At 60.8% G+C, this 57,671-nt stretch carries 50 protein-coding genes and 5 pseudogenes (1 of these 55 only partly in view); 36 read left to right on the forward strand and 19 right to left on the reverse strand.

All coding sequences use genetic code 11. From position 1 onward, the window contains the following. Positions 1-272: 272 nt before the first annotated feature. Genes GGD63_RS05305 through GGD63_RS05315 form a run of 3 tightly spaced genes read right to left on the reverse strand, consistent with a single transcriptional unit; the run spans position 273 to position 3,513 of the window. Positions 273-812, reverse strand: coding sequence for a hypothetical protein (locus GGD63_RS05305; RefSeq protein ID WP_183239848.1), 540 nt, complete (start codon positions 810-812; stop codon positions 273-275). 31 nt (positions 813-843) lie between these two features. Continuing rightward, positions 844-2,169 (reverse strand): pentapeptide repeat-containing protein, encoded by a 1,326-nt coding sequence (locus tag GGD63_RS05310; protein WP_183239849.1) that lies wholly within the window; start codon positions 2,167-2,169, stop codon positions 844-846. 12 nt (positions 2,170-2,181) lie between these two features. Then, positions 2,182-3,513 (reverse strand): DUF2235 domain-containing protein, encoded by a 1,332-nt coding sequence (locus tag GGD63_RS05315; RefSeq protein ID WP_183239850.1) that lies wholly within the window; start codon positions 3,511-3,513, stop codon positions 2,182-2,184. A gap of 395 nt (positions 3,514-3,908) precedes the next feature. Between GGD63_RS05315 and GGD63_RS05320 the strand changes: the two genes are divergently transcribed. Beyond that, positions 3,909-4,721 carry a hypothetical protein gene (locus GGD63_RS05320; RefSeq protein WP_183239851.1) on the forward strand — a complete coding sequence of 271 codons (813 nt, stop codon included), beginning with the start codon at positions 3,909-3,911 and terminating at the stop codon, positions 4,719-4,721. A 931-nt stretch (positions 4,722-5,652) separates the two neighbouring features. Here the strand turns inward: GGD63_RS05320 and rpsC are convergent. The 8 genes and pseudogenes from rpsC to GGD63_RS05360 all read right to left on the reverse strand — a co-directional run. Then, positions 5,653-6,336 (reverse strand): annotated as a pseudogene (gene rpsC, locus GGD63_RS40055) (30S ribosomal protein S3); the annotation flags it as partial. Next, positions 6,336-7,580 carry a hypothetical protein gene (locus GGD63_RS05330; protein ID WP_183239853.1) on the reverse strand — a complete coding sequence of 415 codons (1,245 nt, stop codon included), beginning with the start codon at positions 7,578-7,580 and terminating at the stop codon, positions 6,336-6,338. The pseudogene rpsC and the gene GGD63_RS05330, both read right to left, overlap by 1 nt. After that, a complete protein-coding gene (locus tag GGD63_RS05335) occupies positions 7,540-7,932 on the reverse strand; it encodes a hypothetical protein (RefSeq protein ID WP_183239854.1) in 393 nt (130 codons plus the stop codon). Before GGD63_RS05335 ends, GGD63_RS05330 begins: the two co-directional genes overlap by 41 nt. A 2,495-nt stretch (positions 7,933-10,427) precedes the next feature. Next, the gene (locus tag GGD63_RS05340) at positions 10,428-11,207 is read right to left on the reverse strand and encodes an SDR family oxidoreductase (protein WP_183239855.1); all 780 of its coding nucleotides are present in this window, start codon (positions 11,205-11,207) and stop codon (positions 10,428-10,430) included. Between the two features lie 10 nt (positions 11,208-11,217). Further along, positions 11,218-12,648: an amidase gene (locus GGD63_RS05345; protein ID WP_183239856.1), complete on the reverse strand. Its 1,431-nt coding sequence runs from the start codon at positions 12,646-12,648 to the stop codon at positions 11,218-11,220. A 6-nt stretch (positions 12,649-12,654) separates the two neighbouring features. Further along, positions 12,655-14,244 (reverse strand): ABC transporter substrate-binding protein, encoded by a 1,590-nt coding sequence (locus tag GGD63_RS05350; protein WP_183239857.1) that lies wholly within the window; start codon positions 14,242-14,244, stop codon positions 12,655-12,657. A gap of 71 nt (positions 14,245-14,315) precedes the next feature. After that, a complete protein-coding gene (locus GGD63_RS05355; protein ID WP_183239858.1) occupies positions 14,316-15,617 on the reverse strand; it encodes an amino acid deaminase in 1,302 nt (433 codons plus the stop codon). Then, on the reverse strand, positions 15,614-16,549 hold the full coding sequence (locus GGD63_RS05360) for an SMP-30/gluconolactonase/LRE family protein (RefSeq protein ID WP_183239859.1): 936 nt from the start codon (positions 16,547-16,549) through the stop codon (positions 15,614-15,616). Before GGD63_RS05360 ends, GGD63_RS05355 begins: the two co-directional genes overlap by 4 nt. A 202-nt stretch (positions 16,550-16,751) precedes the next feature. On the opposite strand from GGD63_RS05360, the gene GGD63_RS05365 reads away from it, so the two are divergent. The 28 genes and pseudogenes from GGD63_RS05365 to GGD63_RS05500 form a co-directional block, all read left to right on the forward strand. Then, the gene (locus tag GGD63_RS05365; RefSeq protein ID WP_183239860.1) at positions 16,752-17,477 is read left to right on the forward strand and encodes a GntR family transcriptional regulator; all 726 of its coding nucleotides are present in this window, start codon (positions 16,752-16,754) and stop codon (positions 17,475-17,477) included. 289 nt (positions 17,478-17,766) lie between these two features. Continuing rightward, complete coding sequence (locus GGD63_RS05370) at positions 17,767-18,465, forward strand: GntR family transcriptional regulator (RefSeq protein ID WP_283811922.1); 699 nt, start codon at positions 17,767-17,769, stop codon at positions 18,463-18,465. 220 nt (positions 18,466-18,685) lie between these two features. Further along, the gene (locus tag GGD63_RS05375) at positions 18,686-19,858 is read left to right on the forward strand and encodes an ABC transporter substrate-binding protein (protein ID WP_312013094.1); all 1,173 of its coding nucleotides are present in this window, start codon (positions 18,686-18,688) and stop codon (positions 19,856-19,858) included. 65 nt (positions 19,859-19,923) lie between these two features. Beyond that, positions 19,924-21,618, forward strand: a complete 1,695-nt coding sequence (locus GGD63_RS05380; RefSeq protein ID WP_183239863.1) for a thiamine pyrophosphate-binding protein — start codon at positions 19,924-19,926, stop codon at positions 21,616-21,618. A 35-nt stretch (positions 21,619-21,653) separates the two neighbouring features. Beyond that, entirely contained in the window at positions 21,654-22,175 is a 522-nt protein-coding gene (locus GGD63_RS05385) for a VOC family protein (protein ID WP_183239864.1), read from the forward strand. Further along, positions 22,172-22,972 carry an SDR family NAD(P)-dependent oxidoreductase gene (locus GGD63_RS05390; RefSeq protein WP_183239865.1) on the forward strand — a complete coding sequence of 267 codons (801 nt, stop codon included), beginning with the start codon at positions 22,172-22,174 and terminating at the stop codon, positions 22,970-22,972. The genes GGD63_RS05385 and GGD63_RS05390 overlap by 4 nt, the downstream gene beginning before the upstream one ends. 30 nt (positions 22,973-23,002) lie before the next feature. After that, the gene (locus GGD63_RS05395; RefSeq protein ID WP_183239866.1) at positions 23,003-23,791 is read left to right on the forward strand and encodes an SDR family NAD(P)-dependent oxidoreductase; all 789 of its coding nucleotides are present in this window, start codon (positions 23,003-23,005) and stop codon (positions 23,789-23,791) included. Positions 23,792-23,835: 44 nt separating this feature from the next. After that, complete coding sequence (locus GGD63_RS05400) at positions 23,836-25,278, forward strand: aldehyde dehydrogenase (protein WP_183239867.1); 1,443 nt, start codon at positions 23,836-23,838, stop codon at positions 25,276-25,278. Positions 25,279-25,313: 35 nt separating this feature from the next. Next, complete coding sequence (locus tag GGD63_RS05405; RefSeq protein ID WP_183239868.1) at positions 25,314-26,246, forward strand: ketopantoate reductase family protein; 933 nt, start codon at positions 25,314-25,316, stop codon at positions 26,244-26,246. 73 nt (positions 26,247-26,319) lie between these two features. After that, positions 26,320-27,504, forward strand: coding sequence for an NAD(P)/FAD-dependent oxidoreductase (locus tag GGD63_RS05410; protein ID WP_183239869.1), 1,185 nt, complete (start codon positions 26,320-26,322; stop codon positions 27,502-27,504). A gap of 246 nt (positions 27,505-27,750) precedes the next feature. Then, a complete protein-coding gene (locus GGD63_RS05415; RefSeq protein ID WP_183239870.1) occupies positions 27,751-28,611 on the forward strand; it encodes a helix-turn-helix domain-containing protein in 861 nt (286 codons plus the stop codon). A 9-nt stretch (positions 28,612-28,620) separates the two neighbouring features. Then, on the forward strand, positions 28,621-29,562 hold the full coding sequence (locus GGD63_RS05420) for an AraC family transcriptional regulator (protein WP_183239871.1): 942 nt from the start codon (positions 28,621-28,623) through the stop codon (positions 29,560-29,562). Positions 29,563-29,862: 300 nt separating this feature from the next. Further along, complete coding sequence (locus tag GGD63_RS05425) at positions 29,863-30,492, forward strand: NADPH-dependent FMN reductase (protein WP_183239872.1); 630 nt, start codon at positions 29,863-29,865, stop codon at positions 30,490-30,492. Positions 30,493-30,537: 45 nt separating this feature from the next. Then, positions 30,538-31,785, forward strand: a complete 1,248-nt coding sequence (locus GGD63_RS05430; RefSeq protein WP_183239873.1) for an MFS transporter — start codon at positions 30,538-30,540, stop codon at positions 31,783-31,785. Between the two features lie 55 nt (positions 31,786-31,840). Continuing rightward, entirely contained in the window at positions 31,841-33,091 is a 1,251-nt protein-coding gene (locus GGD63_RS05435) for an acyl-CoA dehydrogenase family protein (RefSeq protein WP_183239874.1), read from the forward strand. Between the two features lie 18 nt (positions 33,092-33,109). After that, on the forward strand, positions 33,110-34,186 hold the full coding sequence (locus tag GGD63_RS05440; protein WP_183239875.1) for an alpha/beta hydrolase: 1,077 nt from the start codon (positions 33,110-33,112) through the stop codon (positions 34,184-34,186). A 100-nt stretch (positions 34,187-34,286) separates the two neighbouring features. Continuing rightward, positions 34,287-34,586 (forward strand): DUF1330 domain-containing protein, encoded by a 300-nt coding sequence (locus tag GGD63_RS05445; protein ID WP_183239876.1) that lies wholly within the window; start codon positions 34,287-34,289, stop codon positions 34,584-34,586. Between the two features lie 200 nt (positions 34,587-34,786). After that, complete coding sequence (locus GGD63_RS05450; RefSeq protein WP_183239877.1) at positions 34,787-36,022, forward strand: ABC transporter substrate-binding protein; 1,236 nt, start codon at positions 34,787-34,789, stop codon at positions 36,020-36,022. A 214-nt stretch (positions 36,023-36,236) separates the two neighbouring features. Beyond that, positions 36,237-37,124, forward strand: a complete 888-nt coding sequence (locus GGD63_RS05455) for a helix-turn-helix domain-containing protein (protein WP_183239878.1) — start codon at positions 36,237-36,239, stop codon at positions 37,122-37,124. A gap of 168 nt (positions 37,125-37,292) precedes the next feature. Next, positions 37,293-38,465 carry a maleylacetate reductase gene (locus tag GGD63_RS05460; RefSeq protein WP_183239879.1) on the forward strand — a complete coding sequence of 391 codons (1,173 nt, stop codon included), beginning with the start codon at positions 37,293-37,295 and terminating at the stop codon, positions 38,463-38,465. Further along, positions 38,443-39,345 (forward strand): intradiol ring-cleavage dioxygenase, encoded by a 903-nt coding sequence (locus GGD63_RS05465; RefSeq protein ID WP_183239880.1) that lies wholly within the window; start codon positions 38,443-38,445, stop codon positions 39,343-39,345. Before GGD63_RS05460 ends, GGD63_RS05465 begins: the two co-directional genes overlap by 23 nt. 35 nt (positions 39,346-39,380) lie before the next feature. Next, positions 39,381-41,171, forward strand: a complete 1,791-nt coding sequence (locus tag GGD63_RS05470) for an FAD-dependent monooxygenase (RefSeq protein WP_183240729.1) — start codon at positions 39,381-39,383, stop codon at positions 41,169-41,171. Positions 41,172-41,251: 80 nt separating this feature from the next. Next, complete coding sequence (locus GGD63_RS05475) at positions 41,252-42,577, forward strand: ABC transporter substrate-binding protein (protein ID WP_183239881.1); 1,326 nt, start codon at positions 41,252-41,254, stop codon at positions 42,575-42,577. Positions 42,578-42,660: 83 nt separating this feature from the next. Next, complete coding sequence (locus tag GGD63_RS05480; protein WP_246785364.1) at positions 42,661-43,374, forward strand: ABC transporter ATP-binding protein; 714 nt, start codon at positions 42,661-42,663, stop codon at positions 43,372-43,374. Continuing rightward, on the forward strand, positions 43,371-44,075 hold the full coding sequence (locus GGD63_RS05485) for an ABC transporter ATP-binding protein (RefSeq protein WP_183239883.1): 705 nt from the start codon (positions 43,371-43,373) through the stop codon (positions 44,073-44,075). The genes GGD63_RS05480 and GGD63_RS05485 overlap by 4 nt, the downstream gene beginning before the upstream one ends. Before the next feature lie 7 nt (positions 44,076-44,082). Next, positions 44,083-44,949: a branched-chain amino acid ABC transporter permease gene (locus tag GGD63_RS05490; protein ID WP_183239884.1), complete on the forward strand. Its 867-nt coding sequence runs from the start codon at positions 44,083-44,085 to the stop codon at positions 44,947-44,949. Further along, positions 44,946-46,058 carry a branched-chain amino acid ABC transporter permease gene (locus GGD63_RS05495; RefSeq protein ID WP_183239885.1) on the forward strand — a complete coding sequence of 371 codons (1,113 nt, stop codon included), beginning with the start codon at positions 44,946-44,948 and terminating at the stop codon, positions 46,056-46,058. Before GGD63_RS05490 ends, GGD63_RS05495 begins: the two co-directional genes overlap by 4 nt. 258 nt (positions 46,059-46,316) lie before the next feature. Further along, positions 46,317-47,070, forward strand: a pseudogene (locus GGD63_RS05500) (amidohydrolase/deacetylase family metallohydrolase); the annotation flags it as partial. 6 nt (positions 47,071-47,076) lie between these two features. On the opposite strand, the gene GGD63_RS05505 reads toward GGD63_RS05500, so the two are convergent. From GGD63_RS05505 to GGD63_RS05515, 3 genes are read right to left on the reverse strand one after another with little or no spacing between them, the layout of a single operon-like run. Further along, positions 47,077-47,673, reverse strand: a complete 597-nt coding sequence (locus GGD63_RS05505) for a TlpA disulfide reductase family protein (RefSeq protein WP_183239887.1) — start codon at positions 47,671-47,673, stop codon at positions 47,077-47,079. Beyond that, a complete protein-coding gene (locus GGD63_RS05510) occupies positions 47,666-48,106 on the reverse strand; it encodes a DsrE family protein (RefSeq protein WP_183240731.1) in 441 nt (146 codons plus the stop codon). Before GGD63_RS05510 ends, GGD63_RS05505 begins: the two co-directional genes overlap by 8 nt. Before the next feature lie 42 nt (positions 48,107-48,148). Next, entirely contained in the window at positions 48,149-48,577 is a 429-nt protein-coding gene (locus GGD63_RS05515; RefSeq protein WP_183239888.1) for a DoxX family protein, read from the reverse strand. A gap of 103 nt (positions 48,578-48,680) precedes the next feature. Here GGD63_RS05515 and GGD63_RS05520 point away from each other — a divergent pair, with 103 nt between their 5' ends. Beyond that, positions 48,681-49,565, forward strand: a complete 885-nt coding sequence (locus GGD63_RS05520; RefSeq protein WP_183239889.1) for a LysR family transcriptional regulator — start codon at positions 48,681-48,683, stop codon at positions 49,563-49,565. A 12-nt stretch (positions 49,566-49,577) separates the two neighbouring features. Beyond that, positions 49,578-49,676, forward strand: a pseudogene (locus tag GGD63_RS40060) (IS630 family transposase); the annotation flags it as partial. 5 nt (positions 49,677-49,681) lie between these two features. On the opposite strand, the pseudogene GGD63_RS40750 reads toward GGD63_RS40060, so the two are convergent. Both GGD63_RS40750 and GGD63_RS05525 read right to left on the reverse strand, forming a co-directional pair. Next, positions 49,682-49,913 (reverse strand): annotated as a pseudogene (locus GGD63_RS40750) (alpha/beta hydrolase); the annotation flags it as partial. 141 nt (positions 49,914-50,054) lie between these two features. Continuing rightward, the gene (locus GGD63_RS05525; protein WP_312013098.1) at positions 50,055-50,651 is read right to left on the reverse strand and encodes a cytochrome b; all 597 of its coding nucleotides are present in this window, start codon (positions 50,649-50,651) and stop codon (positions 50,055-50,057) included. A gap of 102 nt (positions 50,652-50,753) precedes the next feature. Here GGD63_RS05525 and GGD63_RS05530 point away from each other — a divergent pair, with 102 nt between their 5' ends. Continuing rightward, a complete protein-coding gene (locus GGD63_RS05530; protein WP_183239890.1) occupies positions 50,754-51,671 on the forward strand; it encodes a LysR substrate-binding domain-containing protein in 918 nt (305 codons plus the stop codon). 223 nt (positions 51,672-51,894) lie between these two features. Further along, positions 51,895-52,149, forward strand: a pseudogene (locus GGD63_RS40915) (GTP-binding protein); the annotation flags it as partial. Positions 52,150-52,892: 743 nt separating this feature from the next. Here GGD63_RS40915 and GGD63_RS05540 read toward each other — a convergent pair. Further along, the gene (locus GGD63_RS05540; protein ID WP_183239892.1) at positions 52,893-53,807 is read right to left on the reverse strand and encodes a LysR family transcriptional regulator; all 915 of its coding nucleotides are present in this window, start codon (positions 53,805-53,807) and stop codon (positions 52,893-52,895) included. A gap of 95 nt (positions 53,808-53,902) precedes the next feature. Between GGD63_RS05540 and GGD63_RS05545 the strand changes: the two genes are divergently transcribed. The 3 genes from GGD63_RS05545 (at position 53,903) to GGD63_RS05555 (ending at position 56,815) form a co-directional block, all read left to right on the forward strand. Continuing rightward, entirely contained in the window at positions 53,903-55,078 is a 1,176-nt protein-coding gene (locus GGD63_RS05545; protein WP_183239893.1) for a muconate/chloromuconate family cycloisomerase, read from the forward strand. Positions 55,079-55,081: 3 nt separating this feature from the next. Further along, on the forward strand, positions 55,082-55,372 hold the full coding sequence (catC, locus tag GGD63_RS05550) for a muconolactone Delta-isomerase (RefSeq protein WP_183239894.1): 291 nt from the start codon (positions 55,082-55,084) through the stop codon (positions 55,370-55,372). 69 nt (positions 55,373-55,441) lie between these two features. Continuing rightward, complete coding sequence (locus GGD63_RS05555) at positions 55,442-56,815, forward strand: MFS transporter (protein ID WP_183239895.1); 1,374 nt, start codon at positions 55,442-55,444, stop codon at positions 56,813-56,815. 3 nt (positions 56,816-56,818) lie between these two features. On the opposite strand, the gene GGD63_RS40920 is transcribed toward GGD63_RS05555, so the two are convergent. Together GGD63_RS40920 and GGD63_RS05565 are read right to left on the reverse strand one after the other, a co-directional pair. Further along, positions 56,819-57,184, reverse strand: a complete 366-nt coding sequence (locus GGD63_RS40920) for a hypothetical protein (protein WP_183239896.1) — start codon at positions 57,182-57,184, stop codon at positions 56,819-56,821. 68 nt (positions 57,185-57,252) lie between these two features. After that, a protein-coding gene (locus GGD63_RS05565; protein WP_183239897.1) for an Atu2307/SP_0267 family LLM class monooxygenase crosses the window boundary here: on the reverse strand, positions 57,253-57,671 show its final stretch. The gene runs 625 nt beyond the window's last position; 419 of the gene's 1,044 nt are visible here — the last part of the coding sequence; the start codon falls outside the window, past its right edge; the stop codon is at positions 57,253-57,255.

The raw sequence follows: 57,671 nt of genomic DNA on the forward strand, positions 1-57,671 counted from the left end.
TCAGGCCATTCGCCATCCACTCCGATGATCGCGGTTTCCGCCGAACTCGGAGCTGCTGTCATCGCAGTATGATCAGGCGATGCAAGGTGCCTCCATACCTGCGATGGCGGCCGTAGCAACATGGCTGTGGAGGACATGCGCGTCCACGGCTCACTCGGCGCACGCTTCTGGCGTGTTTACGCCGACCAGTGGGAAGGAGCATCCGTTCCGCTGTGAAGCAGGCAGTGAGAGGCCTCGTCGAGGCCGCGTAAGCGCGGAGAAAGCAGACGTGTTCAGTCCCCAACCATCAAAGTGGATGCGACGCCGAGCGCAAGGGTTTCGAAGAGTGCAACGCTGACGAACACCAGCTTCGCAGCCGTGGCAAAGCGCATGATGGAAAAGAGGCCGCTGCTGACCGTGGTCGAGCTTCGCAGCAGAACGAAGATCAAGACGTCTTCAAGAGTGTCTGCGACGACGTACAGTACGGCGGGTGCCAAAACGAGATACCATTGCCAGAGTTTGAGTGCGTCGGGCCAGGCGAGCGCTTCGGCACACCAGAGGGCGCCGGTTGCAAGGAAACCGCCGAGCAGCGCTAGATAAACCAGATCGAGCGGGATAACGAAAAGGCGGTAGGGGCGCGCGTATTGGGCTGTTGAACTATCGCGTAACCAAAGAGAAAGACTCTGGGCTGTGAGTGCAGAGTTGTTTAGCGAAGGAATGACACTGCCGTGCTCGAGGAAACGCGAACTAACGTCCTGCCCGAGCCGACCAGCAACTCCTGCTACCAGATAGCTCCAAACGATCACGCCCGCCGCGCAGGTAATTGCAATCATTCAGTTCCTCCTCATCGTGAACCTCTTACCACTACCAATGCGGCCGCAGCGCCGTCGCAATGGCGGTAGCCCTGTCCATTCCCGCACAGAGTTTTGCCGGTGATCCACACCGCTTGACCCACTTTCGGTCCTTGGCAAGCAAACGGTCGAGGCCAAAAGGCTGCGCGTTCCAGTCGGGCGTTTCCTGTTGCTTTAGGTCATTCGCTCCTCCGCCTGCGCACATCCCGTCAACCATCTCACGCGTGAGGCCACGGGCCCCCGTGAAGTTCGCGCGGCTGACGTCGACCGCGCATAGATTCGCGCCGGCCAAATTTGCATAGGCGAGGTCGGCGCCGGCGAGAGATGCGCCCTCAAAGTTCACCGCCCGCAGATCGGCATAGCGAAGGTCACTGATGAAGCACCGGTAGGTCTGCCATTCCGGGAGCCGTTTGCTCTGACCGGTGCGTGGCCGCTCCGCGTCGTCGGGCCCAGTGTAGCTGAAACCGATATGCGAGCCGCTGTATTCCTCGCCTTCGAAATACCCAGTCCAGCCGGGAGAGGCTTCGATCTCCCAATCCGCAAAAGTGGAACCTCTCAGGTCTGCTCCGAAAAGTTTTGCCCCGTTGAGGCTCACACGGTGCAGCTTGGACTGAGACATGTTCGCGCAGGATAGATCGAGACCGCCCATATCGAGGTCGTCCAGCCACCTGTGCTCAAGATTGATCTGAAGATACCGGTTTGCACCCGCCAGGCCACATGCGGGTCCGAGACGCTTGCGGCGAAGGCCGGCAAAGACGGAGCTACCCAATTGACGAACCGCGGCCTGCGCGCCAGCGGGGGGCTCCTCTCGGTCCGCTTCCGCTGGTGTAGATTGCGCTCCGGGCGAGCTCGTAGAATTGACTGTACACTCGCGCGATACGCGAAGTGAGCTCGTTCGTGTCTGAGCGCGCGCAACACTTGAGAATTGCGCGTTTGCTTGCTCGAGCAGGTCCGCGGGAGCCTGTATAGCCAGCAGTCTCAGCTGGATCGCCGCCCGTTCAGCGAGCGGCTTGTCGGAGGCTGCGATCAAATCTTTCGATGCTTCGGCGAAACTTTGGTCTTGTTCGTGGCGGACGCGCAGTTCATGGTCGGAGCTCCATTGTTGGCTCGTCAGCGTGAGCTGGATAACCGTGGCAAAGAATGTCCCTGCCAGCCCAAGGCCTGTCAGCACCTGATAGTTAGTCTGGCGCAGGCGGTCCTGCAGTTCGAGTCGTTTGAGATCGTCACCTTCCAGGTAAGGCGGAACCTGCGCGCGCGGTGCAGCCCACCAGAACCAGAAAAACACGATCAATCCAAATATGCCGATGAAAAGAAGAGGAACGATCCAGACCGTGAGCATGGCTCAACCTCGTCAGCCTAGAAATGTACGATGTAGTGCGTCGTCCAGCAAAGTACTGGCGCGGGCATTATTCAGTTGGCGTCCATCCCAATTTACAATGGCCAACGTCTGCTGACGTTGCCGCAGCTTGTAGATCGCTGCGAGCAGGTTGCGTGGCGCGTAAATCGAAGGTGCGCCTTCCAGAGTAATGCTTTGGCCTAAACGGAGAATCGCGCTGATATGGACGGCTTCGCCGATCGGTGTCGCATGACGGTCGAAGCACACATTGCGTTCGAGCGGCCAGGGTCCAACAGGGACGGGCTTATTCCAGATCGACCGGAGCACATAGGGGAATAGACGGTAGACGCCGCGTCTGGGCTCGTGTTGCGGAGCGTCCGCATAGGATCGCGCAGTTCTTCTTTTGACCGTCGCCACAGACTCACAGGGCGCCACGGGAAAATCGCCACTAGCGATATCCTGAACCTTACGAATCATCCAGTCGAGGGTCGTATCATCCAGATATTGCAGGTCGCTGCGCCGCGACTGCTCAGCGATATAGCCGCCCCCGACATCCGCGTGCGCGCCTGGAAACCATACCTGCTCAACCCGCGGGTCGTTGTTTATGAATTTCTGCTGGCGCCACAGCGTGGCCTCAAATTGCTCGCGGTGCTCATCAATCGCCACGGCGTGAAGGCTGTGTTCACAGATACGCGCAAGGCCGACGTCATGGAAACCATAAAGATCGCGATTTTCCTTCCAGAAACTGCTGAGAGGAAGTCCAAGCGCGCCGACCGTGTCGAAAACGCCAAGGCATTTGATCGTGACCTTCTCGGGCTCAATCGAGACCGCGCGCAGCTCGCTTCCAATCTGCGTGGTGCGGTCGTTGCGGTCTGTCCGATAATAGCTCCAGATTTTCGAGAGGGTCTTCTCGTCGCAATCCTCGCGACGCAGAAGCCCGACGGTGTTCAGGCATCCAACCAGTGAGCGGGCAGTATAAGAGCCACGCGAGAAACCGAAGATGTAGATTTCGTCGTCTGGATCATAGTGCTGGACCAAGAATGTATAAGCCCGACGAATATTCCGGTCGAGCCCGGCGCCGAATGCACCGCCGCGCAGATTATCAAGGAAACCGCTGGTGCCGACTCCGCGCTCGTAAAATACGACGTTGTTCGTGGCGCTTTTTCCAGCACCGCTCATCTGGAAGGTCTGCCGCGAAGCTCCGGTCGGGGGGGCCATGGCGCCACGAGCGGAGCCTGCTAGGAAAGCCGCAATGCGTTCGCGGAGGCGAACGATATTGGTGTCAGCAGGCCCGTCGTCGGCATCGTTCCAGGTGCCGTCCAGAAGTAGAATGATGCGTTTCGGCACCGGTTTTCCAGCCTGGCTTGCGGAGAGTGCTAATGATTGCGTGAAAATTATCGCTCAGACGAACCCAACGGCCCATCTTAAAATCCTATGGCTTCGGCCACAATTGTCGGCCGCGCATGGCGCAATCGCAAGATGTATTGCGCATAAGGCCGATCGTTCTTCACAGGTAAACGGATGTAACCGCTTTTGCCACACGAGCCGGCGCAACCATGGCCACACGACTTCAAGATCGGGTGCAACTTTGGCTTGCAGTCTCAAGCCGACACGTGCACCATAGGCGATCGATCACCCAAATCGAGCTCCGCTGCCTGACGTCGCCATGGAGCCGCGCGTTGAGGTGACGACCATCTTGAGAGAGATCGATGCTTTGCACCAGAAAAACCACGGACCCGCTCTTGGAGCTTCTGCTTGGATTCGGGGTCAATCCCTTCGTCGTCGCGCGGGAGCAATCGCCCGTAGGGACGATATATCTGCTCAAACAGCTGAAGCGAGGCCGCTACGATCAGGAGGAATGGCGGTCGACGGCCGCATTCTCTCCCGAGTTGCCGAGGATCGGAAGAACGACGACGGGAACGTCTCATGGCCAGACGCAGACGCTGACTAAGACGAACTCGAGCGGTCTCGATCTTTCGACCGGGATGCAGGTGCTCGCGCGTTTGATTCCCGGATTGAGTGATGCTGTCAAGGTCGAAGCGAAGGCAGCGCTCGAGGCGGCAGGCGCGGCAAGCTGCTCGGTGCGACTGGTCGAACCCAGTATTGAGCGGATACGGCTGGACGATCTCCACCCTGCCTTGGCCAAAGTCGAATACGCCGCGGCGTTCGTAGCGAGAATGAACGATGGATACATCCCGTATTTTTGCACCGGAGGATGGTCGGCGAAGGCGCTCGAGGTGACCGCGATGAACAAGGACAAGCGGTCGGTGAATGTCGCCGCGGCGCTGGACAAAATACTGAATGCGGCCGGTAGGGCGAACCTGTCCCTCGTCGATGGAGCGAACGACCGCAAAGTTTTCAAGTCCAAGATCCCTCTCTTCTTCGGGGGGGAACTCAAGAGGGTCGAAAAGCAAGAATTCGGACTCCGCCTCTCGGGCTATCGCCCCGAAACCCAGCTTGCCGGAGCCGTCGGAGATACTCCGACGGACATCGGCGACATCTGGGACGAAGATGCCGACGTGATTCTGGACGCTAAGCCGGCTGGAGATCGGTAGCCGGCTGGTCGTCCTTCACGGATATCTCATCGAGGGAGACGACGTGAGTTCGAAGTCGACGTTGATCCAGCAAGATGCCGACCCGTAGAGTATCTAGCTCGGACCTCTTGATCTTCACGCGAAACGCGCACTGTGCGAGGGGCGACAATGCGTCCTTCGCTCGCTCTGCCTTCTGTTCGTATGTCTTGATCACTCTGCCGCTGGAATCCGATAGCTCTAGCTCGAGCAGATGAGGTTCGACCTTCCGTCTTTCCGTGCTCAACCTCAAACGAGAGTCGCCGATTTCCAGAGGGACGTGGTCGAAAATCTTCACGTTGCCGTCGACGTCGATCTGCTCGGCTGTCCTGTCCAAGTGGGAAATCTCGACCTCGGATATCAAGGAGCTGCCGCGCTCCTTGAGGTATCGCTGCAGCTCCTGAAGGACCGCATTCTTGGTTTCGCTGGTGGGCTTTTCGGGAGGCCTCTCGTCGAAGTGCTCCGGGTCGCGAAGGGCCGCGATGGCGTAGGCCGCAGTCCAGCGCACCTCGGCGGCAGGATCGAACAGGCTCTCGAACAATGTCGGCATGACCGCTCCGATACGTTTTGTTAACGATCTCGGAACGGACTTCGCTTTCATCGAAATGCGGGCGTGCTTAAGCAAGGCCGCCACGGCATTTTTTCTAGCTGCCGAATTCGAGCTGAGTTGTCGGAAAGCTTTCATGAATTCCCGCTCTGCTTCGTCTTCCCAGCCCGGCAAGAGCGCTTCGTCCCGCTGAAGTGAGGCCGTCTGTCGCGCCTCTTCCTCCTGGCGTGCCCCCGACTTCGCCGTCGAATTGTTCGGAGCATCGCCTGTTGGCGTAAAAATCGGGTTATTTGAAGTCGCATCGAGTCTAGGCCGATTTATCGGAATAACCTCGGCTTTCGCCAGAGGGTTCCCTGAGGACCGCCCGCCGCCGGTCCGCACCCGGTCGTCCGCGGCCTGCAAGCCGTGCTCCTTCGGGCCGCGTTCGAGAACCTCTCCCTTGCAGATCCAAACCTTGACGCCGCAGGTCCCAAACGTCGTGAAGGCTGTGGCGACGCCGTAGTCGATATCGGCACGCAGGGTTTGCAGCGGAACGCGTCCCTGTCGATACCACTCCCTTCTGGCGATCTCAGCGCCGCCGAGCCGGCCGGAACAGTTGATCCGGATGCCGACGGCACCCAGACGCATCGCGGAATCGATCGCCCTTTTCATCGCTCGGCGGAATGCGACGCGCCGCTCCAGCTGCTGGGCGATCGACTCTGCCACCAGCGTGGCGTCAAGTTCAGGCTTGCGGATCTCCACGATGTTGATGATGACTTCGGTATTCGTGATGCGAGCGATCCGCGTTCGCAATGCATCGATCTCGGCGCCTTTCTTGCCGACGACGACGCCCGGACGTGCGGAGTGAATCGAAACCTTACATCGTCCTCGCGTGCGTTCGATTATGACGCGCCCGACGGCGGCCTGCTTGAGGTCGTTGCCAAGCATTCGCCGGATGGCCAGGTCTTCGTGAAGTTGCTTCGCGTAATCGCTCCTGATCCCGGGAAACCAAACGGAATCCCACGTGCGGGTAATGCCGAGGCGCAGAGCAATTGGATTGGCTTTCTGACCCATCAAGCTACCTTCGCGACGGAATTGTCTCCTTGCGCGAAGGTCGTCGACGCGACCCAAGGAAAGGAAGAGGTAAACAATATCAAAGCGTGAGCGGCGGGGTTTCCTACCGCAAGCAATTGCGTTTGCGCACTATCGAATGCGCTCAAAAGAGTTTCGCCGGATAGGAGAGCTTTGTAGACGCTCTTCGAAAAGTTCATGAGAAGAAAAATGGGAGCTTCCGACATCGGCGCTATCGCCGCGACCATCTTATTGGCGATCAAGTTTTCGGCAAAGCTGACGGTGGAGTCTGCGACCTTCGATCGGCCCGAAAGGCAGACGTTCAGAATTCCGATGGAGAAGTTACCGCTGAATTCCAAGCGCAGCAGATCTTGATATTTCGCCACGAAGTCGTTTCTGACCCCGAGGCTGATCTTCCAGGGCTTCTCCGGATCCGAAGGAAGGCCATGACAGTCCAGATGGACCGTGTCGCCACCCTGCACGACGAAGTCGAGAAGCTGGTCGATCATGTCGGCATATTCGTCCGGCGAGTTCAGGAGCGGTTCGATCGCGTTCAGGTCGACGTCATCTATCCCGTCGTACCAACGATCGTTTACGGGAAGGTTGTCGCTTAGAAATCGATTGTCCCAGATATGCCGTACGATGGGCCGTTCCGAACTAGTCAGTGCAGTTTCCAACGAAGCAGGCCGGTCGGCCCTGAGGTTGAGCCCGCCCCCGACGACGCGGGAATCGCAGTCGGCGATGAATATCAGGCGCGAACCAAGAAAGCCCCGGATGTCTATCGTCGCTGCCGGGTCATTCGGCAGCTCATCCACGAACATCAGAGGCCACCAGATCCTGCAGGCCTGACCGCTGAGAATCACCACGCCGCGCTGATTGGTCGGCTGCCCCATGCGTAAAGTGGCGCCTTCCAGCAATCGGTCGAGAAAGTTCTTCCGGAGGTCTTTGGGCACGAGTGCGTCGAACAGTTTTCTCCCGCACTCGGCCAACAGACGAATATGAGTTTGACTATCGCTCCCGGTAGCGTCGAAATCGGGTCCGAACGCCGAGTGGCCAGCGATTCGAGATATCTCGGCGGTCAGCGACTGTATGACGTCTTCACTAGCCGGAGCTTCGTAGTAAGGTTTCCGGTCCGAGTTGATGTTGACTTCAGTCCTCCACTTTCCGCTCAATTCCTGGAAGTAGATCGTCGGCCTGATCGGCCCGCTAGGAGTCAGCTCTTCCTTGAAAACTCTCTTCAGCCCCATCGCCCGGCACTTCCAATCTCAGACGGAGGCTCCGGTGGTCCCGCCCGAAAAATATCGCTTCGACGGCACCACCGCTATCGCATTCCATTTCGATCTCGAACCGAACCGATTGCCCCAAAGCAATTTCGGTCTCGGCAACTTTGGTTCGGCAGCCATCGCCCCGTAGGCTGACGAGGAACCTATCCTGTGTCATTCCGAGCGCTCCTGCAAGCCCAAGTTGTACCGAAAAGGCGCTATCCAGGCCCAATTCGAGGGTCAACGATCCATCGGACTGCCGTATCCAGGCGAAAAACGGCTCGGCCCGCGTGCCGTCGATGTAGCGCGCGACGTCTCTCACCAGGCTGTCTGCCATGGTCCATTCGTGCGCGGAGCGGCGCCTCGAAGGCCTTAGCGTACGCGTGAGGGGGGACGTCGTGAAAGGCGAGGGGACGGCACAGCGGGCAGCCAAGACGCTCACGCATCTATAGGAGATGCGGCCCTTTGTTAGAGTGGGTTCTAGCGAAAAGATGGGTAGGGGCGCACCGCTCGACCGGTCCCAATTGCCGAACAACCGTTCGGTCTGAAGTGCGTGGAAACGCATGCCTGCATCCATGAAGCATCGCCCGGCCGTCGAATGTGCTTCCCTGACGTGGTCTCGCGTAACAGGTTTCGCGCCGCTTCGCACACGATCGAACGCGCGCGCGGCGTCGGCGACCTCTCGGGCAAGCAGGGCTCTCAGCGCGCGAGAGGCGGACGATCCGAGTACTTCCAAGGTGCTCTTTGCGCAATTGTATCGGGTCCGCGGCATCGCGTCGTAATCGCCATAGCGGAGTAGGGACAACGCTCGCTCAAGTTCGCTCGTCAAGCCGGCGGGTCGGCTCCGCGATAGCCGATCCGGACCGACTATGATGGCAATCAACCGCTGTAGCGGTTCATGGCGAGAAGATGCGGAGGTCGGAGCGCCTAGATCCGCCTCTTTCTCCTCGAAAAGAGAGCGATCTGATACCAGCACTCTTCTATCGCTGTTTCCCTGACCGATCACGATCGTATCGCAGGGGTCTATCGCTGGCGCTCCATCGTCGGCCCGTACGAAGAAGTGAGGATAGCGCTCGAGGTCGCTTGCAAAACGCCAGAGCGGTTCGTCCGGGCACGTCAACAACCAAAGACTACCGGCTGTGCGCTTTTCAGAATCGTCGAACGGGAGAGCCAATTGCATGAGCATCAGACGCCATGGAGGTCGCGACTCGAACGCAACATGCCCGACAGCTCGGCAAGTGTCTAAATTCAGGAGCGTCGGTCGAAGACTGATCACCAGGTAACGCGAGCAGGCCGATAGGACCTCTCGGCGGATAGGGGTTACCTCGAAACCACCGATTCGTCTTCGGAGGGAAACCGCTCTCGGACAGTTTTTCGCAGCTTTATCTTCGCTGTCCGATCTGCTTGGAGATAGTCCAAGGAGTCCACGTCGGCGAGCTACGTCATGCGGCTAACTGCGAACGGCCGCAATCGACGCTGCGACTCTGCGAAGAAGCAATTCCGCCCCCTCATCTTCGGTGCGAGCGAGCCGACAACATTTCAAGGACTCGAGTGTCATCGCGCCCGGGCGAGAGCTTTCCGTTTTTGTTCCCATTCGATTTCTCCTGGCCCGGCGCGACATCGCAAATGGCGTGCCCCGAAACCAGGCGGAGGATCAGAAGATGGCTAAGATGACGGCAAAGAGGACCGGGACTGCGAAGAGAGGAAAGAGTGCGGCCGGGGCCCGATTTAAACATATCGGTCGATGGCCCGGTAGTCGCGGTTGATCGTCAGAGCGGCACGTGTTCACCCAAGAGCGTCATGCCCGGTCAATCGGAATGATTGATCCGACGATCGAATCTGTCTTGAAAATGCTCCTTGGTCGGCGCGTTGCGGTTCGTTCACGGCATTTCTGGTGCGAAACTGGAGCGGTCGCGCGATGGCGTTGGCTGTGCTGGCCGCCCAAAAGTCGCTCGACAACTTTTGCTTGTTGGAGGGGATGGAAATCCTTGAGAGCCTCGCCTATCGAAAGGCTGCGTGATCGCGCGCCGTCCGACCCGGGTCTCGCCGCGCAGCTGCTCAAAGAGAATAGCCCGCCAACTGTGCCGCTCTGGCGCGTACAACGAAGCCCTATCTCGGCAACTAAGCCGGAACGATCGGCGAGAGCCTGAACGGTGACCCCGCCCGCGGGACGACGCCCGCGACGCCGTCATGACGTCGGGCAATGACCGCCGGGCCGGTGCGTACTTCGACGCCCGGCCTGCCGTATGCGAGGGTCGTAGCGTAGCTGACCGCCTCGGACCGGATGACTTTAGCCGTTTGCCCCTCGCTTTGCGAAGCAATACCACCGGTCTTTCGGCGGCTAGATGGCCACCAGTTCGGCTAGCTTGGCCGCGACGTCGGCCATCGGCAGTTCTGCGGCATTCCGACGAGACTAAATTCAATTGCCAATTCAATGCAGGTTTATCGGTGCCTTTGTCGGAATGGGTCTTGATTTTCTAATGAGATCATACGCCTCTTAATCAGCGGGTCCCAGGTTCGAGCCCTGGTGCGCCCACCACTACAAAAACCTTCATCTCCAATAACTTCGCGAGGTGGCCGGCCGAGAACAAGGCGCTCCCGCGCGACGTATTCTAGGTTCCGAATTGCACGCTGTTTCGTTGCATGGCTTTTCCTTTGTTTCCGCATCTACATCCCCTTCGATACAGCGTGCCGATCCGATGATACAGGCCGATCCGCCCTCGTCGTAGAATAGGGTATTAAAGCGAGCGAAACGGACAATCTGGACAGTCGCGCCGCAAGGATGACCTCCTCGTAAACCAACAGCTTCAGTTAATCGTCCGGCAGTGGCGGTCAACTCCGATGCGACAATTGCGTCACTGCGCGACCGGCAGCGGGAATACCCGCCGATAGTCCGCCGTCGACGGCGATGGTTTGGCCGGTGATCATCGATGCCTTCTCGGAGACCAGAAACGCGACCGCGTCGGCAACGTTCGCAGGACTTGAAATTCGCGGCAGCGGGCAAAGCGCTTGCAATTCGTCGAATACGCCTGGGTTGGCTTCGAGGCGAGCGTTCCAGGCGCGGGTTCGGACAGTCCCTGGCGCGACAGCGTTCACTCGGACGCCATGGGGTCCAAGTTCGACGGCCAGGGATTTCGTCAGATGGATCAAGGCCGCCTTTCCGGCGCTGTAGCCCGGAAAGCCGAAAACGCCGAGCCCATTGACAGTCGCGATGCTGACGATGCTCCCTTGCTGCGCAATCAGCTGATCGCGAAACGCCTGAATGCAAAGAAATGCAGAGTCGAGATTGGCGGCGATGTCCTCACGCCAGATGGCATAGTCCATCGTGAAGATCGAAGTTCCCTTCGCTCGACCAACCGTGTTTACGAGAGCCGTAATATTCCCGAGCTTCATTGCTTCGGTTGCTGCAGCAGAAACCGAAGCAGGATCGGTAGCATCTACTCTGAACGAAACGGCCTGACCACCTTCCATGCGGATGCCCGAGCAGACCGCTTCCGCCCGCTCTTCATTTAGATCGACGCAGACAATGCCAAACCCGTCGCGCGCAAGAGTCTGACAAATAGCGCTGCCGATATCTCCGGCGCCCCCGGTGACGAAAGCCCAATTGGTCATGCCTAGTCCTTTACGATGTTGCGTGGAGGTGAGGTGGGCGATGTTGTGCCCAGGGGCGCGCCGTCTCGAACCGAGATGCCAGCTGCAAGACGCCGAGATCGTCGAAGCGCCGTCCGACAACCTGCAGCCCGACCGGAAGCCCGTCTCGTGTGAATCCGCAAGGGATTGAGGCAGCCGGATTGCCCGACAAGTTGAATGGGTATGAGAACTCCGCCCAGCTCAACCAGTCCCAGGGGTGTTGCGGCCAATGAGCTGGCTGTAGGCGATCCGCTGGAAATGCGGCCACGGACACGGAAGGTGTGACGAGGAAGTCCCAATCCTCGAAGAAGCGGTGGATGTCGACCGCATAGGCGTACTTCTTCGGCCGCATGCTTTGGTACTCAGCAAGCGTGTAGTTCATTCCGGCGCGGATACAAGTTACGAACCCCCGATCCATCTTCGCCTCCCACTCGGGCAGGAGCGATGCATGGCGGGCGGCAAAATGTGCTGGCCAGAAGAAGCGAGCGAGCTCTGGACCATGCGGACCCCAGGCCGGCGTGATTTCCTCGACCGTGAGACCCAGTTCGGCTTCGAAGACCTTGACTGCCGAGGAAACTAGTTCAGCGACCTCCGGGTCGACACGCGCATGGCCAAGATCAGGACTGAAAGCGATGCGCAGGGGGCGAGGAGGGGTGTCATGCAGTCGGCTGGGATAATCTGCCGGCAGGGACTCCAAGCTGGTCTGATCCCATGGATGAGGTCCGGCCATCACCTTCAGCATCAGACTCGCGTCAGCGACGCTGCGTGTTATTGGCCCCAGGTGGAGGGTGTTGTCGCCGGTGGAAGGGGGATAGATCGGAACGCGACCATATGTCGGCTTCAGCCCGAATACGCCGCAGAAGTGCGCAGGCATGCGGATCGAGCCGGCGCCGTCTCCGCCTTGGTGAAGCGGCCCATACCCCGCGGCTGCTCCGACGCCCGCGCCCGACGAAGAGGCGCCGGCATTGTAGCCATGCTTCCACGGGTTATGCGTCGTCCCGGTCAAGGGCCCTTCGCTGACCCCTTTCCAACCAAACTCCGGCGTTGTGGTCTTGCCCAGGATGATCGCGCCCGCGTCCCGCAGCCGCGTGATCATCGGCGTGGTGAAATCCGGCGTCTTGCCCTTGCTGGTGAAACTGCCGAACTCCGTCGGTAGTCCTGCGATTGCTTCGTGGTCCTTGATCGTGACCGGGACGCCATGCAGGGGGCCGAATGCTTCCCCATTCATGAGGGCCCGTTCGGCTTTTCGCGCTTGGTCCAGCGCCATCTCCGGGGTCAACCGGGCGAAGGCATTTAGACGCGGCTCCAGACGTTCAATCCGTTCGAGAATGGCTTGCACGAGCTCTACTGGGGACAGGGCTCGCGATTGGTACAAACGCGTTAGCTCAGCAGCGGACGCGAAACAAAGGTCTTCGGCGTTCATACGACATCAGCCCTTCTTTAAATTCCAGAAGACGGGCATGCCGTCGACCATACCCGTCAGATTTGAGCGATAGGCCGTCGGTTGGTAGTAGAACCCGAGCGGAATGTACGGCACATCCTCGAAAGCCTGTCTTTGCATCGAGTCGATGATCTTCTTTTGCTCGGCCGTATCGGCTGTGCTCATGAAGGCATCACGGTAGCCTTCCAGAGCCGCGCTGGTCGGCCAGCCGGCTCCCGAGAAGCCGTTGGCGCCGATGCCTCTCAGGAAGGTGTGACTGATCGGGTTAAGCCCCAAGATACCTGACGTATAGTTGCACCAGACACTCCAGCCACCGCGGTCGACTGGCTGCTGCGAATTGAGCCGGGGCAGTACCGTTCCCCAATCCATCGCCTGGTAGTCAAGATTGACGCCGCTACGTCGGAACATATCCGCGGCGATTTCGCTCATCGCATTCAGAGAAGGGATGTCGGTGGGGACCAGAAATACGACCTTCTCGCCATTGTATCCGGCCGCATGAAGCTCCTTTTTGACCTTCTCGACGCTGCGCGGCTGCTTGAAGACATCCAGGCCCACATCGCTGGCTGAAGGGGAGTTCGGCAAGAAGAAGCCGACGTCGTCCTTCCAGAGGCTATGGTCCTCGCCCATCACCGCGGTCATGTAATCGGCCTGGTTCACGGCGGCGAGAAAGGCACGGCGAATGGCCGGATTGTTGAACGGCGGCTGCAGGTGGTTGAACTGCAAGAGTGCAAGATAACCAGCCTTGTCCTTGACGTCGACAGTCACGCCGCGCAATGACTTGAGCTGAGGTAGAAGATCGGCAGTAGGCTGCTCCCACCAATCCATCTCGCCGACCCGAAGAGCTGCCGCGGCAGTCGAGGCATCGGGCAACGTGTGCCACTCGACGCGATCGAGGTGAACGATCTTCCCTCCCGCGGTGAAGCCTGGGACCTCTTGCCGGGGGATATAACCCGCGAACTTCTCATAAACGGCGCGCGTGCCGGCCATACGCTCGTCGGCCAGGAATCGGAAGGGACCACTTCCGATCATTTCAGTTATCTGCTTAGAGGGGTCTGTCTGGGCGAGACGCTCCGGCATAATGAAGCAACACCTTGACGGCTTGCCGAGCGCAAAGGGCAACGAGGGAAACGGTTGCTTCAGCCGAAAACGGATGGCCTTGTCAGTGGGCGCAGACAGTTCATCTGTGATAGCGGCGAGCTGCTTGCCCAAGACGTCGAGGCGCCACCAGCGCTCGATGCTCGCCACTGCATCTTTTGCGCGAACCGGAGTGCCGTCGTGAAAACTCAGCCCTTCGCGCAAGGTGATGGTCCAGCGTCGGCCGTCATCTTCCACGAGGTGGCCGGCGGCCATCTGTGGCTGGATCGTGAACGATGCGTCCATTCCGTACAGGGTGTCAAAGACCATCAGGCCGTGGTTGCGGCTCACCAGGGCTGGGCTTTGGACCGGGTCCAGGAGGGCCAAGTCCGCCTGAGGGACGAATTTCACGACCTGTCGGCTCTGTGCTCGACTCACTGCGGGACTGAACAACGGCAGTATCGATGCGCCTGCGCCTTTGAGGAGGGTTCTGCGAGTGACCATGTCGTGCGCTCCGTAAATTCCTCAGTTTTGATATTGCAAGGCAACTCACGCGGCGCCCCGATCGCCGTGCTTCAAAAATAGGTCCTCAGGGACCGTGTGATCCGATAATCATCGTCGACCACGTGTACGATCCTCCACTTGTCGAATGTCAAACAAGGGTGCGAGATACCAAGCGCCACCATGTCTCCCACGCTGAGCTGCGAATCCGCGGGCAGCGTCATGTGGCAGTGCTGATCATTCAGTCCTGTGACCTTGTGCCCTGGAGGGATCGGCAGAGGTCTCGCCATCCCGCTGTTCGGTCGAAACCAGTTCAGTGCAACGGGCGGCTCATCATGGGAGATGTCGCGTTTACCCAATCCAAGGATTGCCTTCTCAGGCTCGGGACGCGACTGGACGTAGCTCCAGACTTCGAGTGCCGGGCGGAGCCCCTCGTCGTTCCCGACGATGGCTGGGCTACGCTCGCGAAGCCGCTCGAATGCGCGCGTGTACATGATGGCGTCGTGCGTGATGTAGCAACCAGATCGCAGGACCACGTGATGTGGCCGACCGAGACGAGCTTGCTTGAGTTTGGTCGCCACGAGGTCGAAATAGGACGATCCGCCTGCGCTCAAGATCGGCTCGCCCGCTGAGAACAGATGCTCCGCTGCGCACCGTTCCGCCAGATCGACCATGCAGTCGAGAAACGCTTCGACTTTGGCAGTCGCCTCGGCTGGATGAGGCGAATTGAGCAGACCCTCGAAACCTTCGATTCCCACCAAGCTAAGTCCGGCCGTTGCCGCAACGAGGCGAGCGAGATCGAAAGCTTGGGCGACGGAGCGGCACCCCGTGCGTCCGCCCGGATAACCCAGCTCGACGAGCACATTCACCGCTCGCGGCAATCGCATCATCGATGCTTGTCGCGCGATGGATTTGGCATTCTCGGCGTCGTCGACAAGGCAATAGAACTCGAAATCCGGGTCGTCGCGGATTTCCGAGAGAGCGAATTCGATCGCAGAGCGCCCGACAAGCTGGTTTGCCAGGAATATCCTGCCATGGCCGAATGCTCTGGCGACTCTTATTTGATGCGTCGTGGATAGAGTGATCGCCCACGCACCGTCCGCGATCTGGAGATCGAACAGATCGGGCGCCATCGTCGTTTTGCCGTGGGGAGCGAACCGGACACTTTGGGCACTCAAGAACCGCTTCATCCAGTTGCTGTTGTGCCGCAGCGCCGATTCCTTGATGACGGCCACAGGTAGGGGGAGGTCTTCTCTCAGAATCTCCCAGCCTTGCTCGGGTACATCGTCGAGCAAGACGTTCGCGGAGGTTGGCGGAACGCCCTTTTCCCAGGGCGCCAGACCAGCCTGAGCGATCCCCGATTTTGACTTGTTCATTGCTCGGCCTCTCGTACAAAGCGCGGCTCCGACTCGCAGGAGCCGGCGTCGTCCCGCAGAATTCCGAAGACGCCCTCGGAAACGCCCGTGGTATCTGTGCGAAAGGAGATGACCGTCCCGGTCTCTGCTCTCCCAGAACGATCCGTCGCGAGCGAGGTGACGAAGACGGTTTTTCCGTCAAGTCCGCCGAAGCAAGGCATCGTGGGTGCGGACACCGGCAAGGTTATGCTGTCGACGAGCGCGCCGTCGGGCGCGAACCTGTTGATGCAACCCGCTGTCACGCCGGCGCTCCAGTACAGGCCATTCACATCAACGGCTGCACCGTCCGGAAGTCCGTCTTTCTCGGTGAGAACTGCGAACGATCTAGCCCTTCCGAGGTGACCAGAACGTGCGTCGAAATCGAACGCGCGGATCTCGCCCGAGTGACTGCTCGCGCGACTATCGGCGTGATACATGGTTCGGGCATCGGGGCTCCAAGCCAGCCCATTCGATACCTTGAGACCATCAATGACACGTTCGCAGGAGCCGGTCGGGGTAATTCGATAGAGGGCTCCGGAAGCCGCGCGTGGGATGGCGTCGTGCATGCTGCCAACCCAAAAGCAACCATCGGGGCCGATCCTGCCGTCGTTCAGGCGGTTCGTCGTACGGTCGGGCTCAGGGTGAACGAGAAGATCGAGCGTCTCCCGCGCAGGATCGAACAGGTGGATCCCACTTCTCAGGGCGGCGACAAGACGACCATCCTGAGCCAAAGCAAGACTGCCGACCGCAGATGGCATCGCATACGCGGCCGATTTTCTGGTCTTCGGGTCGACCCAATGGATCGCCGGCGACACGATATCGACGAACCAGAGTACGTTTCGGGTGGTGTCCCACACCGGGCTTTCGCCGATCGCAAGACCAAAATCGATGAGTGTCACGAAGCTGATAGTCACCGAAAAAGCCCTGCTCCCTGGATCTCGCCGAAGCTCACAATACCAATTTTTGATATATCAAAAATGGCTATTTGTCCAATTTGGGACGAAATCTACTTTTTTACAGGGTTTTTGATATGCCGTATGCCTCTAAATTGGGCGCGGGCTTGCCTTTTGTGGAGCCATAGCCGCAGATGCAGGCCCTGAGGAAATGGGATCGAGAATGAGCGCGGATGTGATCGAGCCGGCGGCTCGGGAGGAAGTCCCACGCGACAGCCTGTCGGAGCGCGTCTACGCGCAACTGCGTCTCGAATTGATGATGGGCATGTACGAGCCCGGCGCGCGTCTGAACATTCGCCGGATCGCCGCCAACTACGACATCTCACCGACGCCTGTCCGAGAAGCGGTGATGCAACTCGTGCGTGAGGGCGCGTTGGAGCTAAAGCTCGGGCATCAAGCTCGAGTCCCGATCTTGAGCGTGCGTGAATATATCGAAATTCGCGAAACGAGGGCGCCTCTGGAGCGCTTGGCGAGCGAGTTAGCTGCTGTGCACATTACCAAGGATGAAATCGCATCACTGCGCGATTTGCACCGCCGCTTCGTCGAGGCCGAACGTGAAGGGAGGTGGAAAGACGCACTGGCAGTCAATCAGGAGTTTCACTTCCTCATCTATCGAAGCAGTCAGAACGCAACGCTCGTCAGGGTGATCGAGAATCTATGGCTTCTGATTGGACCGTTCATCAACCATCAGTACCCCCTGGTTCAGCGCGCTCACATCGAGCTTCATCCTCACCTTCTCGTCATCGATGCCCTTGAGCGGAAATCCCCCAGCGAAGCCGGCGAACTGATCGTGCGGGATCTTCGGGAGGGATCCTATCTCATTCTCTCTCATCTCGGAGACGAGAAGGGCAAGAAACGACGAGGCCGGAAATCAGGAGCCGGCAACTGATGTCACATCGGAGTTGCAGGCCCAGCTCGGGGAACGTCATTGGCCCAGGCGTCCGCCTTGTCGGGGGTGGCCGCAACCGCGCGATTGACAGCTTGCTTACACCGAGCACAAGCCTGTCTGCTCGCGGGTTACGGGACTCGAAAAACTAGCGCACGCACTACGCCGCCTGGGCGGAGTGGAGCGCGGATCATCGGTGAGCGGCTAGGATGTACCCGGGGGGCGCCAGATTTGCCAAGAGAACATCTCTTGCTAAGGTGACGGAATTGTCGGGGACGAGGCGACTCAGCGAATGGTTAAAGGGGTAGACAAGGTCGGGCTCGAGAGCTCGATTCGCGCTGTCGAACGAGAGACTCTCAACGATCGCGTGTACCGCGAACTCCGGACTATGATCATGTCTGGAGGCTTCGCGCCTGGCTCGGAAATGAAGCTCCGAGATCTGGCCCAAAGCCTACATGTTAGCCCGATGCCGGTTCGAGACGCCATTGGGCGCCTGGTCGTCGAACGTGCACTGAAAATGCTCCCCAACCATCGCGTCATCGTACCTGAAACGACGATCGATGAGTTCTTGGAAATTCGCAGAGTTCGGATTCTTCTGGAGGGCGAGGCCGCCGCCCTGGCATGTCAGCACGTTAGCCCTGACGTCATTGCTTCCCTCAAGCGCATCCATGAGAAGATTAAATCCTTGAGTGGAAATAAGCAGCGTCAATTTTGGGCGCTGAACCAGGAGTTCCATTTCACGGTGTATGAAGCGGCCAAGAGCCCGTTATTACTTTCCATGATCGAGTCGCTGTGGCTCCAGATCGGGCCTGTTTTCAACCATATTCCGATCAACTTGACCTCGGAAGGTGCCCGCGGCCATCAGCGAATTATAGCTGCGCTTGGTGCCGGCGATGCCAAGGCAGCAAGGGCGGCGCTAACAGAAGATCTTATGAAGGGTGGCGATCGCATCATCGCGGCCTTAATCCAGGACAAGCAGCCGGCCCACTAGCCGTCTAGTCCTCCACCCAACTATCCAAACTCAAACACGAAGCCGGCAGTGCTGCGCTGCTGCCAGTTGCGCGTGCGTGCTGGGGCGCGTCCAAGGCTCTTGACTCTCGCGTTTGATTTGTTATCACAAATCAAAAATCACGAGCGCCACGAAGAGGCTCGCTCGCTTGGGGAGGAGATTTGCGATGCGGTGCCTAGGTGTGGTTTTCGCAGGTGCGTTGATGTGGGCGAGTCCGGCGCGCGCTGACGATCCACCCATCAAGATTGGCGTCATGAACGACATGTCTTCGGTTTATGCCGTGGCCGGCGGTCGAGAGACCGTTGAAGCCGTTCGCATGGCCATCGACGACGCGGGGCCGGTGCTGGGCAAGAAGGCCGAACTGGTCTTTGTCGATCATCAGAACAAACCGGACGTCGGCTCGGCCATCGCCCGCCGCTGGTACGACGTTGAGGGTGTCGATGCGGTTGTCGACGTACCGAACTCGGCGGTTGCTTTCGCGGTCCAAGGTCTAGCCAAGGAAAAGAAGAAGATTTCGCTATTTGTCGGCGCCCTGAGTTCCGACGTGACTGGTCCCAAATGCGATAATTACACGACGCAATGGGCCGTGGACACGTACTCGCTGGCGCACGTAATGGGAGCTGCTGTTCTCAAGCGGGGCGGCAACCGCTGGTTCTTCCTCGGCGCCGATTATGTATTCGGACGTGCCCTTGTGCGCGATACCAGCGCTGTCATCGAGGCCAACGGGGGCAAGGTCCTCGGCGCCGTCTACGCGCCGCTGAACACTTCCGACTTCTCCTCCTTCCTCTTGCAGGCGCAGCCGACCAATCCGAACGTGATCGGCCTTGCAAATTCTTCCGACGATACGGTCAACTCCATCAAACAGGCCGTCGAATTCGGTCTCACCTCAAACGGTGCGAACTTCGCGGCTTACGTGCTCTTTCTCGAGCATGTCCAAAGCATCACGCTCAAGACCGCCCACGGCTTGCTTCTGGCCAATCCCTTCTATTGGAACCTGAATGACGAGACGCGTGCCTGGTCGAAGCGCTTTGAAGAAAAGATAGGTCATCCGCCGGATTGGGATCCTGCGATGTCGTACAGCGCGGTGTTCCACTATCTCAAAGCAGTCAACGCCGCCGGATCGCGCGACGCGGACGCCGTCGCCGCAAAGATGCGCGAGCTACCGGTCAATGACTTCACGACCAAAGACGGGAAGGTACGTATCGACGGCCGTGTGTTGCGCAATCTCTATCTTCTCCAAGTCAAGAAGCCGGAGGAGTCGAAAGGAAAGTGGGACCTCTACAACGTGGTGGCTACAGTACCTGGAGATGAAGCGTTCCGCCCGCTCCAAGATGGCGGATGCCCGTTGGTTAAAGCCGGCTCGGCCAAACCATAATCAACGTAGCGAATCGTCGCGCGAAGCGGGCTGCGGTCGTCAATGATAAAAACTGGATCAAGTCAATGGTGATGAAGAGTGGCGGCCAAGCCGTCGTTGACGTTCTCAAGGCGGAAGGCGTGAAGTTCATCTTTGGTATGCCTGGCGGCCATACAATCGGAATTTACGACGCTCTCTACGGACAACAGCAGATCTCCCACATTCTCGTGCGGCACGAGCAACATGCTGCAAGCATGGCTGCCGGCTATGCGCAGCTTACCGGTGAGCCCGGTGTGTGCTGCGTGACGGCAGGGCCCGGCGCCACTAATCTGGTCACGAGCGTAGCGGAAGCCTATGTCGGTGCTTTGCCGATGGTCATCATCGCAGGGCGTGGTGCCACTCGCAACGCACATCGTGGTGCAAGCCAGGAAATCGACCAAGTCAGGATTTTTGCCGCTATCACGAAATGGGGCGTCCGGGTCGATCGACCGGATCTCATTGTCGAATGCCTGCGTCAAGCGTTTGCCATTGCCCGCTCGGGCAAGCCGGGTCCTGTGCTTATCGATATCCCTCAGGATATCCTTGGAATGAAGTTTGACGTCGGCGACTATCTCCCGGTCGGCAAGCCGGCTGCCGTTCGCGGTGATAGCGACCGCATCAAGACCGCGGCGGCGGCTCTTCTCGCGGCTAAAAAGCCGCTAATCGTCGCCGGTGGCGGCGCCGTAGCCGCAAACGCGACGTCTGAAGTGCGTCAACTTGCGGAGACGCTGGGTAGCCCCGTCGTCACGACGCTCGCAGGGCGTGGCATTTTGCCTGACGATCATGAACTCATGGCTGGCGGCATCGGTCATCATCGGCAGGATGTCACGAAGTATCTTCTGCCACACGCCGACGTTGTCATCGGCATCGGCGCTCGCTTTGAGCAGCAGGAAACCAACTGGAAGCCAGAATACATTCCGGTGCCGGAGGCCACCTACATCCAGATCGATATCGATCCGAACGAACTCGGCCGCTCTGTCGTTGCGACCATCGGCATCACGGGAGATGCGCGCTTGGTCCTCCAGGATCTTCTCACGGAGCTGAAAACGAAGGGTACTGGTCAGCGCACGGCCTCCAAGGAGTGGCTCGCTCAGTTGTCGAACCGGCGTGCTGCGCTCGAAACACAGCGCGAAAGCATGGCGAGTTCCAATGCCACGCCAATTCATCCGATTCGGATCTTCGATCGCATCCAGCGCGTGTTCCCACGCAATGCGACCGTCGCCATCGACGTCGGCGTGCTCGCGCAGGGTATGGGTGGCGCATTCCCGTACTTCAAGATCTTTGAGCCGCGCGCGACGATCGTGCCCTCGAGCTTCTATGGAATGGGCTTCGCGGCATCGGCTCTTCCCGTCGCACGCCTCGTCTATCCTGACCGGCCTGCCGTCTGCTTCGTCGGTGATGGATCCTTCCAGATGGTGATGAATATTCTTCCCGTTGCCGCCGAACTCAAGCTCGGTGTCACGTGGTGCATATTCAACGATCACGCCTTGGGCTCGATCCGCGACATCCAAGTGCACGCGTTCAATGAGCGGTTCATTGGGACCGAATTCGCACTTGATCTCGATTACGCGGGCCTTGCAGTCGCCTCCGGCTGCTACGGCGAGCGTGTCACCGATCCCCTCCAGGTCGAGGCCGCCCTACAACGGGCGTTCGTGGCCAACGAAAGCGGTAAGCCCGCAGTTCTAGACTTCATCGTCGCCAAAGAGCGCTTGGCGGGTAGTACGGAGTTTTTTGCACGATGAAACCACTCTCATTTGGACAGCCGGTCGGCGGACTGGTGCAGGCAGCCTATACGGTCAAAAACATCGATCAGGCGATGATGCATTATGTGAAGGCGCTGAATATCGGGCCTTGGTTCGTGAGCGGTCCTTTCGTGCCTGCCAAGGGAATGTATCGAGGCCAGCCGACCGACATGAGCCTGACTATCGCCGTCGCCTTTACCGGCCACATGATGATCGAGCTCATTGAGCAGCACGACACCAAGCCGTCGGTCTATCAAGAGACGATCAAGGTCAAAGGTCACGGTTTCCATCACTGGGCCGCCTGTTCCAAGGACTTCGATGCGGACGTCGCACGCTACGAGGCTGCCGGCTACCCGGTCGTGTTCTCCGACCTCTCGCCGCGCGGCGTGCGGATCGTCTATGTCGATACAAGCCGCGACTTGCCGGGCATGCTTGAGGTGATTGAGACGACGGAGGCGCTCGAAAGCATCTATCACAGCTACTTCGCAGCGGCGCAGAACTGGGACGGCGAGGATCCCATCCGCCGCTGGTCACTCAAACAAGGAGCCTCGACGTGAAAACCCAGGATCTGTTCGACGTCACCGGCCTTTCTGTCGTTATTACCGGCGGTGCCAAAGGCCTGGGTCGGGCCTTCGCCGAGGCGATGCTCGACAATGATGCACGCGTCGTCCTGCTCGACAAAGACGAGGCTATCCTCGATCAGGCGGTGTCCGAGCTCAAGGGGCGCGGCGATGTAGCCGGCGTTGCCGTCGATGTTACCGATCGCCATGCAGTCAGGGCCGCTGTCAACAAAGCCGTCGAACGAAACGGCCGTCTCGATGTCGTGTTCGCCAATGCGGGCATCGACGCCGGACCGGGATTTCTGTCGATGTCCGGCGAACGGGATCCAGAGGGTGCGATCGAGGCGATCCCCGACAGGCTGTGGGACAAGGTCATCGATACGAATTTGACCTCGATCTTTTCGACCATTCGAGCCGCTGTTCCGCATATGAAGCGACAGAACGGCGGACGCATCATCCTGACCTCGTCGATTGCGAGCATCCGGCCAGGTGCTATCGTCGGTATGCCCTATCAGATATCGAAGGCGGGTGTGTCGCACCTCGCCAAGCAGGCCGCACTTGAGCTCGCCCGCTACAACATTCTCGTCAACGCTATCTTGCCGGGTCCGTTTCTGACCCAGCTCACGACGCCCGACCTCAAGAAGCGGTTCGAAGCTGGCAGCCCTCTTCACCGCGTCGGTCGACCCGAGGAAATACAGGGGCTGGCGCTTTTCCTGGCTTCACCAGCATCGAGCTACATCACCGGGACCCATATCGTCATCGATGGTGGCGCCTTGCTTGGCCGCGCTGACTGACTGATCGAACGTTAAACTACGAGAGACACGATGAAAGCCGCTGAACTGTTTGACCTGTCCGGACATGTCGCCGTCGTTACAGGCGCTGCGTCTGGCCTTGGCCTCGCGATTGCGCAAGTGGTCGCGGCCAATGGAGGGCGGGTCGCAATGCTTGACATCGACGAGCGAAAATTGAAGCAGGCGGCGGCTGCTATCGACGAGGCCGGTGGAGCCGTTGAGACGTTCAGCGTCGACATAGCCGAGGCCGGCAAAGTCGAAGCTGTCGTGGATGCTTACGTCGAAAGATATGGCCGGCTCGATTGTGTGTTTGCGAACGCAGGCGTGAGCGGTGGCCCTGGATACGGCAAGCCCGAAGGCGAGCTCAAGGCGGCGTCCATGGAGCTTTGGGACGCCTGCCTTCGGGTCAATCTTGATGGCGCTTTTCGGACAATTCGGGTGGCGGCAAAACATATGAAGCCACGGCGGCAGGGATCGATCGTCGTGACGTCTTCCGTCGCGGCGCTGCGCGCGTCGGCGCTACCGAGTTACGGCTACCACGCGGCAAAGGCCGGCATTGCACAGGTGGTGCGCGTCGCGGCTCTCGAGCTCGGTCCTCACAATGTGCGTGTCAATGCCATCGCGCCAGGTCCTTTTCGGACCAATATCGGCAATGGCCGGATGCATACGCCCGAAGGTGCCGCGGCGTTCGCAGATACCGTGCCCTTAGGGCGGCTTGCCGAACTGGATGAGATCAAGGGGCTCGCGCTGCTGTTGGCATCGCCGGCTTCCACATACATGACCGGCGCCATCATTCCGATCGACGGCGGGACGCAGGCCTGAGGGCCGCGCGATTAAAAAATACTCGGAAAAGCAGGAGTGTATCGATGGATATCGGATTTATCGTTGACGGTGGCGCGGTTGCGGCCGAGGGAGGGGGCACTTTCGAGCGCAAGGATCCCATGACCGGCAAGGTCGCGACACGCGCGCCGGCTGCGACGCTCGCAGACGTCGAGAAGGTCGTCGCTGCTGCGGCCAAAGCGTTCGAGACCTGGTCAGAGACAGGGCCCTCGCTGCGCCGCGGCCTCCTTCTGAAGGCGGCAGACCTTATGGAGAGCCGTACCAACGACTTTATCAAGCTGATGCTTGAGGAGACCGGGGCGACGGCGCCTTGGGCTGGCTTCAATGTCCATCTCGCCGCCGGTATCTTGCGCGAAGCTGCAGCTCTCACCACCCAAATCACCGGCGAAGTCATTCCATCCGATAAGCCCGGTATCTGGTCGATGGCGGTACGCCAGCCGGCCGGTGTCGTCCTCGGCATGGCGCCGTGGAACGCCCCGGTCATCCTCGGCACGCGGGCAATCGCGGCGGCGCTCGCCTGCGGCAACACGGTCATCTTGCGTTCGTCAGAAGCCTGTCCCGGAACGCATCATCTTATCGGCCAAGTTCTGAATGATGCCGGCTTCCCCAAAGGAGTCGTCAACGTCCTGTCGAATGCACCTTCGGACGCGCCCAAGATCGTTGAGGCGTTGATTTCCAATCCTGCCGTACGCCGAGTCAATTTCACAGGCTCAACCAAAGTCGGTCGCGTCATCGCCAAGCTCGCGGCGGAGCATCTCAAGCCTGCCCTGCTGGAACTTGGCGGTAAGGCGCCTTTGGTCGTTCTGGAAGACGCCGATCTGGACCAAGCGGTCGATGCTGCGGCCTTCGGTGCTTTCATGAATCAGGGGCAGATCTGCATGTCGACGGAGCGCATTATTGTGGATCAGAAGATCGCCGATGCGTTCGTCGCCAAACTCGCGGTCAAGGCCTCGACATTGCCGGCTGGCGATCCGCGTGAGCATGTCGTCCTGGGATCATTGGTCGATCTGGCGCCCGCCGAGCGTATGGATGCTCTCATCAAGGATGCGACCGGAAAGGGAGCGAAGATCGTCGCGGGCGGCAAGCGCAACGGAACGGTCGTCGAAGCCACCTTGCTCGACCACGTGACGTCGGACATGAAAATCTACAACGAGGAATCGTTCGGACCCGTGAAATCGATCATTCGTGTCGCCGGCGTCGATGAGGCCGTGCGCGTCGCCAACGACACTGAATACGGGCTGTCCGCTGCGATTTTCGGCCGCGATGTCTCCCGCGCCCTGACGATTGCGAAGCGTATCCAGAGCGGTATCTGCCACATCAATGGGCCGACCGTCGCCGATGAGGCTCAGATGCCATTCGGCGGCACAAAGGCCAGCGGGTACGGCCGCTTCGGCGGAAAGGCCGTCATCAACGAATTCACCGAGCTTCGTTGGATAACGATCGAAGGTCCGCAGCACTACCCGTTCTAAGCAAAGACCCGGAGGCATGTCATTGAGGATGATCGATGAGGGTTGCTATTGTTGGATCCGGCGCAATCGGGCTGCTGTATGGTGGCTGGCTGCAGTCAGCGGGATTGGATGTGGTATTCGTCACCCGGCCGGGTCGGCAAGCCACGCTTGATGGAGCAACACTGACGGCCGAGGGGCGCCTTTCCTTTCGTCTTGAGCGCGTTTCCGCTGTTGGCGACGTTGCCAATGCGGGCAGCTTCGATGCCATTATTCTCGCCGTGAAGTTGTACGATCTCGCGGCCGCCGCCGCTCAGGCGTTACCTGCCTTGGCACCGGCAGGTGCGCTGGTTGCCGTCCAGAACGGTGTCAGCGCCTACGGCATTCTCCGTCCCCTTCTGGATCCGTCGAGGTTGGCCATTGGGCCGGTGTTTGCGGCCACGCGGCTTACGGGATCTTCATCCGTTGCTTATGCCGGTGCCGACCGGGTGACTCTAGGGAATCCGGAATGCAAGATCTCACCAGCTGTTGAGGAACTCGTTCGACGCTGGGCAAGCATTGGTGTCACTGCTGAGATATCTGAGGATATCGATGACGTCATTTGGACAAAGTTTTTAGGCTTCGCGACCAATGCGGCGCTGACATCGCTCGGGCGCCTTCCGGCCGGCGTTATCTATCACACGCCGGAACTCGTCGAACTCGCCAAGCAGTCGATCCGCGAAGTTGCAAGTGTGGGCCGAGCCGAAGGCATTGCAATCACCGGCGATGCCGAAGAGATGACCCTGAGAATCCTTCAAAGTTTGCCGCCGGCGACGGTCGCGTCGATGCGACAAGATCTGGATGCTGGTAAAAGGCTTGAACTCGATTTCATTAGCGGCGAGATCGACCGGTTGGGGCATAAGCATGGCATAGCAACGCCGCTGCATAGTCTCGCCTATCGACTTCTGCAGCCATTCCGCGATGGTGCGCCGAAGGCAGCTCCAGGGGCTTGAGCGAAGCATGACGTGGCTAAGCCTCGATCGCAACAAGAAGGCAGTCACGCCTGTAGGAAATAGAAGAGGGATTATGTCCGTTGAAGAAAGAGTCGCCATCGTGGGCGCCGGCCCGGTTGGTTTGCTAAGCGCTCTCGGGCTTGCCCAGGCGGGCATCCCGGTTATCGTCATCGAGCGCGAAACGGAGATCGTCGCCTCCCCGCGCGCGATAGTTTATCACTGGTCTGTACTTGAGGGCCTCAACCGGCTTGGCTTGCTTGAAGAGGCGCTGGACGTCGGGTTCGCCAAGCAGGACTATACCTACTTGGATTTCGCGACCGGCGAGAAAATCGACTACAGCCTGGACGTTCTCGACGGACGGACACCTTTCCCGTTCAATCTCCACCTCGGCCAAAACCTACTTGCCGAGATTGCGTTGCGCCGACTCCAGCAGTTTCCGCATGTCGAGGTTCGCTGGGGTGTGACGATGCTCGATCTGATGCAAGATGCCAGCGGGGTCACTCTCTCAGTTGACGGCCCTGACGGCCCTTCCGAACTCCGTGCCGCATGGGTCATCGGCGCCGACGGCGCGACGAGCAACGTTCGAAGGGCCCTGCATCTGGAGTTCGAGGGTATCACATGGCCGAAGCGGTTTATCGCGGCCAACGTCCGGCACGATTTTTCGAAGCATGGCTACGCGCGCACCACCTTTCTGATTCACCCGACCCATGGCGCAATCATCGTAAAGCTGGATAAAGACGATCTGTGGCGCTGCACCTACAGCGAGCCGCTAGATCTACCCGAGGAAAGCATCGCCGAGCGTATGACCGCGTACTTCGACGTCATCCTTCCGGGAGCGCGCGACATTGAGGTCGTTGCCTTTGCGCCTTATCGCATGCATCAGCGGGCAGCCGAGCGGTTGCGCGTTGGCAGAGTGTTGCTGGCCGGCGATGCAGCGCATGCAACGAATCCGAGCGGCGCTTACGGGCTCACATCGGGGTTGTTCGACGCATTTGCGCTCTACGAGGCGCTGGCTGCTGTCGTTCGCGGCGACGTCGACAGCACGGTCCTCGATCACTACGCCGAGGAGCGCCGCCGCATCTTCCTCGAGGTCGTCTCGCCCGCGGCGGTCGACAACAAGCGGATCATCTTCGACACGACAGATCCGGAGCAGCACGAGGCCAATCTCATCCGTTTGCGCCGTCTGACGGATAAGGAGGTGCTGCTCGACCGGCTTATGATGACAGTGCGAATGCGCAGCGAGGCGAGACCTCAGTAGTATCTGAAGGTCAAGTCTCTGTTTGACGCGCCGAAGTGGAGATAACGCGCCTCTTCCAAGGCTTCGGCTTCGAGGCAGGCTCGTTCTGGCTCGTTGGCGAGCAGATCAGCGGCAGCTTCCGCCTGGGCGGCCCAAATGAAGACATAGCGTGCGCAGAGCATTGTTGTTATAATGAACTATTCTTCATCACCACCAGGCGCATATTGCGCTGCAGCGGGCCCCGTCAGACGACACGCGGAGCACGAGATGGAAGCCAGGCGCGAGTTCAGTGGCTCCGATACCCACGGTGTTCTGCAACGGTTTGGGGCCGACATCCGTGCAACGAGTGAGGGGCATGGATGGTCTTCAATTTACGCGTCGATCCAAAGGGAGAATCCCTTCGAGGGACGTTTCGAAGCGATTGCTGACGACCTCATCGTGTTGCACCGTAGCGGCCCGGTGCAGACGACTTTCGCATCCGGCGGGCACGTCACTTCACGTTGCATTCCAAAAGGAAGCATCTTTTTTTTGCCGGCAGGTCATGCTTGCGAGGTGGGATTGCAGGGGACGCTGGATACTCTCCATATTTATCTCCGCGCAAATTTAGTGTCTGTCCACAATGTTACACCGCTGCTGGTGGAACGGGACGTGGTTCTGCAGCATCTGGCGCACGCGGTTGAGCGGGCGGTCTGCGAGAATGTCTCGAATTCAGATCTCTTCATCGATCCGATAGCGCGGGCGCTCGCGGACAGAGTCTCCGCGATCAGCAGGAGTAGCGAACCATGGCAGGTTCAGACCGCTGGGCTGCCGGACTACGAACTTCGGCGCCTTAAAGATTTCATAGAAGCCAATCTTGAGGGTGAGATCACCCTTGCTGCGATGGCCAGCGCTTGCGGCTTTGGCACAAAGTCTTTCGCTCGGGCTTTTGCAGCAACGACCGGCAAATCACCATACCAATATGTGATCGCGGCGCGTGTCGAACGGGCCAAGCGCTTGATCGAGCAAAACCAGCAAGGCCTCGCTGAGATAGCACTGCGCTGTGGCTTCTCCCATCAGGAACACTTGACGCGTGCCTTCCGCAGGCTGACGGGCCAAACGCCCGGTCGGTACCGTCGCGGCGTCCACTGATAAGCAGTCATGCCGATGCAGAAACGCTTCGATCCACCCTCGCCAGCCGCAGCGCAAAATGAGCATACCGTGCGGCCTTTCGACGGAGGCGAGGTCCATTCCGTGCTGCGACAGTTCGCCGTGAAAGGCCAGGCGTCGAGTGCTGGGCTCGGCTGGTCGACCATGTTCGCATCGGTTCAGCGGGAAGAGCCGTTCAGGGGCCGCTTCGAAGCCAATACCAACGCCCTGCTGGTGACTGCGGCTGGTGGACCAGTCGATGTGACCTATCGGATCGATGGGCGCGTTGTATCCAGGCACTTGCAGGAGAAGGAGATATTTTTCCTACCGCCGCGCCGCGACTGTGAGGTGACGCTAAATACCCCGTTGAATTCAATCCATGTGTACCTGCGTCCTGAACTGTTTTCTGGCTCTGAAAGTAAAGCGCTGAACTCCGATTTTGGCCTCCTGCCTTTGTTGGGTGAGCCGGAGCCCCTAACCCACAATCTCCTGGCCGTGGTGGAAGAAATGGTGCGAGAGGGTGATACCTCGTGTTCCCTCCTGGCCGATTCGATCGCGCATGCAATAGCCAATCGCCTTGTCGTGCTCAATGCACGGGAGCGGAAAACGGCGTGTAGTGTGGAGCGCCAGCTGAGTACACGTAGCGTCAGCTCAATTCGTGATTTTGTCCAAGCCAATATCGCGGATTGCATCAGGCTGAACGATTTGGCTGCGATCTGCGGCGTGAGTCCCGAGTATTTCATACGAGTATTCAAGTCTTCGCTGGGCGTGTCTCCTCACCGCTACGTGGTGGGAATGCGAATTCATCACGCGAAACTGCTCCTGACGGATGCAAACATTGGCCTTGCGGAAGTCGCGCGGCAATGCGGGTTTGCGCACCAGCAACATTTCACGAACACGTTTCGTCGGATGACGGGCTTGTCGCCAGGCGCTTATCGACGGGCGATGAATTGAGAACTCCACGATCTGCCGTTCCGATCTGAACGCTGGCTCGTTTCCTGCCAACGAAGCGGGCAGTTTGTGTCAGTTTTCTGCAAACCGGTCCGGTTTGTGCAGGCCTAGCCACCCGGCATGTCCTACTTTCACCTCACGAAGAGGCGCCAGACGCAATCATAGCGCCCGATGATAGGGAGAGACGCGCATGGCATTGTTCGATGCCGGGCGAGGGAGCTCGCATATCCGAATTGGTCAGCATTCGCTCGATGAGCCTTGCACCTCGGCTGATCGTGCTGCGTCGGAAAGCGGGCTGCTGCGATGAAGGACTGGTCTCCGCTCGTCGTTGGGATCGGCGGAACGTTGCGCGACGGATCAACCTCGGAGAGGGCGCTCCGCCTGGCCCTGACGGAAGCCACGCGGCTCGGTGCGAAAACCCAGATCTTCGCCGGGCAATCGTTGAATGTCCCGCACTACGACAGCATTGAACGTACGGAGCGTGCGAACTCGTTGGTCGAAGCACTGCGCGCCGCTGACGGTGTCATCATTGCCACCCCAAGCTATCACGGTTCGATCTCGGGCCTGGTCAAGAACGCAATAGACTACACCGAGGATCTCCGCGCCGACGCGCGCAGCTATCTTGCCGGACGCGCTGTCGGCGCCATCGTATGCGCGGGCGGAGCCCAAGCCATGGGAGCGACGCTGGGGACTCTGCGGACCATCATTCACGCGCTGCGCGGTTGGCCGACTCCGTTTTCAGCGGTCATCAACACCGCGCAGAGGCCATTTTCCCCAGATGGTGCGTGCAGTGATCCGATCATAGCGCAACAGCTTGCATTCGTGGCCGAGCAGGTCGTCGAGTTCGCGAAGATGCGGCGGCTGTATGAGAGCCGGGGCAATGGACTCGCGCCGCAAGGAATATCAGCAGCCGCGCCGGCGCAATGCGCTTAGAACGCGGCCGCAAACAATAATAACGGGAAACAACAGGGAGGGGTCATGAGCAAGAATCGCATCCTTAGCTATGAAAATCTCGTTGTCATCTTGATGGGAGCCGCGTTTGGCTTCGTATTTTTCGACCGGCTGGCGTTGAATTTTCTATCTCCATTTCTAGTGCCTGAGCTCCATCTGAACAACACTCAGCTGGGTGCCCTCGCGGCTGGCCTGGCGCTGACCTGGGCAATCGCCGGCTATGCCGTCGGCACTCTTTCAGACTATTTTCAGAATCGTAAAACGCTCCTGGTCTGCGCGATCGTGATCTTCTCGATCTGCTCGGTGGGATCCGGTCTCGCCAATTCGTTTCTGACGTTGCTTGCCGCGCGCCTCGTTATGGGACTTGCGGAGGGACCTGTACTTCCGATCGCGCAATCGATCATGGCTGCGGAATCCTCGGAGCACCGTCGCGGCTTCAACATGGGGGTTCTGCAGAATTTCTTCAGCGCGCTCCTAAGCAATTTTGCCGCTCCTCTGGTGCTCGTGGCAATTGGGCAGATCTACGGCTGGAGAAGTGCTTTCTACATTGCGGCGGTGCCTGGCTTCGTGGTGGCGGCCCTGATTGTAGCCTTTATCCGTGAACCTTCCTCGGGTGCCGCCCCGGCATCGACTGCATCTGCGCGCAACACGATCCCGCTTTCGACGATGCTGAAACATCGCAACATCTGGGTTTGTGCGATCGTAAGCTGCCTGATGGTGTCTTGGCTCCTCATTCAGATAACGTTCCTTCCGATCTACCTGGTGCAGGTCCGCGGTCTGTCGCCCAGCGCGATGAGCGTTGCCGTGGCCGCGACCGGTATCGCAACGGCCGCGTCTTCAATCATCGTACCGGCGCTGTCGGATCGCTTTGGCCGCCGACCGATTCTCATCCTGTCAGGCTTCGTTGCCGCGATTGCTCCGGTGACTACCGTAATGTTCGACGGACCTTTGCCTTTGATGGTGTTGCTCATGGGTCTCGGCAATCTCGCAATTGGCAGCTTCTCGTTGTTCATGGCCACCGTGCCGTCCGAGACGATCCCGCGGACCCATGTTGCTACTGCGCTTGGGTTCATCATGGGGGTTGGCGAGCTCGCGGGCGGCTTCGTGGGGCCGGCCGTCGCCGGGATCGCTTCCGACGTGTTCGGTCCGTCCAGCTCGATGTGGATCGCCGCTACACTTTGCATCTGTGCAGGCTTGCTTTGCCTGATCCTGGACGAAACTGCGCCGCGGGTGCTCGAGCGCCACAAGAGAATGATTGTGAGTTCGCCGGCATAAATCCCTATCGCCGCTTAGCCGCAACCGCGCTCAACGGAAATATCAGGAGATCGAAATGAACGTTCAGGCCATGCGCAAGAGCCTGCCGGCACCGGAACCTCACCTCACTCCGCAGGATCTGGTCGACCGCGCCACCTCGATGAGAACGCTACTGCGGGAATCGCAGGACGAAACCGATGAGCGGGGACATTTTTCGGACGAAATCCAGCAAAAGTTCATCGATGCTGGGTTCTATCGGATCTTGCAGCCCAAAATGTTTGGTGGCTACGAGTTCGATTACGAAACATTTTTCCGCGTCATGGTGGAGATATCGCGCGGTCATCCGTCCGCGGGGTGGTGCTTGACGTTGGCCGCTTCTCATGCGCCCGTCATAGCCTCCCACTGGTCGGAAGCTGCACAGATCGAAATCTTCGGTTCATCCGGACATTTCGCGTCACCGCACCGGGCTGCCCCCGGGGGCACGTGCCTGCCGGTCGAGGGCGGCTATATCATCAATGGTGTGTGGCCATATTCGTCGGGAATACCGCACAGCACGCACTTCCTGGGCGCAACGTTGCTTCAAACCTCGTTCCCACCACGAATGCTGCACTTCGTTGTGCCGCGGGGGCAATACACAATTCTGGGCGATTGGGGTGGAGACCGCACCCTGGGCATGCGCGGCTCCGGCTCGAACAGCGTCAAGCTGGACAATGTCTTCGTGCCCGAGCACATGACCGCTTTTTTCGACGCGCTGGGTGTGAAGCAGGATCTCTCCGATGGCACGCCCGGAACGCGGTTGCATGGCAACCCCATGTATCTCGGCGTTCTCATGGGGCCTTATCACGCCTCTCTGACATCGCCCATCATCGGTGCCGCGCGCGCGGCGATCGATGAATATCGCGATATCCTGTTCTCGCAAAACACATTTGTTCCACCTTTCATCAAGCGTGCGTTCGAGACTGATTTTCAGGTCAACTATGGCCGCGCCATAGCATTGACCGATGCGGCCGAAGGCGTGCTGCTGCAGGGTTTGCGCAAGCACATGGACTACTGCCAGCGGTGGGCGAAGACGGGCTTGCAAGCCTCCGTTGAAGAAAACCTGCGACTCTGGGGAATGCTGCAGAACGGTGCACGTCTTGCCTGTGATGCCATCGAACTCTTGTTTCAGACCGCCGGGTCGACCGCGGCGCGGAAGGGCTCAAGGATGCTTCGATACTTTGGCGACGCCCAGATGTATCGAGGACACATGTCCTCCCAATACATGACGTTCGCGAAGTACATTGGTCGCAGCAATCTTGGGCTGCCGACCGGTTTTCTGGATCTCTGAAGAAAGTCGGAGGGGGACGTGACCCAAACCAAAGCAAAACCTGCCCCGTTGGTTCTTGCAGATCAGGGATTCTTTTGGACCGGTCTGGTCCGGCAGCAGACACCAAATGGCACCATCGCTGCGGGCCAGATGTTCGTGCAGTATCAGATCCCGGAGCACATCCGGCATCCCTATCCCATCGTGATGGTGCATGGAGGTGGCGGGCAGGGAACGGATTTTCTCGGTACTGCCGATGGACGGCCTGGATGGGCCACTTACTTTCTGAAACAGGGTTACGCGGTCTATGTCGTCGACCGCCCAGGGCACGGTCGCGCACCCCTGCATCCGGAGGCTCTGGGTCCCATGACACCTCCGCTGACATACGAATTTGCCATGACGCTGTTTACCGCGCCCGGCAAGCAGCCGAACAATTGGCCGAACGCGCAAAAGCACAATCAGTGGCCTGGCTCCGGCGTCGTCGGCGATCCAGTTCTGGACCAATTCATGGGGACCCAAGGCCCGTTCTTTGTCTTCTTGGCACAGACGCAACAGCTGATGCAGCGGGCCGGTGCAGAATTGCTGGATCGCATCGGTCCAGCAATCCTGCTCACCCATTCCATGGGGGCGCCCTTCGGCTGGCTCGTGGCCGATAGTCGACCGCACCTGGTGAAAGGCATTGTCGCGGTTGAGCCAATGGGGCCGCCTTTCGCCCAATTGCCGATGGGGCTCGGCGACCTCTCTTACGGACTCACTGCGATCCCGATGACGTTCGATCCGCCCCTCAGAGGCCCAACTGAACTGCGGCGTGAAATCCGCAAGGCTCCGAAGTCGGGACTGGCGGACTGCTTCGTTCAGAAAGAGCCGGCGAGGCGTCTTCCAAACCTGGCATCGATACCCGTTGCCGTCGTGACATCGGAGGCGTCGGCCTGGTCCATGCACGACCACGGCACCGTCGATTTTCTCGTTCAGGCAGGCGTGCGAGCCGTCCATCTGCGGCTCGAGGACCACGACCTGCGCGGCAACGGTCACCTGATGATGCAAGAAAGGAACAGCGATGACATCGCTGCCTTCCTGGAAAGGTGGATCTTGGAATACGTGGGGTCACGACCAGCATAAATTCGATTTTCGCGTCGCCGCATTTGTGAAGCAGCGGCTGGAAGGTGCGGGTCAGGTGGTCAGGTTTGTCAACAGACTGTTAGCGCAAGAGGAGTGCGAGATGGCGAAGAAGGGATATTGGGTCGGTCACGTCAACGTCACGAACCCGGAGCGCTACAAGGACTACATCGCGGCCAACGCCGCACCATTGAAGAAGTACGGGGCGCGGTTCATTGTCCGAAACGGTGCATGCGAAGTGCACGGCGAGGCACTTCAAGGGCGTCGCCACGTCATCATCGAGTTCGAAAGCTACGTAATAGCCAAGGCCTGCTACGACTCACCCGAGTATCAGGCGGCGGCCAAGATTCGCGATGAAGCCAGCACCTCCGACTTCGTCATGATCGAGGGCCACGAGGACTAACAGCGATCCGCGGCGGGGTCTGGCAACTTACGATTAAGAGCCTAGCCGGAGGTGGAGACGCTAACGCCAGCGTCCGGCTTCGTCACAGGCGTGCAAATTCCGATTGACGGCGGGGAAGTCTCGGAAATGAGGCATTGCTGAGTGTCAAGCCCGAGCATCGGGCGTTCGCCATTTAAGAAATGCGTTTAGGGAGAAGTGACATGAACATCAACGGCCGCAGCCTGTGGGTGAAGAGCGCGCTCAGCGGCGGGGTCATCCTGCTTGCACTGGTCGGAGGTGCTGCGGCCGGGTCGCAATACGGTCCCGGTGCATCCGATACCGAGATCAAATTCGGACAGAATATGCCCTACAGCGGTCCGGCATCGATCTTCTCGGTTCAGGGCATGACGTTGTCGGCCTACTTCAAGATGATCAACGATCGTGGTGGAATTCGCGGCCGCAAGCTGAACTTCATCTCGCTGGACGACGGCTACAGTCCGTCCAAGGCGATGGAACAGGCGCGGCGTCTCGTCGAAAACGACGAGGTCCTGTTCATCGGCGCCTCGCATGGTACGCCAGCCAACATGGCAATCCGGCCCTATCTCAATGCGAAGAAGGTTCCGACGATCTTCGCGATCAATGGCCTCGCCGCCATGGGAGATCTCCGCAAGTATCCCTGGACGATCGGCTGGCAGCCGACATACGAGGGCGAAGCGCGCATCTATGCGCGATACGTCTTACAGCAGAAGCCGAATGCAAAGATCGCGATCCTTTATCAGAACGACGACCTGGGCAAAGCCTACCTCAAGGGTATCGAATATGAGCTTGGCGAGAAGGCCAAGACGATGATCGTGGCGAAACAGAGCTATGATATCACGGCGCCGACTGTCGACTCGCAAGTCGCCATTCTCAAGGAAAGTGGCGCCGATGTCTTTATCAATGCCTCGACGCCGAAGTTCGCCGCTCAGTCCATCCGGATCGCCTACGACACCGGCTGGCATCCACTTCAACTCCTCAGCTATACGTCGGCCTCTGTTGCAACCGTGATGGTTCCTGCCGGCGTAGAGAAGGCGGCCGGCATCATCTCCTCAACCTTCTTCAAGGACCCCAGCGATCCTCAATGGGCCAACGATCCCGACCTGCTCGAGTACACGGCCTTCCTGGCGAAGTATCGTCCCGGCGCGAACGTCAACGACATTTTCAATCTGGTCGGCTATCTGCTGGCCGAATCGATCGAGAAAGTCATTGAGCAGTGTGGAGACAATCTGACGCGCGAGAACTTGATGGCGCAGGCGCTGAACATGAACGTTCGCATTCCGATGCTGCTCCCCGGCGTGATGGTGCAGACCAGCGCGAAATCGCCCTATCCGATCAAGACGCTCCAGCTTCAGCGGTTTGACGGCAAGTCGTCGTTCGTGCTCTTCGGTGAGCTCATGAATGCCGCACCTGAGGATTGATCGCCTTCGTAGTGCAGGGCGGGTTCTGGAAGAAAGCGCATTGCTTGCTTTCTGGAATCGATCCATCCCGACGCCTCGAGGCAACACAGTAGCTCCGGTGGGTCCGCGGGTGTTGCCATTGCACTGCAGCAACGATAGGAGCGATTGGATTGAAAATTGAGGGCCATTGGGTTTTACTCCGCGGCAACGAAGCCTCGAGCCCTTGGTCTGTCGGATGCAGGCGACGTCGAATTTTGGGGTGCAGGAGACGCACGGGATCCTGAACCGCTTCCAGGCCGAATTCCGCGGCTCGAGCGAAGGGCTCGGCTGGTCGTCCGCATTTGCCTCGGTTCAGCGCGAACGGCCGTTTGAGGGGCACTTCCACGCTCTGTCGGACAATCTGATGGTGTTACATCGGGGCGGCCCGGTCGACATCACCTATGTGATGGACGGCAAGTCGGTTAATCGGCACATCCCGCGCGGAGGCGTTTTCTTCCTGCCGGCGGGCCATGCATGCAACGTGCTCCTGCGCGAACCGCTGGAATCGACCCATATCTATCTGCGCTCCGACCTTTTCGCCGGCCCCGACGAGTCACCCGGCGTGATCGGCGGCCTCGCGCCGATGCTCGGCGATCAGGACGCTGTGCTGGAGCATCTTGCCTCGGCGATCGGTGACACCATCACCGGCGGTCTGCCGGCCTCGTCGCTCTTCGTCGATCCGATTGCGCAAGCGATCGCCAACCGTTTCGTGGCGATCAACTTCCACAAGCCAAGCACGGAAGCCGGCAAGCACCCGAACCTGCTCAGTGGTAGGCAGATGGCGCGCATTCGCGAATTCGTTGATGCCAATATCGATAGCGATATCCGCCTCGACCAGCTGGCGGCGCTGTGCGGCCGCAGCACCGAGTACTTCGTGCGGCTTTTCAAGGCGACGAGCGGCGTCTCGCCTTATCAATACGTGCTCAATTTGCGCATAGAGCGCGCCAGGGCGCTGCTTGCCGACGAGTCCCTCAGTCTGGCGGAGATCGCGCTGGCTTGCGGCTTCTCCCATCAAGAGCATTTCACGCGGATGTTCCGCCGCTTTACTGGCATAACACCCGGACGATACCGACACAGCCACTAGGTTTCGCTGACCGCGGCCGCGGCGGTCGAAGGCCCGGTTCGGCCCTGCATTATTTTTCCGGTTTTGTGCAGATTTTCTTCGGTTTCGTGCAGGCCCGCCGCGCCAGCACGCCCCTAGCTTCCTCCCAACGACATGAAATCGCCGGTTCGCCGGCTTGGGAGGATTGCCATGAGCATCGCGCTGTCCGATGCCGGAGGTGCGTCCATTGCGACGGCCGGTGACGCCGGCAAGAGCGCGTTTGCCTATTGCTCGCAGCAATATCGCGTCCTGTTCGGTACCGGCACCTCGGCGCGACTGGGCGAGGAGGCAGCGCGCCTCGGCATCAAGCGGGCATTTGTGCTGACCACAAGCGACCAACATGATCTGGGGCGCCGGCTCAGCGCAGGTCTCGGCGACAGGCTCGCCGGACTGTTTACCGGCGCACGCATGCATACGCCGGTCGAAGTTACCAACGAAGCGCTTCGGATAGTGGAGTCCCGCGACATCGACGGGCTGGTCGCGATCGGCGGCGGCTCGACGGTCGGACTCGGCAAGGCGCTCTCGCTGCGCACGGGGTTGCCGCATATCGCGATGCCGACCACCTATGCCGGCTCCGAGATGACGCCGATTCTTGGCGAGACCAGCAACGGCATCAAGACCACCCAGCAATCGCAGGATCTGGTGCCTGATACCGTCATCTACGACGTCGATCTCACCATCAGTCTGCCGCCGCACATCTCCGCCGCCAGCGGCCTCAACGCGATCGCCCACGCCGTCGAGGCGCTTTATGCGCCCGACGCCAATCCTCTGACTTCGTTGATGGCGGAAGATGGCATCGCCGCGCTTGCCCGCGCGCTACCGCGCATCATGGTGGCGCCTGCCGATCCCGGAGCCCGTCGCGATGCGCTCTATGGCGCCTGGCTGTGCGGCATCTGCCTCGGCGCGGTCGGCATGTCGCTGCACCACAAGCTCTGCCACGTGCTGGGCGGCATGTTCAACCTGCCGCATGCGGAAACTCACGCGATCGTGCTGCCGCACGCCACTGCCTACAACGCAGCCGCCGCGCCTGAGGCCATGACTCGCGTCGCGCGGGCGCTGCACACCGCCAATGCTCCGCAGAGCCTGTTTGACCTTGCCCGGCAGCTCGCGCTGCCACGTGCGCTCGCCGACATCGGAATGCCCGAGGACGGCATCGCACGCGCCGCAGAGATGGCGGTGCGCAACCCATATGCCAACCCCAGACGGATTGATCGGGCCCCGATCGAGCAATTGATTGCGGCAGCTTGGCGCGGCGATGCGCCCGCGCAGGACCGAACTTCAGGGATCCAAGGACAACACCATGGCCAATTTCAACGAGCATAACCTCACTGACGAGGTGGTTCGCAGCTTCGCCAACACGCCGAACAAGCGGCTGAAGTTCCTCATCGAGGAGACGGTGAAATCGCTGCACGATCTGGTGCGCCGCACTGAACTCACTTTCGAGGAATGGAATCAGGCGATCGAGTTCTTGACCCGCACCGGCCAGACCTGCACGCCGCTGCGCCAGGAGTTCATCCTGCTCTCCGACGTGCTCGGCGTCTCGATGCTGGTCGACGCCGTCAATCACCGCGAGCGCGAGGGTGCGACCGAGACCACGGTGCTCGGCCCGTTCTATGTCGGCGAGCACCACGTCACGCCGCACGGCGCCAACATCTCCGAGGGCATCGACGGTGAAGTGATGTTCGTGCAGAGCCGCGTCACCGACCTCGCCGGCAAGCCGCTCGCCCGTGCCGAGATCGACGTCTGGCATGCCGACGACGACGGCTTCTACGATTCGCAGAAGGCCGATTACGCGACCCACGGTCCGTCGCTGCGCGCGCGCTTCGTCACCGATGCCGACGGCCGCTTCTCGTTCCGCACGATCTTGCCGTGTAGCTATCCGATCCCGACCGACGGCCCGGTCGGCGATCTCGTCACTGCCACGCAGCGTCATCCGATGCGCCCCGCGCATGTGCACTTTCTGGTCAAGGCCGAAGGCTACGAGCCGCTGATCACCCACGTCTTCCTCGATGGGGACCAATATCTGCGCAGCGACGTGGTGTTCGGCGTCAAGGACGAACTCATCGCGCGCGTCGAGCCGCGCAACGACGCAGCGCTGCCGAACGGCGAGCGGGTCTCCGGCCCGTGGCACCTGATGACCTACGACTTCCAGATGAAGCCCGGCGCAGGGCTGGTGCCCCGGCCGATGATGGCCGCGGAATGACGATCGCAACCAACAACACGACTGAGGAGAGGATGATGACCAGTAAACCTGTTGAGACCGACGTGCTTGTCGTCGGCAGCGGCCCGGCCGGCGCGACGGCGGCGGCGCTGCTCGGCATGTACGGCGTCAAGCACATCTTGGTGACCAAATATGGCTGGCTGGCTGACACGCCGCGCGCCCACATCACCAACCAGCGTGCGATGGAGGTGCTGCGCGATCTCGGCCTCGAGGACAAGGCGGTGGCGCAGGCGACGCCGCAGCATCTGATGGCCAACAACGTGTTCTGCGAGAGCCTTGCCGGCGAGGAGTTCGGCCGGCTCTATTCCTGGGGCAATCATCCCTCGCGCAAGGCGGATTACGATCTCGCCAGCCCGACCCGGATCTGCGACCTGCCGCAGAATTTGCTCGAGCCGATCCTGATCGAGGCCGCCGGCCAGCGCGGTACTTCGCTGTGCTTCAACACCGAATTCGTCGACCTGGTGCAGGATGCCGACGGCGTCACGGCAACGGTGAAGGATCGGCTATCCGACGAGACCTACCAGATCCGAGCGAAGTATCTGATCGGCGCCGATGGCGGCCGCAGCCGGGTGGCCGAGGTGATCGGGCTGCCGATGGAGGGGCAGATGGGCCGCGCCGGCAGCATGAACATCATCGTGCAGGCGGACTTGAGCAAATACGTCGCGCACAGGCCGAGTGTACTCTATTGGGTGCTGCAGCCGGGCGCGCAGATCGGCGGCATCGGCGCCGGCCTGATCCGCATGGTGCGGCCCTGGAACGAATGGCTGATCATCTGGGGCTACGACATCGAGCAGGGCGAGCGCAAGCTCAGCAATGACGAGGCGATCTCGATCGTGCGCAATCTCGTCGGCGACGAGACGCTGGAGGTCAAGGTTCGCTCGACCTCGACCTGGACCGTGAACGAGATGTATGCCGGCCACTATTCGTCCGGTCGCGCGTTCTGCGCCGGCGATGCCGTGCACCGCCATCCGCCGAGCAACGGCCTCGGCTCCAATACCTCGATCCAGGACTCCTATAATTTGTGCTGGAAGCTGAAGCTGGTGCTCGAGGGCCATGCCGCGCCGTCGCTGCTCGAGACCTATTCGGCCGAGCGCCAACCGGTCGGCAAGCAAATCGTGACCCGCGCCAACAAGAGCATCGGCGAGTTCCCGCCGATCTTCGAGGCAGTGGGTCTTGTCGCTTCGACCGATCCGGCGGAAGCACGCAAGGCGATCGCCGCGCGCAAGGCGCCGACCGCCGAAGGCAAGGCGCGCCGCAAGAAGCTCTATGAGGCCATCGCCAAGAAGAGCTACGAGTTCAACTGCCACGGCGTCGAGCTGAACCAGCGCTACGGCTCGACCGCCGTGGTGTCCGACGGCACGCCGATGCCGGCCTTCACCCGGGATCATGAGCTCTATTATCAGGCCACCACTTGGCCCGGCGCGCATCTGCCGCATGTCTGGGTCGAGCATCGCGGCCAGCGCAAATCGACGCTCGATCTTGTCGGCAAGGGCCATTTCACGCTGCTCACCGGGATCGGGGGCGATGGCTGGAAGACGGCGGCTGCCGCAATCGAGAAGGCCTACGGTCTGCAAGTCGATGTCGTCACCATCGGCCCGCAAGGCTGCGATGCGCTCGACGTCTATGCCGACTGGTATCGCCAGAGCGAAGTCGACGAGGACGGCTGCGTGCTGGTGCGTCCCGACATGTATGTCGCCTGGCGCGCCAGAGAGGCGGCCGTGAATGCCTCCGACGTGCTGCTCGATGTGTTCGGCCAGATCCTCGGTCGTAGTGCGAAGGCGCAGGCGAAGTCCGTCGCCGCCGCGTGATGCGACGCTACGCGGATAATTGTTCAGAGTGGAATGAACGGCAGCGGGCTTGAAACCGGCTTGCCTCAAGGGAGGGGAAAATGACCAAGGACCTATTGACCATAAAGTCTTTCGATCGCCGCCGTGTGCTGCAGGGCATCGCGGGTGGTTTCGCCGCCGCAGGCACGACGACTCTGTTCGCGCCGGCGGTGCAGGCGGCGAGCAAGCCGATCAAGATCGGCTATGTCTCGCCGAAGAGCGGTCCGCTGGCAGCCTTTGCCGAAGCTGACGATTTCGTGCTCGGCGAGTTCAGAAAGTTCATCAAGGATGGCGTCAAGGTCGGGTCACAGACCTATCAGGTCGAGGTGGTGACAAAAGACAGTCAGTCGAATCCGAACCGCGCCGCCGAGGTCGCCAAGGAACTGATCACCCGTGACAATGTCGGGCTGATCGTGGTCGGCGCCACGCCTGAAACCAACAATCCGGTGGCGACGCAGTGCGAGCTCGAGCAGGTGCCGTGCATCTCGAGCGTGGCGCCGTGGCAGACCAACTTCATCGGGCGGCAGGCCAATCCGGGCGATCCCAAGAGCTGGAAGCCGTTCGAATACACCTTCCACTATTTTTGGGGGCTGGAGGACGTGATCGGCGTCTTCACCAGCATGTGGAGCCAGGTCGCGACCAACAAGTCGGTGGGCGCGCTGTTCCCCAACGATGCCGACGGCAACGCGTGGGGCGACACCACCATCGGCTTCCCGCCCGTGTTGGCCAAGCAGGGTTTCAAGCTCACCGATCCCGGCCGCTTCCAGAACCTCACCGACGATTTCAGCTCGCAGATCGCGGCGTTTCGTGGTGCCGATGCCGAGATCGTCACGGGCGTGATCATCCCGCCCGACTTCACCACGTTCTGGAACCAGGCGCGGCAGAAGGGGCTGAAGCCGAAAGTCGTGTCGGTCGCCAAGGCGCTGCTGTTCCCGGCGTCGGTGCAGGCGCTCGGCAAGGGCGGCAACAACATCTCGACCGAGGTGTGGTGGACGCCGACGCATCCTTACAAGTCAAGCCTCAGCGGCGTCAGCGCGGCCGATCTCGCCAAGGGATATGAGCAGGCCTCCGGCAAGCAATGGACCCAGCCGATCGGCTTCGTGCATTCGCTGTTCGAGGTCGCGATCGACGCCATCAAGCGCTCCAGCGATCCGGGCGACGGCGCGGCGCTCGCGAAGGCGATCGGCGCCACCAGGCTCGACACCATCGTGGGCCAGGTCGCCTTCGGCTCCAGCGCCGTGCCGCCGTTCGCCGCTAAGAACATCGCCAAGACGCCGCTGGTCGGCGGCCAGTGGCGGCTCAGCGGCGACAAGTACAACATGGTGATCACGGACAACAAGCTGGCGCCGCAGATTCCGCTCGGCGGCGACATGCAGGCGCTGAGTTAGCGCAAGCCGGCTGCTCATCGAAGGCAGAAGATGCGCGGCGCTGCTGCGCATCTCCTCTCCGCCGAAACCAGATGTGGGCGACCATGCTCGAACTCCATGCCATCTCGAAACAGTTCGGCGCCATCGTCGTTGCAGACGCGATCGACCTAACGCTGTCCTCCGGTGAGGCACTGGGCGTGATCGGGCCGAACGGGGCCGGCAAATCGACCCTGTTCAACCTGATCACCGGGCTGCTGCGGCCCGATGCGGGCCGTATCGTTCTCAATGGCGCCGACATCACGAGTCTCCCGCCCGAGGCACGCTGTCGCGCCGGCATCGGGCGCTCGTTCCAGATCCCGCAACCGTTCGACCATCTCTCGGTGTTCGAGAACCTTGCGGTCGCCGCGCTGTTCGGTAGCGGCCTGTCGGAGGCGGATGCGATCCAGCATTGCGGCCGCATGCTCGATCTGACCGGCCTCGAAGCCAAGGCCAATCGCCTCGCGGGCAGCCTGCCGCTGCTCGATCGCAAGCGGCTCGAGCTGGCGCGGGCGCTCGCCACCCGGCCGCGCACGCTGTTGCTCGACGAGATCGCGGGCGGCCTCACCGATGCCGAATGCCACGAACTGGTCGAGACCATCCGCACCATCCATGCCGAAGGCGTCGGCATCATCTGGATCGAGCACGTGGTGCATGCGCTGCTCGCGGTGGTGCAGCGGCTGGTCGTCTTGAACTTTGGCAGGGTCGTCGCCCAGGGCGCACCAGTCGAGGTGATGCGCTCGCGCGAGGTCGAGACCATCTATATGGGCGTGCCGGCATGACCTCGCTGCTCAATGTCACGGCGCTCGATGCGTTCTACGGCGACTTCCAGGCGCTGTTCGGCATCGACTTCGAGCTGAACGAAGGCGAGGCGGTCGCAGTGATCGGCGCCAACGGCGCCGGCAAGTCGACCATGCTGAAATCGCTGGCGGGGCTGGTGAAGAACCGTCCCGATGCGATCCGCCTCGAGGGACGGGCGATCGGCGATGCGTCCGCCGCCAGCATCGTCCGGCTCGGCCTCGCGCTGGTGCCGGAGGGCCGCCAGCTGTTTCCCTCGCTCAGCGTCGAAGAGAACCTCTTGATCGGCGCCTATGGCGGCGAACGCAGCGCGCCGTGGGATCTCGCCGCGGTCTACCGGATGTTTCCCGTGCTGAAGGAGCGGCGGCGCAGCACTGTCACCGCGCTGTCGGGCGGGCAGCAGCAGATGGTGGCGATCGGCCGCGCGCTGATGTCCAACCCGTCGGTCCTGCTGTGCGACGAGATCAGCCTCGGCCTCGCGCCGATCGTGGTGGAGGACATCTACCGCATGCTGCCGCAGATCCGCTCTGGCGGTACCGCCGTCGTGCTGGTCGAGCAGGACATCGCCCGCGCCTTGCGGGCTTCGGATCGCTTCTACTGTTTGCAGGAGGGACGGGTGACGCTGAGCGGACGGCCTGGGGAAGTCGATCAGGACACGATCCGCGCGGCCTATTTCGGAGCATGAGGGAGCGATGAGCGGGTTCGACACCATCATCGAAGGCGTGCTGCTCGGCGGCGTCTATGCGCTGTTCGCGCTCGGCCTGTCGCTGATCTTCGGCATCATGCGCCTGGTCAATCTGGCGCATGGCGATCTGATCCTGCTTGCCGCCTATCTGGTGCTCAGCGCCACCACCGCGCTCGGTCTGCCGCTTGCGGCCGCATCCCTGCTGGTCGTCATCGCGATGTTCGTGCTCGGCTTCGTGCTGCAGCGGCTGGTGCTGGAGCGGGTGCTCGGCAACGACATCCTGCCGCCGCTGCTCGTCACCTTCGGCCTGTCGATCGTGATCCAGAACGGACTGCTGCTCGGCTACGGCGCCGACAGCCGCAGGCTGCAGGCAGGCGCCTTCGAATCCTCATCGGTGGCGCTCGCCCCCGGCCTGAGCGTCGGGCTGGCGCCGCTGACCGCGCTGGTGACGGCGGTTGCCGCCGTCGCGCTGCTCCAGCTCATCTTCTATCGCACCTCGCTCGGCCGCGCCTTCCGCGCCACTGCGGATAATCCTGAGATCGCGCAGTTGATGGGCATCAACGAGCGCAATGTCTACGCCATCGCGGTCGGACTGTCGCTCGCAGTGTCGGTGATCGCCGCTGTTGTGCTCGGTATCCGCGCCAGCTTCGATCCGTCGATCGGACCGGCGCGGCTGCTCTACGCATTCGAGGCGGTAATCATCGGCGGGCTCGGCAGCCTGTGGGGGACGCTGGCGGGCGGCATCGTGCTAGGGCTGGCGCAGGCGATCGGAGGGCGGATCAATCCGGAATGGCAGATCCTGGCCGGCCATCTCGCCTTTCTTACCGTTCTGATGGTGCGGCCGCGCGGGCTGTTCCCGGCGAGGCGCACATGAGCGTCGAAAGCATCCCTATCCCTGCAAGCCGCAAGCAGCGCCCGGCCGATGCGCCGGTGTGGCAGGTTCGGGTCGGCACACGGCTATCGCGCGTCGCGGCCGTGGCCGGCATCGCGCTGATTGTGGCGCTGGCCGCGCTGCCCGCGATCGCCTCGCGCAACCTGATCCAGGATCTGATCTTCGTCTTCACCATGCTGACCTTGGCACAGCTCTGGAACGTGCTGGCCGGGTGGGGCGGACTGATATCGGTCGGGCAGCAGGCGTTTGTCGGGCTCGGCGCCTATGCGCTGTTTGCCGGCATCGTGATGGCCGGGCTCGATCCGGTTGCCGCGATCCCGCTGGCCGGACTGTTCGCGGCGCTGATCGCGGCGGTGCTCGGGCCGCTGCTGTTCAGGCTAGAAGGGCCATATTTCGCGATCGGCAGCTGGGTCGCCGCCGAAGCGCTGCGGCTGATCTGCGCCCAGTTCAAGTCGCTCGGCGGCGGCACCGGGATGTCGATCTTGCCGGGCGAACTGTCGCAGATGGTCGGTCTGAAGGCGGTGCAGGCGCTGCTTGGCCTGCGCCCGGCAGCCGCGCGTGACGTGCTGGTTTACTGGCTGGCCCTGCTGCTCGCCGTGCTGATCACGCTCGGCATCTACGCCTTCATGCGCTCGCACCACGGCCTTGCGCTGGCCGCGAGCCGTGACAACGCAGCGGCGGCGCGCAGCGTCGGCGTCCGCACCGCGCGGACTCGCCACGTGCTTTGGATCGCAGTCGCGTTCGCCACCGGCATGGTCGGCGCCGTGGTTTATTTGCAGAAGGCCCGTATTTCGCCTGACGCGGCCTTCAGCGTCACCGACTGGACCGCCTATGTCATCTTCATCGTAGTGATCGGCGGGGTGCGCACCATCGAAGGTCCGATGGTCGGCGTGCTGCTGCTGTGGGGGCTCGTCACGTATCTCGCCCAGTATGGCAGTCTCTATCTGGTCGTGCTCGGCACACTCGCCATCTTGATCATGCTGTTCATGCCCAATGGCGTGTGGGGCGCGGCAGCTCGACGCTGGCAATTGCAGCTATTCCCGACACGACGCCGGCTCGGCCGCAGCGAGTCCGGACGAATGCCATTCTGACCAACGTTGTGTCGGGTATCCTCGTCCATTCAGGAGCGCCGCCGGTCCGTCTTTGACGCGTTCAGGCGTCCAAGAGGTTTAATTGCCCAAGCCGCTCAAGCCGTTACCGTTTGGATCTGATGGATCCGCGAGGGATTTCGCTCCTTGCTTGCGGATGTGCCCATCATCATCGACGGTGGCGTCACGAGCCATGCGGAAGCTAATCTAGACACTATCTGGCACATGTGGACGGCTTGATGTTGGGGCAGGCGGGCTATCTCGCACCGGATCATGGTCGGCGAGACCGAGGAGCTGCGGTTGATGAATCCGGTCGAAGCGGCCGAGGTGGCGGATGCCAACCGCGATCTCATCGTCGGCATCAAGGTGCGCGCCGGCCTGCATTCCTCGGGCACCTCGGGCGCGGTGCCGCTCGACATCGCGCTCGAGGTAGCGAACCAGGTCGGCATGCCGCTGATGGCGCATATCGACCATCCGCCGCCGAGCTATGAGGATGTGTTGGCGCGGCTGCGTCCCGGCAACGTGCTGACCCACGCGTTGCGCCCATTCCCCAATACCCCGGCGACGGCGCAAGGCACGGTGAAGAAAGCGGTGCTGGAGGCGCGCGAGCGCGGCGTGCTGTTCGACATCGGCCACGGCAAGGGCTCGTTCGCGTTCAAGACCGCGCGCGCCATGCTCGCCAACGGCTTCTATCCGGACACCATCTCCTCCGACATCCATCAGCTCTGTATCGACGGTCCCGCCTTCGACCAGGTGACGACCATGTCGAAATTCCTGTGCATGGGCATGGACCTGCCGGACGTGATCGCGGCGTCGACCGTGAATGCGGCGATGGCGCTGCGACGTCCCGAGCTCGGCAGCCTCAAGGTGGGCAGCGTCGGCGACGCCACGCTGATTTCGGTGAAGCAGGGCCAGTTCGACTACGAAGACGTCCTCGGCGAGCACCTGACGGGGAATCGCAAGATCGTGTCCGAAGGTGTCGTCATCGGCGGCCCGCTGGTGGCATCCGAATTGATGATCGCTAGCCCTGCTCGCGATAGAATTGCAGCAGCCGCGCGCCCGCCGGCGAAAGCCAGTCGGGCGCCCCGGCGATGTAGCCTTCGACGCGGCCGCTCGTCCCGACCAGATAGGTGATGGGCATGCCGACCAGCGAGAACGTCGCGCTGGAGGCTTCGGCCGCCGCGCCGTAAGCATCGACATAGCAGGCGAGATTCTGCACGGCGAGGCCGCCGAGAAACGCGCGGATCTTGCGCAGGTCTTTGCTGTCCGTGCAGATCGCAACGATATCGGGCCGGTCGGACCGTGAGGCGGCAAGGCTTGCGAGCATCGGCAGATCGAGCTTGCAGGCGGCGCACCAGGTCGCCCAGAAGTTCACCAATGTGATGTGGCCCGGCTTTGCCGTCACGATGACGTCCTTGCCGTGCACGTTCTGAAGCCTGAGCTGCGGCATCAATGCGCGCGGGCGGACCACCGTGAACTGGCTGCGGCCGGCCTCGAACACCGGCGGCCAGCTGTCCTGCGCGCGGGCCGCGCCCGGGACAGCGAGCGAGGCTGCCGCAGCCATCAGCATCGATCGCCGCGACAGCGTGGGACCGCTTTCGCGCTCCTTGTCACGCATGGATATAGGCCCAACCCTTCAGCTGCAGATCGACGACCCGGCCGATGCCGAAGGGCACGAGGCTCGCGCCCGGGATCAGCGCGATCGAGACCTGCTCCTTGGCCTCCGCGATCGCCTTTGACGAGGCGCACATGCTGTAGGTGAGGTTAGGCAGCGATTGCCGCAGCGTCGCGAGCGGCTCGATGAGCGGGGTCTTGTCGGCGCGGAAGACGTCGATGCCCTTGCCGTTGGCGACGACCTCGATCAGCAGCCGCGCGCCTCTGTCGGCAAAATGCTTGGAGAGGTTGGCCGAGTAGCTGACCGCATGACCCATGACGTAGGGCTCGTTGCTGTCGATCAGGATGACGACGCCCTCAGTGAGGCGATCCTCCTTGGCGGCGGCGCCGCCGGCCGTGAGGATCGATACGCCGGCGAGCAGGCCCCTGCGGGACATACGATTGAAAAGTGTCGTCACGTTAGCGTGCCTGCTATCGCATCAGAACTGGCGCGGTGCGATCGGCGCTTTGCTGTTACGTCCCCACAGCACGAAGAGGCTGAGCGCGAGCAGGACGAGGTTGAGCGGTGTTGTCGCAGCTTCGCCGCGCGAGAGATGGAAGACGAATGCGAACACCTGCAGCACGGAGCAGCCCAGCGCGGCCAACACAGTCAGTTGCGGCAGGATCCGGGTCAGGGCCGGCAGAAGAATGCCGATGCCACCGGCGAGATCGACCAGGGCGACGAAACGGACGAACGTTGGGGAATACTCGCCCGCAAATGGCATCATCGCGGCTAGCTCCGGAATCGGCGTGGTCAGCTTGACGAACCCCGCCGAGACGAAGACGGCGGCGAGGACGATCTGGGCGGCCCAGAGGCCGATGCGGAGGGCGCGGCCGGGGGTGGCGGTCTCGAAGGTGGTGGTGGACATGACGGTTCTCCGGAATGTGAAGGTTGCCACCATTTGATAGTTTCATCGTTTTTGATCATTATCCGTTTTGGGACTAGTTCATTTCCTGGATGTCAATGATCCCATGGATTCCCTCGTCAGCATGCGGGTGTTTTGCCTGGTCGCGGAGCTGAAAAGCTTTGCCGCTGCGGCCGCGCGCCTGCGTATCTCGCCTGCCATGGCGAGCAAGCATGTGATGCAGCTCGAGAAGCGGTTGGGCACGCGACTGCTCAACCGGACCAGCCGGCGCGTCAGCCTGAGCGAGAGCGGCGCGCTCTATTTCGAGCAGGCGCGGCAGATGCTGGATTCGCTCGACGAGGTTGAAGCTGCCGTCAGCAAGGCTACCGTCGTTCCGCGCGGCACGCTGCGGTTGACTGCACCGGTGTGGATGGCAAATGCGATGTTTGCGGGCGTGCTGGCGGACTACCAGGCCCGCTATCCCGAGGTGCGCCTCGACATCGATCTCAGCGGCCGGCTGGTCAATCTCGTCGAGGAGGGATTCGATCTCGCCTTGCGCGCGACCGGCAAGCTCGATGAGGCGCTGATCGCGCGCCCCATCGCCAGCGTCGTGTTCTACATGGTGGCCGCTCCGGTCTTTCTGAAACGCGCCGGCCGTCCGGAAACCCTCGCCGATCTCTCGGGCCTCCCCCTGTTGGAGTACGCGCCCTTTCCCGTCGAGGGCTTCTCCTTTACCGGCAAGCATGGCCCCGAAAGCGTCAAGCTCAATCCGGTGCTGCGTAGCGTTAACGAAACGCTGCTGCATATGGCGGCGCTGGAAGGCATGGGGCTCGCCTTCCTTCCGAAATGGCTGGTCGCCGACGACATCGCGGCCGGACGGCTCGAGCACGTCTTGCCCGACGCCGTCGTCTTCGAGGGGCGCCTCTTCGCGGTCTATCCCAGCCGCAAATATCTCTCCGCGAAGGTGCGGACCTTCATCGACTTCGTCGCCGCCGACAAGCGGATGGGATAGCAGGCGTGCCAGATCGCGCGTCGGCGAGCCCAGTGGACAAAAGCCCAAGGTCGCGTCGAGGCTGAGCGACTCGTCTCTATCGACGAGACCTGGACCAGGACCGATATGGCTCGGTTCTAGTCGCGCCCCGCCTCCATGATCGCTTTCGCAAGACGCGCCGGATCGGAGCACAGGTCGTGGCTTCCTGATACCTGCACCAGGCGGAACAGGTCGAGCTTCTCCGACAGCCGCGGATGCCAGCCATAGCTGTGCTGGCAGCGCGGTCCCCTCGGTGCAGTTGATATAGGACTTTGCCAGTGGCATCTCAGCCGGATTGGCCTTCAGCGCGATCTTGTCGGTGAAAGTTGCGTGTCAATCGCCGAGCCATTTGACCCCGATCTGCGTCCAACGCTGACCCCACCCACTGTGTCTGAAGGTATTGCCAATACAAAGGATCTCGAGTTTCCGGACCGCTGGAATCAGTGATTGCGCGCTGACGCCAACATCTTCTCAATGCGGTGGACTGCGCCGCAGCTTCCAGCATGGCACCATTCGCTCAAGTGAACTCTGAGGTGTAAAGACCTCGTGCACTACAACCGCTGCAACGTGCGTCAGTAGCATGCCGTAAACAGCCCACGCACCCCAATCGTGAATGGTCTGTCCGAGCTTTGACAAGATCTCGTCTAGGGGGACTATCCGCGGCCAAGAAAAGAGGCCGAAGAAGGAAAGCGGATAGCCACCAGCTCCTGAAAATAGATAGCCGGAGATGGGCATGATTATCATCAGGAGATATAGGAACAGGTGCACTCCGCGAGCGGCCGCGCGAGTAACGACAGTGCTGTGCGCCATCTCAGTCGGCCCTGGCACCAGTAAGCGGTAGGCAATCCGGGGTACGATCAGAAGAAGCGCGATCATGCCGAAGGACTTATGGACCTCAAGCAAGGTTCGCCGTAGCGAAGTGCCTGGGAGCTGGAACGACGCCCAGAAACCGAGCACGACTGCAACGATGATGATGACGGCCATGCTCCAGTGGAAGGCGCGTTGCACATGATCGTAGACCTCTCTTGAAGACTCGTCGGCGGTTTCTGGCTGGGACAATTCTGACACAGGCCTATCGCAATTTTGAATGGAGTTACTTGGATTGAAATTAGATTCGGCGCTACGCTGCGAGCAAACGCGAAAAATTTGTTCGTCAGTTGAGAGGTTCTCATGCAGTCCCGCTTGCCATCGCTGAACGCGATTCGTGCCTTTGAGGCCGCCGCCCGGCACCTAAGCTTCAAGAGCGCGGCAGCGGAATTGCACGTCACGCCATCCGCGATCAGCCATCAAATCCGACTCATGGAGGCCGACCTTGGGTTTGAGCTGTTTCTACGGAGCGCAAACGCCATCAAATTGACCGAGACCGCAGAGCGGATGTTGCCGCAGTTGACCGCTGGATTGGATCTCATTCGACGTACGGTTGCGCCGGAGATCATTTCTGGACGAGAGAGGTTACTTTATATCACCACGCTGCCGACCTTCGCGGCGCGCTGGTTTCTTCCCCGAATGCAACGCTTTTACAGTCAGAATCCTGCCTGCCGCATTAGCATCGATGCCTCTGCGGAGGTCGTAAATCTCCAACAATCGCGGTTTGACTGCGCGATCCGAAATGGAGGTGGCAATTGGCCTGGCTTGTTGACCGACCGACTGTTTGGGGAGCGTCTGACACCCGTTTGCAGCCCCAGGCTTTTGCGGGAAAGTCGATGTGATCTCACTGCACGTCCAACGCTGCACGTTCAGACCCGGCCAAAGGACTGGCCGGTTTGGCTCGCGACCGCAGGGCTCACGAAAGACGGTAAAGAGGAGATTTGGCTTAGCTCGCGTAGCCTAGCCATCCAGGGAGCAATTGAGGGCCTCGGATACGCATTAGTCGATCCTTCTTTCATTGCTGACGATTTAGCCAGCGGGCGGCTCACTTTATCCCATCCGAAAGTGCATTCGGCGAGCGCGGGAACTTACTATCTGGTTTACAGAGAAGAAGCGTCGCGAAACTACTCGTTTCAACAATTCCGTACTTGGGTGCTGCAAGAGGCTTCCGCGTATGCCGCAAATTCAATCGATCGAAGACAAGATGCTAGCGCTGTGTGATCCGATTGTTCTCGGCATCCGCCTGAGGATGGGAGTGATGGAAGCGACGCCTCACGTCACCTGACTCGGCTTATAGGGCATCACCAGCTATCGTGATGCCCTCCTACCGAACTCCTCTAACAATAACTCATCACAGGGTCGGGCCGGATTTCACCACGTCATTGGACATTTTCCAGCATCGGGAAGCATAGCCGCGGGGTGACGACCTGCATCTTTCCGGTGCGACGCTCCATTGGATCTCGGACGCCTAAATAGGGCCCTGGATGCGTTGGCGACGATCTATGGGCAGAAGCTGTGGCGTTGCAAGGGCATCGTACATTCAGTCGGACACCGCAGCCGCCTTGTGGTTCAGGGCGTGCGAGCGGTCGTCCAGATTAGCGGTGGAACGATGTGGCGACCTTTCGAGCCTCGCCGAACGGTGCTCATATTTCATTGGTTTGGAGCTCGAGTCAGCCGCGATCCAAGAACGTCTAAATAACTGCAGGACGCTCGACGAAAAGGCGCCAGCAGTGCAGATGGACCCATCAATCAGAAACGACGAGTGAGGAAGCCTTGAAGCGTCGTGAATTTCCTGAAGGTGGGGACGAGTGCCGGCGGAGGTGTGCTTGCTACCTCGATCGCAGCGCCGGCGATCGCGCAAACTCAGCCCGAGATCAAATGGAGGATCCCTCGAGTTTCCGGAAATCGATCGATAGCTTGTACGGTGCTGCGGACTTCATGGTGAAGCGGGTGGCGGAGATTTGCGGTCAATCGCTTCAAGATACAATTGTTCGCACCAGGCGAAATTGTACCAGCGTTGCAAGTGCCAGACGCGAGACAAAATAGAACCGTCGAAATGGCCTGATCAACGGGCTTGCGCTGTTTGCCACGACCGCAGGTAGCCGCAGAGTGCGGCGAGGGCGGAGCTTAGCGGCAAGTAGAGGACGTCAAGCCATAAATGGCCGGTACCGCTGACCACCGCATAAACTCCAAGACCGACGCAAGAATGGACGCGAGCGCGCCGTTCAGCACTTTCGTCATGCTTCGCGATGCCTGCCGAGACGTAGCCACCAAGGACCGAGCAGAGCCCGCCCAGATTGCTCGATGTAGCAAGGAAGATGGTACTCGTCTTCAGTATCTCTATAACAGGTCCAGCGTCGCGGTCGGGCGGAGATCGCACCCTTGCCGAGTCTAGACGTAGATCGTGGCGGGGCATCGCCATGGCCGACTAGCTGCGGGAGTCTAATTTGCAGGGGAGGATACGATGCTACGTGAGGTATTATAGATGGCGCGGATGACTTCGAGGATCTCGCGAACCTCCGGCGAGGTGTCGCTGGCGCGAAAGCTCATGATGAGCGGTGAGGTGATCGAATCTTCCGCGAGCGGACGATAGAGCACATCGTGTCTGCGCAGGTGTTGGACGGATTGCGGGACCAAGCTGATACCCACGCCGGCTGCGACCAAGCCCAACGCGGTCTGCAGCTCGCGGACTTCCTGAACGACTTGCGCCTCCATGCTCCGATCGCGGAAGAAGGACAATATCTGATCGGCATAGCTCGGCCGCGGCGACCTCGGATAAAGCACCAGAGGTTCGGCGGCGATATCGACGAAGCGCAGCGTCTCACGTTCGCGCAAGGGATGGTCGGGCGATAGTGCAACCAGCAGGCTCTCCTCGACAATCACCTCGCGACGGATGGCCGGATCGTCGAACCGGAGACGACCGAAGCCGACATCGATGCGCCCCTCCTTGAGGGCTGCGATCTGTTCCACCGTGTTCATTTCGATGAGCCCGACTTCGAGCCGGGAATGGGCCGCGCGGAAACCGCGGACCACATCGGGTAAGCCACCATAGAGAGCGGAGCCGACGAAGCCGATGATAAGCTGGCGCCGTCCGGCTTCACCGAAGCGGCGGGTCGTAATGCGGAGTTCGTCGGCCCGCTCCAGGATCTGCAGGGCATGCTCGTGAAAGAAACGCCCCGCGGGCGTGAGCCGCAGCGGCCGGCTGCCGCGTTCAAACAGCGCGACGCCGAGTTCCTCTTCCAGATCGCGCATCTGCCGGCTCAGGGGTGGTTGGGCGATGCGCAGCTTCTCCGCCGCCCGGGTAAAGCTCCGTTCGCCGGCGACCGCCGTGAAATAACGCAGATGACGCAGTTCCACTTGATACCTTCTAGGTATGGATAGGGACCAATACGGTCTTTGACCTGCGGGCCTTTGGCATGGAATCCCTATTGCTAACAGGAGAAACGCCCTTCATGAGCACCAGCGTGGCAGCTCGCATCGACGAGGTCGAGACCTTTTTGGTCGATGTGCCCACTATCCGCCCGCATCGATTGTCGATGCATACGATGAACAGCCAGTGCCTGGTCCTGGTCATGATCCGGTGCTCCGACGGGACCATCGGACTGGGCGAGGGCACGACCATCGGCGGCCTCAGCTATGGCGAGGAGAGTCCGGAAGGCATCAAGCTGACCATCGACACTTACATCGCCCCGGCCATCGTCGGCATGGACGCTTCCCGCGTCGCCGCCGTCATGGCGAGCGTGCAGCGACGGGTGAAGGGCAACCGCTTCGCCAAATGCGCGGTGGAGACCGCGCTCTTGGACGCTCTCGGCAAGCGCCTCGGCCAGCCGGTATCGGAACTCCTCGGCGGGCGCCAGCACGACACATTGCCGGTTGCCTGGACGCTTGCCAGCGGCGACACGGCCCGCGACATCGATGAAGCGGAGCAAATGCTGGCCAAGCGCCGCCACAACATTTTCAAGCTGAAGATCGGTCTGCGTGCGTGGGATGCCGATGTGGCCCATGTGGCAGCGATCAAGAAGGCCCTTGGAGACCGCGCCAGCGTGCGCGTGGATGTGAACCAGGCCTGGACTGAGCCCGTCGCGCGGCGCGGCATCGCCGCTCTGGAGGTCGCCGGCGTGGACCTGGTCGAACAACCGCTTCCGCGCGACAATCGATTGGCCCAGGCGCGCCTCGCCGGCCGCTTCACGATTGCCATCATGGCCGATGAGGCCTTGCATGGCCTGACCGACGCCTTCGACATCGCGGCCAACGGCACGGCCGATGTGTTCGCATTGAAGATCGCGCAGGCAGGCGGCTTGTTCGACGCCGCGAAGATCGCGGCCGTCGCGGAGGCTGCGGGGATCGGCCTTTACGGCGGCACGATGCTCGAAGGCGGTGTCGGCACAGCCGCTTCGGCGCAGCTGTTCTCAGCGTTGCCGCAACTCGCGTGGGGCACCGAACTGTTCGGTCCGCTGTTGCTGACCGAGGAGATCCTGGCGACGCCCCTGCGTTATGCCGACTTCGCGCTGCAGGTACCGTCGACTCCGGGCATCGGCGTCGAACTGGACATGGAGCGCGTCGCATTTTTCAGCCGCGACCGCCGCGCAGCGCGCGTCCATCCAGTTCGTACGGCTGTGGGAGCCTGAGCCATGCTGTTCCAGGTTGAAATGACCGTCGAGATTCCGCACGGGCTCGCCCCTGACGTGGTCGCGCAGCTGAAAGAAACCGAGCGTCAACGCGCGCAGGAGCTGCAGCGCAGCGGTCAATGGCGCCATCTGTGGAGGGTCGCCGGTCGCTACGCCAATATCAGCATCTTCGACGTGGAGAGCAATGAGGCGCTGCACGACATTCTGTCGACCTTGCCGCTCTTCCCCTTCATGCGCGTGAGCGTGACCCCGTTGTGCCGGCACCCCTCGTCCAATCGTGCCGACGACGGCTAGGTGCGCGATCCGGGTCTCGGTCAACCAAAACAGCAATAGTGATCAATTTCCTTGGGCGGAAACAACACCATGAACGAACAAAGCATTGCCGAGCCGCTAGAGCCCCTCTACGTACCCACGTCGGGCAATGACCATCAAGAACGGGACACTGCGATTGAAAAGGCTGCGATGCGCAAGATCATCTGGCGCATCGTTCCGATCCTGACCCTGTCGTACTTCCTGGCCTATCTTGACCGCATCAATATCGGGTTTGCAGCGCTCGAGATGAACAAGAGTCTCGGCCTGTCCAGCACCGTCTACGGGTGGGCGGCCGGTGTGTTCTTCATCGCCTACATCATTTTCGAAATTCCGAGCAATCTCATCCTGGAGCGCGTCGGCACACGGGTATGGATCGCACGCATTCTCATGACGTGGGGACTGATCGCGGCCGGGGCTGCCTTCGTCGTCGGCCCGGCGTCGCTCGTCATCGTGCGGTTCCTGCTGGGTTTCGCAGAGGCAGGCTTCTTTCCGGGCGTTCTGCTCTATCTCACCTATTGGTGCCCGGCGGCTTACCGCGCCAAAGTCATCGCTGCGTTTTCAGTGTCGGTGCCGCTCGCAGGCTTCGTCGGCTCGCCTCTGTCGGGTGCGCTTCTCGGAATGGACGGCTATCTGGGACTGCACGGGTGGCAGTGGCTGTTCATTGTTGAAGGATTGCCCGCGACGTTCCTGGGCCTCTTCGTCCTCGTCTACCTTCCCAGCAAACCGGACTCCGCCAGCTGGCTGTCGCGCGACGAGAAGCGTTGGCTGCAGCGGAAGCTGGCCGCAGAGGAGCTGAGCAACGCGGGCGGCTCACATGGCAGCGTGTGGCGCACGCTGGCGAACCCCCGGGTTCTCGCCCTTGGGCTCGCCTCAGCCGGCAGCCTTGCGACCGGCTACGGCCTGGCCTTCTGGCAGCCGCAGATGGTGAAGTCGTTCGGTCTGACGAACTTCCAGACCGGCCTGGTCAATGCCGTTCCCTTTGCTGTCGCGGCGGTCGGCATGTTCGTCTGGGCGCGTCGCTCCGACGGTCGGCGGGAACGCGTCTGGCATACGGTGGTGCCCTTGCTGGTCTCTGCGGTCGCGTTGGCGTCCTGCATCTATCTTCATCAACTGAGCCTGGTGGTCGTTGCGCTGTGCTTTGCGCTGCTCGGGGGATACGGGGTGAAAGGACCGTTCTGGGCGCTGGTCTCCGAGTGGACGTCGCCGTCTGAAAAGGCGGCCGCGATCGCTATGATCAATTCGCTCGCCAACATTTCCGGCTTCGTGGCTCCCTTTCTCCTCGGGTTCATCAAGGATCAGACGGGAAGCTTCGTGCTCGGGTTGATTCCGATGATCGTCCTCGCCTGCATCGGCGCGGCAACCATTTTGATCCTGAAGGGATACGGGGCCTCAGGCTCACGCCAACCTGTATCATCACCGGGGTGACGTCTACTTGGCAGGGAGGCGGACCGCGCAAAAATCAGGACCAGTGCGCACGACCGGAGCTTGCCCAACCGGAATGGTGGCCGTCACCGCGTTGGTTGCGGTGCTCATCACCGACGCCGTGTTGCCACCCCCATTCGCGGCATTTGGATAGCGCACGACGCCCTTGCCAGGGTAGGAACGTGTAACGCTCGGTTGTGGCTGCCGTAATAGTGCCCCTTGATGTGTTGGAAACTGACGGTCGAGCGAGACGTAGAGATGGTAGCGGCCCGCCTCGGCCATGAAGCGTCGTTTTCCCTCGGCGGCGTCCCCGTCCGGTGTGATCCAGTCGCGAAATATCGACGGCCGATGCTTGAGCGTCCAATTCGACATATCGACGCTTTTGAGGTATCGGGGCTCAACTCTACCTTGCGCCAGGCGCCATTGATCAGTTCACCCATCTACGCTTTCCGGTCTGGCGCGTCTCGAAGCAGTGGCACGACTTTGACGCCAAGCAACTCGATCGATCGCCGCATAGCCTCTGTTTCGAGTGCGGCGGTGCTCATCTGAAGCGTGATGCGGGACACGCCGCCCAATGCTTGGCTGCACGCCTTTATCTTGGCAGCGACCGTGTGCGGACTGCCGATCAGGAAGGCCCCTGCGGGACCGCACATAGCCTCGAATTGCGCCCGCGTCGGCGGCAGCCAGCCCCGCTCCTTCGCGCCGGTGCTAAACGCCTGGAACCAGCCGGGAAAGAAAGCCTCTCTGGCCGCCTCGTCCGTATCGGCGACAAAACCCATGGCATGGACACCGACCTTTTGTTTGGCCAGCGGATGACCCGCGGCCTGCCAAGCGCGCCGGTAGAGGTCGACAGCAGGCC

The organism is Bradyrhizobium sp. cir1 (assembly GCF_014198245.1).
In the GTDB taxonomy this organism is placed as follows: domain Bacteria; phylum Pseudomonadota; class Alphaproteobacteria; order Rhizobiales; family Xanthobacteraceae; genus Bradyrhizobium.

What these genes read in the sequence shown, in the direction of transcription:
- GGD63_RS05305 (WP_183239848.1), bottom strand. Translation starts at nt 812, where the DNA reads ATGATTGCAATTACCTGCGCGGCGGGCGTGATCGTTTGGAGCTATCTG.
- GGD63_RS05310 (WP_183239849.1), bottom strand. Translation starts at nt 2,169, where the DNA reads ATGCTCACGGTCTGGATCGTTCCTCTTCTTTTCATCGGCATATTTGGA.
- GGD63_RS05330 (WP_183239853.1), bottom strand. Translation starts at nt 7,580, where the DNA reads ATGGGGCTGAAGAGAGTTTTCAAGGAAGAGCTGACTCCTAGCGGGCCG.
- GGD63_RS05335 (WP_183239854.1), bottom strand. Translation starts at nt 7,932, where the DNA reads ATGGCAGACAGCCTGGTGAGAGACGTCGCGCGCTACATCGACGGCACG.
- GGD63_RS05340 (WP_183239855.1), bottom strand. Translation starts at nt 11,207, where the DNA reads ATGACCAATTGGGCTTTCGTCACCGGGGGCGCCGGAGATATCGGCAGC.
- GGD63_RS05345 (WP_183239856.1), bottom strand. Translation starts at nt 12,648, where the DNA reads ATGAACGCCGAAGACCTTTGTTTCGCGTCCGCTGCTGAGCTAACGCGT.
- GGD63_RS05350 (WP_183239857.1), bottom strand. Translation starts at nt 14,244, where the DNA reads ATGGTCACTCGCAGAACCCTCCTCAAAGGCGCAGGCGCATCGATACTG.
- GGD63_RS05355 (WP_183239858.1), bottom strand. Translation starts at nt 15,617, where the DNA reads ATGAACAAGTCAAAATCGGGGATCGCTCAGGCTGGTCTGGCGCCCTGG.
- GGD63_RS05365 (WP_183239860.1), top strand. Translation starts at nt 16,752, where the DNA reads ATGAGCGCGGATGTGATCGAGCCGGCGGCTCGGGAGGAAGTCCCACGC.
- GGD63_RS05370 (WP_283811922.1), top strand. Translation starts at nt 17,767, where the DNA reads ATGGTTAAAGGGGTAGACAAGGTCGGGCTCGAGAGCTCGATTCGCGCT.
- GGD63_RS05375 (WP_312013094.1), top strand. Translation starts at nt 18,686, where the DNA reads ATGTGGGCGAGTCCGGCGCGCGCTGACGATCCACCCATCAAGATTGGC.
- GGD63_RS05380 (WP_183239863.1), top strand. Translation starts at nt 19,924, where the DNA reads ATGGTGATGAAGAGTGGCGGCCAAGCCGTCGTTGACGTTCTCAAGGCG.
- GGD63_RS05395 (WP_183239866.1), top strand. Translation starts at nt 23,003, where the DNA reads ATGAAAGCCGCTGAACTGTTTGACCTGTCCGGACATGTCGCCGTCGTT.
- GGD63_RS05400 (WP_183239867.1), top strand. Translation starts at nt 23,836, where the DNA reads ATGGATATCGGATTTATCGTTGACGGTGGCGCGGTTGCGGCCGAGGGA.
- GGD63_RS05405 (WP_183239868.1), top strand. Translation starts at nt 25,314, where the DNA reads ATGAGGGTTGCTATTGTTGGATCCGGCGCAATCGGGCTGCTGTATGGT.
- GGD63_RS05410 (WP_183239869.1), top strand. Translation starts at nt 26,320, where the DNA reads ATGTCCGTTGAAGAAAGAGTCGCCATCGTGGGCGCCGGCCCGGTTGGT.
- GGD63_RS05415 (WP_183239870.1), top strand. Translation starts at nt 27,751, where the DNA reads ATGGAAGCCAGGCGCGAGTTCAGTGGCTCCGATACCCACGGTGTTCTG.
- GGD63_RS05420 (WP_183239871.1), top strand. Translation starts at nt 28,621, where the DNA reads ATGCCGATGCAGAAACGCTTCGATCCACCCTCGCCAGCCGCAGCGCAA.
- GGD63_RS05425 (WP_183239872.1), top strand. Translation starts at nt 29,863, where the DNA reads ATGAAGGACTGGTCTCCGCTCGTCGTTGGGATCGGCGGAACGTTGCGC.
- GGD63_RS05430 (WP_183239873.1), top strand. Translation starts at nt 30,538, where the DNA reads ATGAGCAAGAATCGCATCCTTAGCTATGAAAATCTCGTTGTCATCTTG.
- GGD63_RS05435 (WP_183239874.1), top strand. Translation starts at nt 31,841, where the DNA reads ATGAACGTTCAGGCCATGCGCAAGAGCCTGCCGGCACCGGAACCTCAC.
- GGD63_RS05445 (WP_183239876.1), top strand. Translation starts at nt 34,287, where the DNA reads ATGGCGAAGAAGGGATATTGGGTCGGTCACGTCAACGTCACGAACCCG.
- GGD63_RS05450 (WP_183239877.1), top strand. Translation starts at nt 34,787, where the DNA reads ATGAACATCAACGGCCGCAGCCTGTGGGTGAAGAGCGCGCTCAGCGGC.
- GGD63_RS05455 (WP_183239878.1), top strand. Translation starts at nt 36,237, where the DNA reads ATGCAGGCGACGTCGAATTTTGGGGTGCAGGAGACGCACGGGATCCTG.
- GGD63_RS05460 (WP_183239879.1), top strand. Translation starts at nt 37,293, where the DNA reads ATGAGCATCGCGCTGTCCGATGCCGGAGGTGCGTCCATTGCGACGGCC.
- GGD63_RS05465 (WP_183239880.1), top strand. Translation starts at nt 38,443, where the DNA reads ATGGCCAATTTCAACGAGCATAACCTCACTGACGAGGTGGTTCGCAGC.
- GGD63_RS05470 (WP_183240729.1), top strand. Translation starts at nt 39,381, where the DNA reads ATGACCAGTAAACCTGTTGAGACCGACGTGCTTGTCGTCGGCAGCGGC.
- GGD63_RS05475 (WP_183239881.1), top strand. Translation starts at nt 41,252, where the DNA reads ATGACCAAGGACCTATTGACCATAAAGTCTTTCGATCGCCGCCGTGTG.
- GGD63_RS05480 (WP_246785364.1), top strand. Translation starts at nt 42,661, where the DNA reads ATGCTCGAACTCCATGCCATCTCGAAACAGTTCGGCGCCATCGTCGTT.
- GGD63_RS05485 (WP_183239883.1), top strand. Translation starts at nt 43,371, where the DNA reads ATGACCTCGCTGCTCAATGTCACGGCGCTCGATGCGTTCTACGGCGAC.
- GGD63_RS05490 (WP_183239884.1), top strand. Translation starts at nt 44,083, where the DNA reads ATGAGCGGGTTCGACACCATCATCGAAGGCGTGCTGCTCGGCGGCGTC.
- GGD63_RS05495 (WP_183239885.1), top strand. Translation starts at nt 44,946, where the DNA reads ATGAGCGTCGAAAGCATCCCTATCCCTGCAAGCCGCAAGCAGCGCCCG.
- GGD63_RS05505 (WP_183239887.1), bottom strand. Translation starts at nt 47,673, where the DNA reads ATGCGTGACAAGGAGCGCGAAAGCGGTCCCACGCTGTCGCGGCGATCG.
- GGD63_RS05510 (WP_183240731.1), bottom strand. Translation starts at nt 48,106, where the DNA reads ATGTCCCGCAGGGGCCTGCTCGCCGGCGTATCGATCCTCACGGCCGGC.
- GGD63_RS05515 (WP_183239888.1), bottom strand. Translation starts at nt 48,577, where the DNA reads ATGTCCACCACCACCTTCGAGACCGCCACCCCCGGCCGCGCCCTCCGC.
- GGD63_RS05520 (WP_183239889.1), top strand. Translation starts at nt 48,681, where the DNA reads ATGGATTCCCTCGTCAGCATGCGGGTGTTTTGCCTGGTCGCGGAGCTG.
- GGD63_RS05530 (WP_183239890.1), top strand. Translation starts at nt 50,754, where the DNA reads ATGCAGTCCCGCTTGCCATCGCTGAACGCGATTCGTGCCTTTGAGGCC.
- GGD63_RS05545 (WP_183239893.1), top strand. Translation starts at nt 53,903, where the DNA reads ATGAGCACCAGCGTGGCAGCTCGCATCGACGAGGTCGAGACCTTTTTG.
- catC (WP_183239894.1), top strand. Translation starts at nt 55,082, where the DNA reads ATGCTGTTCCAGGTTGAAATGACCGTCGAGATTCCGCACGGGCTCGCC.
- GGD63_RS05555 (WP_183239895.1), top strand. Translation starts at nt 55,442, where the DNA reads ATGAACGAACAAAGCATTGCCGAGCCGCTAGAGCCCCTCTACGTACCC.
- GGD63_RS40920 (WP_183239896.1), bottom strand. Translation starts at nt 57,184, where the DNA reads ATGTCGAATTGGACGCTCAAGCATCGGCCGTCGATATTTCGCGACTGG.